This window comes from Klebsiella terrigena, assembly GCF_006539725.1.
Lineage (GTDB): Bacteria > Pseudomonadota > Gammaproteobacteria > Enterobacterales > Enterobacteriaceae > Klebsiella > Klebsiella terrigena.
This window is the reverse complement of record NZ_BJNO01000004.1, coordinates 228,537-285,605: the sequence shown is the minus strand read 5'-3', so window position 1 is coordinate 285,605 and position 57,069 is coordinate 228,537. Positions and strand designations below refer to the sequence as shown.

The following is a 57,069-nucleotide window of genomic DNA, read 5'->3' as shown; positions in this document are numbered from 1 at the left end:
TCGCCACGCCGAGAAACTGGCTGGTGGAGTAGATGCCCATCGCGGTGCCTTTGTACCCGGCCGGCGACTCTTTGCTAATCAACGACGGCAGCAGCGCTTCCAGCAGGTTAAAGGCGAGGAAGAACAGCTGAACCCCCGCTACCAGCTCCCAGAAGTATCCGCCCGCGCCCCACAGGACGATTTCGGCGACCAGCAGCAGCGCAACGCAGAACACAAAGACCTGCTTCATCTTGCGCTTCACTTCGGCATAGATGATAAACGGCACGACCGAGACAAAAGAGATAAGCATGGTCACCAGATAAATCTTCCAGTGCTCAGCGGCGGGGAAGCCTGCGGCCTCCAGCTGGCCGGGAAGGGCGACGAATGTCGACATCAGCATGATGTGCAGGCACATAATGCCGAAATTGAGCTTCAGCAGCTTTGGCTCGGCGAGCACTTTGCTAAAGCAGCCTTTTACCATGCCTGATTCGCGGTTCAGCACGTGATTATGGCTGTTGGGCACCACCCACAGGGTGAGCAGAATGCCTATTGACGCCAGTCCGGCGATCATCCAGAACAGGGCGTGCAGGCCCAGCTGGTGGGTGACTATCGGCCCCAGTACCATGGCGATAGCAAAGGTTACGCCGAAGCTGACACCAATAAAGGCCATCGCTTTGGTGCGGTTCTGCTCGCGGGTTAAATCGGAAAGGAGCGCCATGACCGCGGCGGCAATCGCCCCGGAGCCCTGCAGCGCCCGGCCGAGAATAATGCCCCAGATGGAGTCGCTGAGCGCGGCGATAATGCTGCCAATAACGAAGATCAGCAGTCCGCCTACGATCAGCGGCTTGCGGCCGATGCGGTCGGAAAGCAGGCCAAACGGGATCTGAAACAGGGCCTGGGCCAGTCCATAAATACCAATCGCCAGACCGATAAGCGCCTCGCTGGCGCCCTGTAATGCCATACCGTAGGTGGTGAGAACCGGCAGAACCATAAACATGCCGAGCATACGCAGCGAGAATACGGTTCCCAAACCCCAGGTCGCGCGCAGTTCGCCTGGCGTCATTTTGTTATCGTTCATTACCACCTCAATCTAAAAACTGCGCATAGTGTAGTGGGGGGAGCCGGAAGCGTAAATAAATGTTTGTTTAACAGATATTACCGGTCTGTTGCGCGGCGAGGTAAGTGCGGTAGAAATAAAGAAACCGGTGGAGGAAGCCCCACCGGGATGCAGCATTTATTGTAAATTAAAGTCAACCCACTGGCCGCCGGCGTCGGCGGATTTCACGCATTGTTCAACCCAGTAGACGCCGTGCAGGCCGGCCTCGACGTTCGGGTACCAGAAGTCTGCCAGCAGCTCAGCGTCGCCGCGATCCGTCGCATCCATGGCGATAGCGAAGCGGCGGTAGAGGTTTGCCCAGGCTTCGAACAGGCCCTCGGGATGGCCGCCGCCGATGCGATCGTCCGCCAGCGCCTCGCGGCTGAGGTAGGGCATTCCGCGCTCAAGGATCCGTGCCGGTTCGCCCTGCACCTCGTAGCTGAGCTGGTTGGGGCGCTCATCCCACCATTCGATACTGGCTTTTTCACCGACCACGCGCACCTTTTGCGAATGCATGGCGCCGCTGTTGACCGCGCTGGTCCACATCGAACCGACCGCGCCGTTGTCGTACTCCATCAGCACGAAGGCGTTATCCTCCAGCGGCGCCCTGGACTTAACGAAGCTCTGGCGGGCGCACATCAGGCGCTTAATGTTGATCTGCGGCACCATGGTTTCGGCGATAAACAGCGGATGCGTTGCGAGATCGCCCAGCACGTAGCTCGGGCCCGCGTACTCCGGCGTCACCCGCCAGCGGGTCGATTCCGCCTGCAGCTCGACCGCCTCGTTGTGAAAACCGTGGGCGAACTGCATGGTGATCACCCGAATCTGGCCGAGCAGCCCTTCGGCGATCATCTGCCGCGCCTGCTGGACCATCTGATATCCGGCATAGCCGTAGGTGACGCCGACGATTTTGTTTTGCCGGCGGCTCAGCGCCAGCAGCTCGTTGGCTTCGGCGGCGGTAAAGCACAGCGGCTTTTCGCAGATAACGTGCAGCCCGGCTTCCAGCGCGGCTTTGGCGATCGCAAAGTGGGTATTGTTTGGCGTAGTGACCGACACTGCCTCGACGCCATCGGGACGCAGCGCCTCCTCGCGGAACAGGGTTTGATAATCGGCGTAGCAGCGCTCTGGCGCGATGCCGAGCTGCTGGCCAAACCGGCGTCCGCGTTCGGCATCGATATCGAGCGCGCCCGCCAGCAGGGTAAAGACGTCGTCGCGCAGCGCCGCAGAGCGGTGGCTGTAGCCAATCTGGCTGGTGCCGCCGCCGCCGACCATCCCCCAGCGCAGGGAACGGGGCAGGGGTTTCATGCCGTTTAACATGGAGCTCTCCTTTCAAAAACACGGGTGTCAGAGGGGACGTTGAGTGATTCCTGCCGCTTGCGCCGTCGACGAGGCATATTTCGGCATCCACATTATGGAATTGTTTATTCCATTTTATTGTTAATTTGAAATTTATTTTTCGTTTGTGCGAGGCCGATCGAAAAATGGCCGCACTCCGGTGAGATACGGACAGGAGAGAGTGTGAGGTGTTACGTAAGGCGGTGCGGCTTGCTGCCGCACCGCCTGCTTCTCAGACCGTACGCATGGCGGGCTGATGGAGGGCCACAGTATGCCTAGAGGCAGCGGCTCCGACGGCAATAGCGGGCGTAGCTGTTTTATTCACGATGCGCTCCCGGCTGCGGCGGGTGATGCGCTATCGTCGGCGTGGGGAGAATCGGCAAACAGCTCTTTGGCAATCAGTCCAGCCACGGTCAGGGCCGCCGGAATACCGAGGATCAAAAAGACGCTTTCAAAGCTGAGGTTTAGCGCCATCATTTCGGCACCGGCAAAGGCGCTGATAATAGCCCCGACGCGGCCGATGCCGTGCATCCAGCTGGAGCCGGTGGCCCGCGCCTGGGTCGGATAAAAACGCGCAGAGAGCGCGTTCATTCCGGTATTGCCGCCGTTCAGACAGGCCCCGCTAATAAAGGCCAGCAGGCACAGAAGAGTAAAGCTGGCCGCGGCATAGCCCATTGCCATGGTAAACAATCCGCCAACGGCAAAAATAACCGCCAGCGCACGGTGCGGATTAATGCGGTCCATCAGCCAGCCGGCAAACAGCGAACCGAGGGTCCCACCGGCCTGATAGATAGCGGTCATTATTGCCGCCTGGCTTACCGTCATGCCGACCTCTTTAACCAGCGTCGGCAGCCAGCTACCCAGCAGATAGACCAGAAAAAGTCCCATAAAATAGACCAGCCACAGCATCAGCGAGCCGAAGCGATACCGGCGGGAGAGCACGATGCGCATTGCGCTGCCGCTGACGGGCTGCGCTGGCAGGGTAAACTCCGCGTCATCGGCGATTTGCCCGGGATAAAGCCGCCGCAAAATCGTGCGGACCCGCGCGGCCGGAGCGCCCTTAATCACCAGAAAACGCACCGATTCAGGCAGCTTCCAGATAAGCACCGGCGCAAACAAAATAGGCAGCACGCCGCCTAAGGCCATTAAGGAGTGCCAGCCAAAGCGTGGAATCAACCACGAGGCGGAAAATCCTCCTGCCGCCGCGCCGAAGGTGAAGCCGCAAAAGATAATCGTAATAATGAACGATCGCCGCCGCTCCGGCGCATATTCTGAGACCAGAGTACCCATATTCGGCATCGCAGCCCCCAGCCCGAGCCCGGTCATAAAGCGGAAGAAGATCATCTGATCGATATTTTGCGAAAATGCGGTAGCGATGGTCCAGAAGCCAAAGAAGAAGACGCTGTTAACGATGATTTTTTTCCGCCCCAGCCAGTCGGCAAGCGGGCCGGAAAAAATAGCGCCCAGCGCCAGGCCAATCAGCGCGGCGCTAATGACAAAGCCGAGCTCATGGTTGGTGACTCCCCACTCCTGCTTCAAGGTAGGGGCGATAAAACCCATAATCGCGATATCAAAACCATCCAGCGCGATCACGCAGAAACCTAAGAAAACCACCAGCTTCTGATAGCGGCTTAAGGGGTTATGGTTAATTAACTCTCTGACATCCAGGCGTTGAGTCTGTGTCATAGCGCGTCCCTCAGACGGATGGCTGCAGATAGGACTGCGCGGCATTGAACAGCAGCTGCGCGCGCTCAAGTGCGGGTAAGGCGCCCCGCTCACCGCTTAACGGCACCTCGAGCGAGACGGCGAGCGTCGCGGGAAGGGCGGCCATCAGACCCGATAGATCGAGGCCGCCCTCGCCGGGAACGTTACGCGCGGCGCGGGCCTGATGGATAAGCTCCTGCTCATTGTTCGGGAGTGCTGCCGGAGCGTCACACAGCTGCATATAGTTCAGGTAATGGTGCGGAAGGCTGGAGAGCGTCTCGAGCGATTCGCCTGCTCGCCAGAAATGGATGGCGTCGATCAGAATACCCACATCCGATCTGCCGCTGGCGTCAATCACGCTGCGGGCGTCGGCAATAGTACGCAGGCAGGTCCAGGGCATGGGTTCGAGATTCATCGTTAAGCCATACTCTTTACCCGCCTGCGCCAGCGCCGCGAGGCTCTCCGCGCTGCGGTTCAGATGGCTATCGTTGCCGGCGACCAGCACCTGTTTTGCCCCAAGGCGCTCGGCGGTCTGCATAAACAGATGCAGCTGCGCATCCAGAGCAAAGTCTGGCGTCAGGCGAACAATTTCAACATCGGAAACATGAATACCGGTATCGCGCAGCGCGGCTAAGGTTTCGCGAACGGTGGCGGTATCGCCGAGCATGTCGTAGTTTGGGTCGGATGGCGTGGCGGGAAGTAGCCGCAGTCCGACGTGAGTAAAGCCGGTTTGAGCGGCAATCCGCACCTGTTCCGGCGGCGAAACATCCAGCACGGTCAGGGCGGCGAGTGACAGGGTACGCATGTTCATAAAGACTCCAGTACAGTGGCAGGCGGTTGTAGTTATGTAGACGACCTTCCCGGGTAAGGTTTAATTTACTTCATTGTTTTATCTATATTTTCTGTCAAATGTTTACCCACAAGATAACCAAAGGTCATCGCCGGACCGAGCGTAATACCGCCGCTGGGATAGTATCCCCGCATCACGCTCGACATATCGTTACCGATGGCGTACAGGCCGGCGATGGGCTGCTGCTGTGCGTCCAGCACGCGAGCCTGTTCATCGGTCTTCAAGCCGCTAAAGGATCCGAGCGAACCCGGCAGGATGCGAACCGCATAGAAAGGGGGGCGGCTCAGCGCGCCTAAGGTCGGGTGGTGAGGATTGGCAGCGTCGCCCTGGGCCTGGTTATAGGCCGAGGCTCCGCGCTGGAATTCATCGTCCCTGCCGCAGGCGGCGAAGGTATTAAAGCGGCTGATGGTCTCCTTCAACTGGGCGCTATCGATAGCGCATTTTTCTGCCAGCGCCTCCAGCGTCTCGCCTGACTGCAGGTAGCCGGTGCGCAGCCATGCCCTGGCTGAGAAAGGGGCCGGACGAGCCTGGCCTAGTCCATAGCGGCGCAGCGCCAGGCTGTCGGCAAGCAGCCACGCCTGCGGAGTTTCTCCAGGCGGCGTGGCTTCCAGCAGGGCGGTAATAAAGTCGTGATAGGAGTCAGCTTCGTTGGTGAAGCGCCTGCCGTTGGGCAGTACGGCGACAAACCCCGGCTTAGCACGTTCAACCAGGTGCGGGAACGGCAGCTGCAGGCCGCTGGCGAGGGTGACGCGGGAAACCGGCGCCCAGGCCATCGCGTGTCTGAGCGAGTCGTCAAACTGGCCGCCGACCGACTCTCCCAGGCGGATCCCATCCCCTTCATTGCCCGGCGGGGCGGCCGAGAAGTGGCCGTAGCCGCTTGCCGCGTGGGCGACATGCTGAGCCAGGCGCTGCTTATCGTGGGGGAAGCCGCCGCAGGCGAGAATAACCGCATTGGCGCTGACCTGAACCTGACCCTCATCGCTGCGTAATACCGCGCCGGTCACGCCGGCTGCTGACGTTAAGAGGCGTTCTACCGGCGCATTCAGCTGGAAGTTAGCGCCGGCATCCAGAGCCGCGCGCAGCAGGCGCGCCACCAGCGCGTTACCGTTGACCAGATGCCGTCCGCGACCGTGGCGTAAGCGCTGCCAGACGTGGCGCAGCAGGCGCCGTGTGGCATACAGCGCAGAACGCGGAGAGCGCGTGGCGTTAAAGAAATGCGCCATGTCGGCGCCGCCAGCGATCCCCATTCCCGCAAGGCTGATTGTCTCGAGCGGCGGCCTCAGTCGATGCAGCCAGTCACCAAGCAGGCGGCCATCAAACGGCTGGGCGGTGACGGAACGTCCGCCCTGCGCGTAGCCTGGCGAGTCGTGAAAATCAGGCATCCGGCTGCCGGAAATAAACTGCACTACCGTGTTGTGGCGAAAGAAATCGATCATTTCCGGGCCGTAGCGCAGAAAAGTGAGCAGGCGGGCATCGGCGGGTTGCCCCGCCATTTCGTGTTGAAGATAGGTGAGCGGCACGCTGGCGTCCTCTTCGATGCCCTCCTCGCGGGCCAGCGGATTGCGGGGGATCCACAGCCAGCCGCCGGACCACGCGCTGGTGCCGCCAATCACCGACTCTTTTTCCGCCACCAGCACGCTGGCACCGTTGAGGGCGGCGGTGACGGCGGCTGAGAGACCCGCCGCACCGGAACCGACAATCAGCACATCTACTTTCACATGCCTGCTCATCTATGACTCCTTATTGCAGCGGTGAAAAATCGGTAGGGCGCAGCAGAACGGACTCCAGGCGCTCGACGGCCGCCAGCTCGCGGTTTTTGCGAGAGAAGGTGAGCCAGCGTTCGTCCTGCGCCATGCGCGCGCGGCGCACCAGGCGATCGTCAAGACTTTCATAAGCCCAGATATGAACCACCTGATTAACGACGCCAATCTCGGTAAAGAAGAAACCAATCAACTTGCCGAGATGTTCGGTTTGTACGGCGTAGGCATCGCTTTTATAGAGCGCCAGCCAGTCGGCCATTTTTAATGGGTTGATGGTGTAGGTACGTTTTTCGTAGATCATGACATTCTCCTGATTAAAGTGCGGGTTGTTGCGCCATGTGGGTGGCGCAGAGATAGCCGAAGGTGAGCGCCGGGCCGAGAGTGATTCCGGGGCCGGGGTAGGTCCCGGCCATCAGTGAATCCATATCATTGCCTACGGCATACAGCCCTTTAATGGGCTGACCTTGTTGATTAATGACCTGAGCATCGGCGGTGGTGACCAGCCCGCGTGAGGTGCCCAAATCACCGGTATAGAGCGTGATGGCGTAAAAGGGTGCCTCGGTGAGCGGGGCGTTACAGGGGTTAGGCTGGTGGCCGGGATCGCCCATTACGCGGTTATAGCTGTTGCCCCCTCTGGCAAATTCCGTATCGCTGCCGCTGGCGGCATCGTGGTTATATCGGCTGACGGTAGCGGTCAGGGTTTGTCCATCGATCCCTAGCGCCTGCGCGAGCTGGGCAAGAGAATCCGCTTTATGCAGATAGCCGGCCTTTATCAGCGCGTCGTTATTGACCGGGGCGGGACGCGCCAGCCCGAGTCCATAGCGCTTCATGGCCAGCGCATCGCAAATCAGATAGCAGGGCGCATTTTCCTCCAGGCTTTGCATCGCGCTGGCGAAATGGTGGTAGGAGTTAGATTCATTCACGAAACGCACGGCGCGCTGGTTAACGGCAATGACGCCGGGCTTGGCGCGGTCGGTGACGAGGTGCGGGAAACGCTCTTCGCTGCCATCCGCATGACGCAGGACGGAGACCGGCGCCCAGAAAAAGTTTGACGGTAAATCGGCCCCCTGCCGGGCGTTCAGGGGCGCCGTCAGGCGAAAAGCCGCGCCGTCATTGGCGTCGGGTGACATGGTGTAGTGCTGGCGCGTTTTCGGCCGGTATTGTGCGGCCAGTCGGCCGGCGGCAAATCCCCCGGCGGCCAGCACCACGCCCTGGTGCGCATGGAGTACGCTTCTCTGGCCCGCATGCTCAATCTCGACGCCGGTGACTTCACCGTTGCTTTCGATGAGCGACGTTACGTTGACGTTCAGCTGCAGGCTCATGCCCTTGCGAAAGGCGAGGGTGGCCATCCGCGCAATTAAGGCATTGCCCATCGCCAGCCGGGTTCCCCGAGGATATTTCAGGCGATCGCGGCCATAGCGCAGCAGCAGCTTTGTGCAGTGGGTGAATGAGCGTAGCGAGCGGCGCATATCGAGAAAATGCTGAATATCGACGCGGTTGACCATCATGCCGCCGAATAGCAGCATCCCCGGTGGAGGCGATCGCAGTTCACGAAACCGGTCGCCAAGCCTGCGGCCGTCGTATTCGACGACCTCAAGCGCGCGGCCAACGTCAACGGCGCCGGGCTCATCCGGGTAATAGTCGGGAGAGAGCGGGCGCAGGCTGTATTTCACCGCGCCCTCTTTTTCCAGAAAGGCCAGCGCTTCGCGCCCTGAGCTGACGAAGGCATCCACCATCTCCGGGCGGTAGTGCTGCTCGCCGATAATCGTCTTCAGGTAGGTTTTTATGGTTTGTTCCGGGCCGCTTTTTCCCTGCTGGCGCGCCTGATCGCTATCGTTAATCCATACGGCTCCGCCTGAAATAGCCGAGGTGCCGCCAAACTGAGGCGCTTTCTCCAGCATCAGCACCGAGAGCCCTTTACAGCACGCCGTCACCGCTGCGGCAAAACCTGCCGCGCCGCTGCCGATAACAATAACGTCCCAGCTTTTCATGCGGCCGCCCCTTCTTCATGAGCGATGGCGCCAATGAACTGCCCCATCAGCTTCATCTGTGCTAAGGCCATTTCAGGCCCGGTTTGCACCACGCAGCCCCGGGCTTGAGCGAAGGTCAGCAGGGGAGTCATCACCGGCGCGGTGACGACATCAGCGACATAGGTGGTGGCCTCCAGCGTATCCAGCAGGGTTTGCGGCAGCGGCAGCGCGTCAAAGCCGCTCATTCCGGCGGGGGAGCCGTTGACCAGCAAATCAAAGCCGTTAAGGGTGTCCGGCAGCGTGGCGAGGTGCAGCTCTGGAAAGCGAGTGGCCAGGCGGTTATGCAGCAGCTGCAGAGTGGCCGAATTCTGGTCGTGGAGAGTCAGGTGGCTGATACCCGCTTCGCACAGGCCCCATGCGATGGCGCTCCCTACGCCGCCGCAGCCTGACAGCAGCGCTTTTTTTCCGCAGGCCTGAAATCCCCGCATTTTTGCGGCAAGCAGAAAGCCGACGCCGTCCAGCATATCGCCCTGTAAGCGGCCGTCCGGCAGCTTACGCACTACGTTTACCGCGTTGAGGTGGCGCGCTCGCGGGGTGAGCTCATCGACCAGGGAGGCGACGCGCTGCTTGTGCGGAACGGTAACCAGCACGCCGCTCATATTCTGCCATCCACGTAACGCGTTCAGGTAGTCAGCCACCGCCTCCGGCACGATATCAACCGGGATCATCACGCTGTCCTGGCCCTGCCCGGCAAAGTAACGGTTGAAATTCTCCGGTGATTTAACCTGTGTAATAGGGTGGCCGATAACGGCAACAACCTGAGTGAATCCACTGACCATTTCAAACCTCACTTGTTAAATGAATGTTGTGAAAGTATTTCAGTGGACGCTGGGAGCGGCAACGCAGAATTCGGACATGTTGGTTGTTAATCGCACCATCACTGCGATAATCGCACTAAACTGAGTGTCTTGTTGCAAAAGTGTGAACAACTATGCAAAACCAAATACATCCACGCGATTTGATCGTCGGACTGCAAAAAGGGCTGGCGCTGATCCAGCTTTTTTCAAGAGAGTATCCCCGTCTCTCCGTCCCGCAGGCGGCAAAAATGAGCGGGCTGACGCAAAGCGCGGCGCGGCGGTTCTTTCTCACCCTGCTGCATGAGCGCTACCTGCAGACCGACGGACGCTACTACTGGCTGACGCCAAAAGCGCTGCGCCTGGGGCAGGCCTATGTTGATTCAGCCCAGTTCCCGCGGATGGTGCGGCCGATTGTTGAGTACATTGCCAGCCGCACGGAGGAGCATGCCTCGGTTGGGGTGATTGATGATGACGAGCTGGTTTATATCGCCCGCAGCAAACATACGCCGTTTAACTCCACTTCGGTTCGGCTGGGTGAGAGGGTACCGATTTACTGCACAGCCGGCGGACGTCTGTGGCTGGCATCGTTGGCTGAGGCTGAGTGCGAAGCGGTCCTGCAGCGCATCAGGCGCGAACAGCGCACCCCTTATACGGTGACCGATATTGCACCGCTAATGGAAAAGATTGCCCAGATCCGTCGGCAGGGATACGCCGCGATTGAGCAGGAGTTTGAAATTGGGATGCTAGTGCTGGCAGTGCCGCTGGCGGACAGGGAAGGGGTGTACTGGGGGGCGCTGAGCTTGACCAGTCATCTGTCGCGGACCTCGCTTGATGCCCTGTGCCGCGATCATCTTGATTTACTCTACAGCGCGCAGGCGATGCTGATTAGCTAGCGGGACAAATAAAAAACCCCGCCGAAGCGGGGTTTGTCACAGAGCCAATCTTATCCGACGTAGGCCAGCAGATTGTGCGAGTTTGGCACCATAAAGTCGACGGACATCATCACCGACAGCGCGGTAATGGCGACGATGGAAAAGACGAACAGCTTGCGCGCCCAGACTTTATCATCGGCCACTTTGTAACCGCGCAGCGCCATACCCAGCCACCAGACGCTCACCGCGGCCGCCACGACCAGGTATTTATACCCGGCGTAGCCACCCAGAGAGAGCATCAGCGTCGCGACGGCGAAAGCAATGATGTAGACGGTGATATGGTTCTTGGCAACCGAGATACCTTTCACTACCGGCAGAACCGGAATATTTGCCGCCTGATAATCCTTGAAGCGGAAAATCGCGATGGCATAGGAGTGAGGCATCTGCCACAGGCTAAAGATAGCCAGCAGAATGGCGGCACCGCTATCGAAATTACCGGTAACCGCACAGTAGCCAATCACCGGCGGCGCAGCGCCGGAGAGAGAACCAATCAGCGTGCCGTAAACGGAGTGGCGCTTCATGTACAGGCTGTAGACGCCGACATAAACCACGAACCCCATCACCCCCAGCCAGCAGGCCAGGGGATTAGCGCCAAACCACAGGAGCATGAAGCCAGCAATACCCAGCAAGGTGGCGTATACCAGCGAAGCTTCTGGCGAGATCAGCCCTTTGACCAGCACCCGGTTTTTCGTCCGTTCCATCTTGCGATCGATATCACGGTCGATGTAGTTGTTGAATACACAACCCGAGGCGACCACCAGGGACACGCCAAGGAGCGTCCAGGCGAACAGCGGATAGTCGATGTGGCCCTTAGAGGCCAGCAGGAAACCGCCGATCACCGAGATCAGGTTGCCGAAAATGATGCCAGGTTTCGTTACTTGCAGGTATTGCTTAAACATACTCGCCGCTCTTAGTGCATCATCATGTTGTAGTTCAGGTTCCACATAATCCAGATGGAGCCGATAACAACGATAGCAATGATGATTACGGTGAAGATAAACGCGGTCAGGTTCCAACCTTCGTCAGATTTGCTGTTCATGTGCAGGAAGTACACCAGGTGTACCACGATCTGCACAACAGCAGTGACCAGGATAGTTCCCAGAATAGCCGCATGCGATGCGGAGCCACTCATCACCATAGCAAACGGAATGACCGTCAGAATGATCGACAGGATAAACCCTGTCATGTAGCTCTTAACGCTGCCGTGAGAAGCGCCGTTATGATCGGTAGAATGACTCATTACATTGCCCCCATCAGATAAACAACAGAGAACACGCAGATCCACACCACGTCCAGGAAGTGCCAGAACAGGCTCAGGCACATGATACGGGTACGGTTAGTTGGTGTCAGGCCGCGACGCGAAACCTGGAACATCAGCACCGCCATCCAGATCAGACCGGAGGTGACGTGCAGACCGTGCGTGCCGACCAGCGCGAAGAACGCTGACAGGAAGCCGCTGCGATCCGGGCCCATACCTTCAACAATCAGGTGATGGAATTCATAGAGTTCCATCGCGATGAACCCTGCCCCGAAGAGGAAGGTCAGCGCCAGCCAGGAAACGACCTGGCTCTTGTTGTTTTTGTACATGGCGATAGCCGCCATGCCGTAGGTGATGGAGCTGAACAGCAGCAGAGCAGTTTCAACCAGAACGAACGGCAGTTCGAAAATATCTTTACCGGTCGGGCCGCCCGCCGTGCCGTTCACCAGAACGGCATAGGTAGCGAACAGGGTGGCGAAGATAATGCAGTCGCTCATCAGGTAGATCCAGAAGCCGAATACCTTCATCGGCCCTGTATCGTGATGCCCGTGGTCGTGTCCGTGGGCGTTATGCGCAAGAGTATCAGTTGCCATTTTTCAGCCCCGCTTTGTTAATTTCATCGAAATGCTGACCTTCCAGTTTTTCGACTTCTGCAACAGGCACGTAGTAATCCACGTCTTCGTCAAAGCTCTTAATAATCCAGGTGACAACGATGCCGACAAAGCCAACAATCGCCATCCACCAGATATGCCAGATCATCGCGAAACCAAACACCGTAGCGAAGGCAGCAATAACGATGCCGGCGCCGCTGTTTTTCGGCATATGAATCTCTTCATAGCCTGCAGGTTTCTTGTACGCTTCGCCTTTTTCTTTCATTTCCCAGAACGCATCGCGCTCGTGGACGTTCGGAACGATAGCAAAGTTATAGAACGGCGGAGGTGAAGAGGTTGCCCACTCCAGAGTACGGCCGCCCCACGGGTCACCGGTCAGGTCGCGGTTTTGCTCACGATCGCGGATGGAGACGTAGAACTGAATCAGCTGGCAGAGGATACCGCAAGCGATCAGCGCCGCGCCGCATGCTGCAACAACCAGCATCGGGTGGAACTGCGGATCGATTTGCTGGCTCAGACGACGGGTCATCCCCATGAAGCCCAGCACGTACAGCGGCATAAACGCTACGAAGAAGCCGATGATCCAGAACCAGAACGCGCGTACGCCCCAGGTTTCGTTCAGCGTGAAGCCGAAGGCTTTTGGCCACCAGTAGGTCAGACCTGCGAAGCAGCCGAAGACCACACCACCGATAATAACGTTATGGAAGTGGGCAATCAGGAACAGGCTGTTGTGCAGAACGAAGTCCGCGCCCGGAACCGCCAGCAGTACACCGGTCATGCCGCCTACGGAGAAGGTGACGATGAAGCCGATAGTCCACAGCATGGCAGAGTTCAGGACGATACGTCCCTGGTACATAGTGAACAGCCAGTTGAAGATCTTCACCCCGGTCGGGATGGCGATAATCATGGTTGTAATACCGAAGAAGGCGTTGACGTTCGCACCGGCACCCATGGTGAAGAAGTGGTGCAGCCAAACGATGAACGACAGAACGGTAATACAAATGGTTGCCCATACCAGCGAGGTATAGCCGAACAGACGCTTACGCGAGAAGGTTGCCGCGATTTCGGAGAACACGCCGAATACTGGCAGAACCAGAATGTACACTTCCGGGTGACCCCAGGCCCAAATCAGGTTGATGTACATCATCATGTTGCCACCCATATCGTTGGTAAAGAAATGGGTGCCCAGGTAGCGGTCCAGGGTCAGCAGCGCGACGGTGACGGTCAGAATTGGGAAGGAAGCAATAATCAGGATGTTGGCGCACAGAGAAGCCCAGGCGAACACGGGCATCTTGAACATCGTCATGCCAGGGGCACGCATCTTGATAATGGTCACAAAGAAGTTAATACCGGTTAAGGTTGTCCCGATACCGGACAGCTGGAGAGCCCAGATCCAGTAATCGACCCCAACGCCCGGGCTGTACTCGATTCCCGATAGCGGCGGGTAGGCCAGCCAACCGGTCTGCGCGAACTCACCGACGCCCAGAGAGAGGTTAACCAGAATAACGCCAACAACGGTGAACCAGAAGCTCAGGTTGTTAAGGAACGGGAACGCCACGTCGCGCGCGCCGAGCTGCAGCGGAACAACGAGGTTCATCAGACCGATAACAAACGGCATCGCTACGAAGAAGATCATGATAACGCCGTGGGCGGTAAAGATCTGATCGTAGTGGTGAGGAGGCAGGAAGCCCGCATCCCCGGCCGAGGCCAGCACCTGCTGGCTACGCATCATGACGGCGTCAGCAAAGCCACGCAGCAGCATAACGATTGCTACGATGACGTACATGATACCGAGTCGTTTGTGGTCAACCGAAGTCAGCCACTCTTTCCACAGGTAGGACCACTTACCGAAGTAAGTGATTGCCGCCAGAAGCGCCAGTCCCCCGATGATGATTGCAGCTACCGTAATCACGATAATAGGTTCGTGATAGGGCACTGCATCCAGTGTTAGTTTTCCGAACATCGTTTTCTTCCTCGGTCCCTTAGTGAGCGGTTTCCGCGTGGCTCATGTCCATGCCTTCCATTCCTTCGTGCGCTGCGTGCTCGCCTTCAGGTTGGGACATGTCCATGCTCTTGCCGTGAGACATGAATTTGCCGATAACGTCTTTAAACAAATCTGGCTTCACGTTAGAGAAGTATTCCACTTTGTTGTATTCGCTAGGCGCAGCCACTTTTTCGAAGGCAGCCATGGAGTCCATGGTGTTCGAAGACTGTTTTACTTTCGCTACCCACTGATCGAAAGATGCACGATCCGGTGTGGCGAGAGCTTTGAACTTCATTCCTGAGAAGCCCGGGCCGCTATAGCTTGCGGAGATACCGTCATAAGTACCAGTTTCGTTCGCGATGAGGTGCAGCTGAGTCTGCATCCCGGCCATTGCGTAAATCTGGCTGCCTAAACGTGGGATAAAGAACGAGTTCATCACGGAGTTAGAGGTCACTTTGAAGTGTACCGGTACGTTCGCCGGGAAGGCGATTTCGTTGACGGTAGCAATACCCTGTTCCGGATAAATAAAGAACCACTTCCAGTCCATCGAAACAACTTCGATGACGATCGGATTCTCTTCGTGAGCTAGCGGTTTGCTTGGCTCTAATGCGTGAGTGGTTTTCCAGGTCAGAACGGCCAGGAACAGGATGATCAGGATAGGAACCGTCCAGACCACAGCTTCAACTTTGTTGGAGTGTGACCAGTTCGGGCTATACTTCGCATCTTTATTGCTCGCGCGATACTTCCAGGCAAATCCTACTGCCATTAAGACGGCGGGAATAACGACAATCATCATCAGGCCAAAGGCCGTCAGTATCAAAGAACGTTGCTCCAGTCCAATCTGTCCTTTTGGGTCAAGGAGCGCAGAATCACAACCACTGAGTAATACAGTACCTGCGATTAATGACATCCATCCCAAACTTTTATTGTATTTCCTAAGTCTCATTGAACGACCTCAATTCCACGGAATCTGGTGGCGCTTAAAGTGTGCGGGCATTTTACGGGAAGGTTGCATTACTGTAAACATGATTGGAGCTGTGTCAGTTCCGTGTTAGTGGGTTCTGCTTGCTTTGTCACATATGTAACCGAGTGTGACGCTGTCGCTTGCAAAGCCTGATTTGCGCTGGATCTATAACGAAAGGGATAAGAATGAAGTTGCTTATGGGGTAATGAGTATAACTATCGATAAAATAGCACAACTAATTAACATTTAATTATCAAATAAAAGACATCGACGGCGAGAGGAAATAAATGGCCTTTGCTGAATCGTTTAAATTATTTAATGAATTGAATAAAAGTTGTCAATAATTTCCCAAAATGTAAAACGCACAAAACAACAAATGAAAAAAGGAAAATATAAAATCGTTAATAAGCCGTTATAATTACGTTTAGTGATTAAAACGGCTTATTCCCGCCGCCGACAGACGCGGGCCCAGGCGCGCTGGGCCCCGCAGAACGCGGCAGCCCTAAGCCAGCTCCGTTTTGCGCAGCGCCAGGTAGTCCAGCAGGCTGCCGAGCAAAATGCCGCTAATGGCGGTCAGCGCCGCAATCTCCAGCAGGCCGGTTAAGAAGGAGAACGCGGTGTAATCGAGGGCGTTCAGCACCAGCAGCAGCAGCCAGACCGCCAGCATGGCGCAGCCGATAGCCAACACCATCAGGGCCAGGGAATAGGCCTGCCGATAGTGCGTGCGCGGCATAAACGTCTCCGTGCGCTGGGTATGTTCCAGGGTACGCCGACAGATAAGCAGCAGCACGATGCCGGGAACGGCCGCCACGACCGAGAAGAGATAAAACGTCGGCCAGCCGTGGGCTTCAACAAACCAGCCGGCAATCGGCCCGACGTACACGCGCCCGACGGCAGAGAGCGCCGACAGCAGCGCAAACTGGGTAGCGGAGAACGATTTATTGCACAGCGTCATTAATAGCGCGACAAACGCCGCGGTCCCCATCCCGCCGCACAGGTTTTCAAAAAATACCGCCGTGGCCATCGAGTAGATATGCTTATCGGTAATTGACAGCAGCCAGTAGCCGGCGTTGGAGACCCCCTGCAGCAGGCCGAAAATCAGCAGGGCGCGAAACAGGGTCAGGCGCTGCATCAATACGCCGCCGTACAGGGCGCCGACGATCGTGGCAAACAGCCCCAGCGTTTTATTCACCATTCCCACCTCACCGGCGTCAAAACCGACGCCGCGGATCAGAAAAGTGGTCGTCAGGCTCATCGCGAAAGCGTCGCCGAGCTTATAAAGGACGATTAACAGCAGGATCAGCCAGGCGTTGTTGCGGCCGAAGAAATCGCGAAGCGGTTCCGCGACGGCCTGCTCAAGGCTTTTCGGTACCGGGATCGCGTCGCTGGGCTCCGGCGCCAGCAGGGTGGCGATAATGCACGGAACCAGCAGCGCGGCCATCAGCCAGTACATGCCCTGCCAGCCGAGCCAGCGGTCGGCCAGCCACAGCGCCAGTCCGCCGGAAACCAGCATGCCCAGGCGGTAGCCCAGCACGCTAACCGCGGCGCCGGCTCCGCGCTCCTCGGCGGCCAGAATGTCGGTTTTCCACGCGTCGAAGACGATATCCTGCGATGCAGAACAGAAGGCAATAACCACCGCCAGCGCCGCCATCCAGCGCAGCTGCGTCGTGGGTTCAAGGAAGCCCATGGCCGCGATGGCAATAAGCAGCAAAAACTGCGTCAGCAGCAGCCAGCCGCGGCGCCTGCCGAGAAACGGCGGCGTGTAGCGGTCCATCACCGGTGACCACAGGAACTTGAAGACGTAGGCCTGGCCGACAAGCGAAAAGAAACCGATGGTTTTCAGATCGATATTCTCGACGGTCATCCACGCCTGCAGCGTGCCGGAGGTGAGGGCGAGAGGCAAACCGGAAGCAAAGCCGAGGATCAGCAAAATAGCTGATTTAGGCTGCTGAAAAATACGTAAGTAGTGACTGGACATGGGCCTGTAGCACGAACCCGACCGCTGGCCGGGTTCGTGGTTTTATTAACGCGCGTTTTGCTTGATGAAGTCGTGGATGCTGGTGTCCTGCGCCATGTCGGCGATAGTGTCGGTCAGAACGCTGTTCACCGCATTGGCAATATTCTTATTGCTAGCCTGGAATGCGCCTTCCACGGAATAGCTGGCGCGGTAGTTTTTGGTCATCTTCGTGCCGTTCGCCGCGGTGGCGATGATGGCGATATCCGCCTTGGTGGCGATGTTGTAACGCACGTTGCCCTGGGAAACGTCGGCGTACAGTTTATTCACGATGATTTGCAGATCGACGGCGCCGTTCGGCCCAATCATATAGCCGCGAGCGGTCATCTGTTTCTCCAGCACTTCCTGCAGCAGGAAGCGGAGATCGCGGGAGGCGGTCAGGGTGACCTGCTGATTATCGCGGGTCACTTTGGCCAGGGCCTGGTCCGGACGCTGATCGGCGCCGTTAATGCTGACGGTAACGCCCATCAGGCTCGGGTCCTGCTGAGGCAGGGACATTTTCGGCGAGACATCAATAGTGGTCGGCGGTGTGGCACATCCTGCCAGCATAAACATTGCGACCAGCGGGAAAAGAATTTTCTTAAACATGTTCAGGGGTCTCAAGGCATGGTGTTGTTATGAGGAAAATTGCCGTCATCATAACATCGCCAACGGCGAGGGGAAGTGGCAACGTATGTAAATTCATCGCGCTGTGCGTTTTCTGGCCGTCTTCCCATTTTTATGGCGATCCGCACGGACATTACGCCAGGCAGAGTCAGTAAACTTGATACTTTTGAATGAAAATATCAGAGAAATGCTAATTTTTTGTTGTTTTCCGGTAATGGAAACGGTAAAAGCGGCTAACATTTAAAAGGAATGGCGGCATCTCAGCGTTGTCGGAGGAGAAAATTCATGATGATACGTGAACAGATCGAAGCAAAACTTAGGGCAGCGTTCGACCCCGTGTATCTCGAAGTCGTGGATGAAAGTTATCGCCACAATGTTCCCGCGGGCTCCGAAAGTCATTTTAAAGTGGTGTTGGTGAGCGATCGTTTCACCGGCGAGCGTTTTCTCAGCCGTCACCGTATGATTTACGGTACGTTGACCGAGGAGCTGTCTGGCCCCGTGCACGCGCTGGCGCTGCATACCTATACGATAAAAGAGTGGGAAGGACTCCAGGACACCGTCTTTGCCTCCCCTGCCTGTCGCGGGGCTGGAAGCATCGCGTAGAAATCCTATTTGCAACCGCCGGAGCTTTTCCAGTATGTTGCGTGAAGATTTATCAGAAAACGGCCTACGGGCCGTTTTATTTTGCCTGGAAAATGTGCGCTATGGACACTTTTACAGGTAAATTTGCACGAGAAATGTGAAAAATGCCGCAGCAGTGGGCGACAACCGTTCTCGACTCACAAAAGTGATGCCGCTATAATGCCGCGTCTTATATGAATGTCTTCGGGATGATTCTGACGACAGGGAATGTGTTTCTGAAGTGAAGAGGGCATCCCGGTTCTGCGAAGCAACCTACACGCGCTTCCAGAGTTGACCGAGCACTGTGATTTTTTTGAGGTAACAAGATGCAAGTTTCAGTTGAAACCACTCAGGGCCTTGGGCGCCGTGTAACGATTACTATCGCTGCTGACAGCATCGAGAATGCTGTCAAAAGCGAGCTGGTCAACGTAGCGAAAAAAGTTCGCATTGACGGCTTCCGCAAGGGTAAAGTGCCGATGAATGTTGTCGCTCAGCGTTATGGCGCATCCGTTCGCCAGGACGTGCTGGGTGACCTGATGAGCCGTCACTTCGTTGACGCCATCATCAAAGAGAAAATCAATCCGGCTGGCGCGCCGAACTATGTTCCGGGCGAATACAAGCTGGGTGAAGACTTCACCTACGCGGTAGAATTCGAAGTTTATCCGGAAGTTGAGCTGCAGGGTCTGGACGCGATCGAAGTTGAAAAACCGGTTGTTGAAGTGACCGAAGCTGACGTCGACACCATGCTGGACACCCTGCGTAAGCAGCAGGCGAACTGGAAAGACAAAGACGGCGCTGTTGATGCAGAAGACCGCGTAACCATCGACTTCAGCGGTTCTGTTGACGGCGAAGAGTTCGAAGGCGGCAAAGCGTCTGACTTCGTACTGGCGATGGGCCAGGGTCGTATGATCCCGGGCTTTGAAGACGGTATCAAAGGCCACAAAGCTGGCGAAGAGTTCACTATCGAAGTGACCTTCCCGGAAGAGTACCACGCAGAAACTCTGAAAGGTAAAGCGGCTAAGTTCGTTATTAACCTGAAGAAAGTTGAAGAGCGTGAGCTGCCGGAACTGACTGCAGAATTCATCAAACGTTTCGGCGTTGAAGATGGTTCCGTAGAAGGTCTGCGCGCTGAAGTGCGTAAAAACATGGATCGCGAGCTGAAAGGCGCCGTGCGTAACCGCGTGAAGACTCAGGCTATCGAAGGTCTGGTGAAGGCTAACGAAATCGACGTGCCTGCGGCACTGATCGACAGCGAAATCGACGTTCTGCGTCGTCAGGCTGCTCAGCGCTTTGGTGGTAACGAAAACCAGGCTCTGGAACTGCCGCGTGAGCTGTTCGAAGAGCAGGCTAAACGCCGCGTTGTTGTTGGCCTGCTGCTGGGCGAAGTGATTCGTACCAACGAGCTGAAAGCTGACGAAGACCGCGTGAAAGGCCTGATCGAAGAGATGGCTTCTGCTTACGAAGATCCGACTGAAGTTGTTGAGTTCTACAGCAAAAACAACGAACTGATGGACAACATGCGTAACGTAGCTCTGGAAGAGCAGGCTGTTGAAGCGGTACTGGCGAAAGCTAAAGTTTCCGAGAAAGCGACCTCCTTCAGCGAGCTGATGAACCAGCAGGCGTAATTTCGCCCGGCGGTTTAAGGTTCGAGCAAAACCCGTTGCCGAGAGGCTGCGGGTTTTTTTTTAGAACAATGATGGCGTTAGGACGAGTGCGAAAAGCCGATTTCAGTGATAGCGTTACGACAAAAGATTGTTATGCTTGAATTATGGCGACAACGCCCCCATTACCGGGGAACGTAACTGCACGCGTGAAATCATGCATAATGACGAAGCGTGTCTGGCCGCCATCATTGAGGACGCAGGAATTCAGCTTAAGCAGCGGTAATTCGAATGATGACGGGCAGAAGACTCTGGCTGATAATCCGTCCATAAGGTTACAATCAGTGCAGCAGGTTTATTCAAAATTAATCCAGGAGACGGAAATGTCATACAGTGGCGAACGAGATAACTTTGCACCCCATATGGCCCTGGTGCCGATGGTCATCGAACAGACCTCGCGCGGTGAACGTTCTTTTGATATCTATTCCCGTCTGCTCAAGGAGCGCGTCATTTTTCTGACCGGCCAGGTGGAAGACCACATGGCGAACCTGATCGTGGCGCAGATGCTTTTTCTGGAAGCAGAAAACCCGGAAAAAGACATTTACCTGTACATTAACTCTCCGGGCGGGGTGATTACCGCCGGGATGTCGATTTATGACACCATGCAGTTCATCAAGCCTGACGTGAGCACCATTTGTATGGGCCAGGCGGCGTCCATGGGCGCGTTCCTGCTGACCGCAGGGGCGAAAGGCAAGCGTTTCTGCCTGCCGAATTCCCGCGTGATGATCCACCAGCCGCTGGGCGGCTATCAGGGTCAGGCAACGGATATCGAAATTCACGCCCGTGAAATCCTGAAAGTGAAGGGGCGCATGAATGAACTGATGGCACACCATACGGGTCAATCCCTTGAGCAGATTGAGCGCGACACCGAGCGTGACCGCTTCCTGTCTGCATCAGAAGCGGTGGAATACGGCCTGGTCGATTCCATTTTGACCCATCGTAATTGATGCCCCTGGCGCAAGGGTGCCGCTATACTTGTCTGAAGTAGGGCGGCACAACGCTTACCAGCGGCTTGCGCCTGAGAATGGCATTTGCGTCGTCGTGTGCGGCACAAAGAACTTAATAAGAGGTTTGGACTCATGACAGATAAACGCAAAGATGGATCGGGCAAATTGTTGTATTGCTCTTTTTGCGGCAAAAGCCAGCATGAAGTGCGTAAGCTGATCGCCGGGCCATCCGTGTATATCTGCGACGAATGCGTTGATTTATGTAACGACATCATTCGCGAAGAGATTAAAGAAGTGGCGCCGCATCGCGAGCGCAGTGCACTGCCGACTCCGCACGAGATTCGCCACCATCTTGACGATTACGTTATCGGCCAGGAACCGGCGAAAAAAGTGCTGGCAGTTGCGGTATACAACCACTACAAGCGCCTGCGCAATGGCGATACCAGCAACGGCGTAGAGCTGGGTAAAAGCAACATTCTGCTGATTGGGCCGACGGGCTCCGGTAAGACTCTGCTGGCGGAAACGCTGGCTCGCCTGCTGGATGTACCGTTCACCATGGCTGACGCCACCACCCTGACCGAAGCCGGTTATGTGGGTGAGGACGTCGAGAACATCATTCAGAAACTGCTGCAGAAATGCGACTACGACGTGCAGAAAGCGCAGCGCGGCATCGTTTATATCGATGAAATCGACAAAATTTCCCGTAAATCGGATAACCCGTCGATTACCCGCGATGTTTCTGGTGAAGGCGTGCAGCAGGCGCTGCTGAAGCTTATCGAAGGCACCATCGCCGCCGTTCCGCCTCAGGGCGGGCGCAAGCATCCGCAGCAGGAGTTCTTGCAGGTTGATACCTCCAAGATTCTGTTTATCTGCGGCGGTGCGTTTGCCGGCCTGGATAAAGTGATTTCTCATCGCGTAGAGACCGGTTCCGGAATTGGTTTCGGCGCGACGGTAAAAGCGAAATCCGACAAGGCCAGCGAAGGCGAGCTGCTCTCTCAGGTTGAGCCGGAAGATCTGATCAAGTTTGGTCTGATCCCCGAGTTTATCGGCCGTCTGCCGGTGGTGGCGACCCTCAACGAGCTGAGCGAAGACGCGCTGATTCAAATCCTGAAAGAGCCGAAAAACGCCCTGACCAAGCAGTATCAGGCGCTGTTCAATCTGGAAGGTGCTGAGCTGGAGTTCCGTGATGAAGCGCTGGACGCTATCGCCAAAAAAGCGATGGCGCGTAAAACCGGCGCCCGCGGCCTGCGTTCTATCGTAGAAGCGGCGCTGCTCGATACCATGTACGATCTTCCTTCGATGGAAGACGTCGAAAAAGTGGTTATCGACGCCTCGGTTATCGACGGACAAAGCAAGCCGCTGCTGATTTACGGGAAACCGGAAGCGCAGCAGGCGTCTGGTGAATAATTAGCCAACTCGCTCAAGCAGTTAACCAAAAAGGGGGGATTTTATCTCCCCTTTTGTTTTTCCTGCATTCCTGCCGTTGAATGTGTGGATTACATCCCCATATACTGGATTACATATTAACGGCGACGCGATCAAGAGTCGTGCCGCCGGCTACCTGGCGGACTTTAAACTAAGAGAGAGCTCTATGAATCCTGAGCGTTCTGAACGCATTGAAATCCCCGTATTGCCATTGCGCGATGTGGTGGTTTATCCGCACATGGTCATACCCCTGTTTGTAGGGCGGGAAAAATCTATCCGTTGTCTTGAAGCGGCTATGGACCATGATAAAAAAATCATGCTGGTTGCGCAGAAAGAAGCTTCAACGGATGAGCCGGGTGTAAATGATCTTTTCACCGTCGGGACCGTGGCGTCAATTTTACAGATGCTGAAGCTGCCTGATGGCACGGTAAAAGTGCTGGTTGAAGGCCTGCAGCGGGCGCGTATTTCCGCGTTATCCGACGACGGCGAGCATTTTTCAGCGAAAGCGGAGTACCTCGAATCGCCTGCTATTGAAGAGCGCGAGCAGGAAGTACTGGTTCGCACGGCTATCGGTCAGTTTGAAGGCTACATCAAGCTGAACAAAAAAATCCCACCAGAAGTGCTGACGTCGCTGAATAGCATCGACGATCCGGCGCGTCTGGCGGACACCATCGCGGCGCACATGCCGCTGAAGCTGGCGGACAAACAGTCCGTGCTGGAGATGTCAGACGTTAACGAACGTCTGGAGTATCTGATGGCGATGATGGAGTCAGAAATCGATCTGCTGCAGGTTGAGAAGCGCATTCGCAACCGCGTTAAAAAGCAGATGGAAAAGTCCCAGCGTGAGTACTATCTGAATGAGCAGATGAAGGCCATCCAGAAAGAGCTCGGCGAGATGGACGACGCCCCGGACGAAAACGAAGCGTTGAAGCGTAAAATCGACGCGGCGAAAATGCCGAAAGAGGCGAAAGAAAAAACCGAAGCGGAACTGCAAAAGCTGAAGATGATGTCGCCGATGTCGGCGGAAGCCACCGTCGTGCGCGGCTACATCGACTGGATGGTGCAGGTGCCGTGGAGCGCCCGCAGCAAGGTCAAAAAAGATCTGCGCCAGGCTCAGGAGATCCTCGATACCGACCACTACGGTCTGGAACGCGTGAAGGATCGCATCCTTGAGTACCTCGCAGTGCAGAGCCGCGTGAACAAGCTCAAAGGGCCGATCCTGTGCCTGGTTGGGCCGCCGGGGGTGGGTAAAACCTCTCTGGGTCAATCCATCGCCAAAGCTACCGGACGTAAATACGTGCGTATGGCGCTGGGCGGCGTGCGTGATGAAGCGGAAATCCGCGGTCACCGCCGGACCTACATCGGCTCAATGCCGGGTAAACTGATCCAGAAAATGGCGAAAGTGGGGGTTAAAAACCCGCTGTTCCTGCTCGATGAGATCGACAAAATGTCCTCCGACATGCGCGGCGATCCGGCGTCAGCTCTGCTGGAAGTGCTGGATCCTGAACAGAACGTGGCCTTTAACGACCACTATCTGGAAGTGGACTACGATCTGAGCGACGTGATGTTCGTGGCGACCTCTAACTCCATGAATATCCCGGCGCCGCTGCTGGACCGTATGGAAGTGATTCGTCTCTCCGGCTATACCGAAGATGAAAAGCTGAACATCGCTAAACAGCATCTGCTGTCGAAGCAAATTGAGCGTAACGCGCTGAAAAAAGGCGAGTTGACCGTTGAAGACAGCGCGATCGTCGGCATCATTCGCTATTACACCCGTGAAGCGGGCGTGCGTGGCCTGGAGCGTGAAATCTCCAAACTGTGCCGTAAAGCGGTTAAACAGCTGCTGCTGGATAAATCGCTCAAGCACATCACCATCAACGGCGATAACCTGCACGACTTCCTCGGCGTTCAGCGCTTTGACTACGGTCGTGCGGATAGCGAAAACCGCGTAGGTCAGGTGACTGGCCTGGCGTGGACGGAAGTGGGCGGCGATCTGCTGACCATCGAAACCGCCTGCGTTCCGGGTAAAGGCAAGCTCACCTACACCGGTTCGCTCGGTGAAGTGATGCAGGAGTCCATTCAGGCTGCGCTGACCGTGGTGCGTTCTCGCGCGGATAAGCTGGGTATTAACTCAGATTTCTACGAAAAACGTGATATCCACGTCCACGTACCGGAAGGGGCAACGCCGAAAGATGGCCCAAGCGCCGGTATTGCGATGTGTACCGCGCTGGTATCCTGTCTGACGGGCAATCCGGTACGCGCCGATGTCGCTATGACCGGGGAAATTACCCTGCGTGGCCAGGTGCTGCCAATCGGTGGTCTGAAGGAAAAACTGCTGGCGGCGCACCGCGGCGGCATTAAGACTGTTCTGATTCCTGACGAAAACAAACGTGACCTTGAAGAAATTCCAGATAACGTTATCGCCGATTTAGATATCCATCCGGTGAAACGAATCGAAGAAGTTCTGGCACTTGCGCTGCAGAATGAACCCTTCGGCATGCAGGTCGTCACGGCGAAATAGTGATTTCGCGCAAATTGCGCTAAGAAAAGTAGGGCTGGTAAGTAAATTCGTGCTTGCCAGCCTTTTTTTGTGTAGCTAACTTAGATCGCTGGCAGGGGGTCATCTACAACTCTGTTGTAAGGGCATGACAGTCCTGATATAACTGCTGCGCGGTCGCACCACGAAGGATTCTGGTGCGATATAAATTATAAAGAGAGGAAGAGAACAGTGAATAAATCTCAACTGATTGACAAAATTGCTGCGGGTGCGGACATTTCTAAAGCTGCAGCCGGACGTGCGTTAGATGCTTTAATTGCTTCTGTTACTGAATCTCTGCAGGCTGGGGATGACGTTGCGCTGGTAGGTTTTGGTACTTTTGCTGTTAAAGAGCGTGCTGCCCGTACCGGTCGCAACCCGCAAACAGGTAAAGAAATTACTATTGCCGCTGCTAAAGTTCCGGGTTTCCGTGCTGGTAAAGCGCTGAAAGACGCGGTCAACTGATCGGCTTCCCGTCAGGGAATTTGACGAAGTACAAGGGCGCATCGAGAGATGTGCCTTTTTTATTTGTCCAGAAAGCGACTTTATGTGTGTTTGCGGACACTTGTGGGCTGACAATCACCCCATTTTGTTGTCAAAATAGGTCCTCACGCGCGGCGGCCATCACGTGCTATGCTGCGCGAGCTAAAGTCATCTACAGCGGAGCGTTGTTACACCATGATGGACAACCTACGCACGGCCGCCAACAGCGTCGTGCTCAAGATTATTTTCGGTATCATCATTGTCTCGTTCATTTTGACCGGGGTGAGTGGTTACCTGATTGGCGGCAGCAGCAATTATGCCGCGAAAGTTAATGACCAGGAAATTGGTCGCTCACAGTTTGAAAATGCCGTTGCCAGCGAACGTAATCGCATGCAGCAGCAGCTCGGCGACCAGTTCTCTGAACTGGCAGCCAACGAAAACTACATGAAAACCATGCGCCAGCAGGTGCTGAACCGCCTGATCGACGAATCGCTGCTTGACCAGTACGCGCGTGAACTCGGCCTTAGCGTCAGCGACGCTCAGGTGAAACAGGCCATCTTCCAGACCCAGGCCTTCCAGACTAACGGTAAATTTGATAACGAACGTTTTGGCGGCATCGTTAATCAGATGGGCATGACCACCGACCAGTACGCTCAGGCGTTGCGCAACCAGCTGACGACTCAGCAGCTGATTAACGCCGTTGCCGGCACCGACTTCATGCTGCCGGGCGAATCCGACCAGCTGGCGGCGCTGGTTTCTCAGCAGCGCGTGGTACGTGAAGCAACGATTGACGTCAACGCGCTGGCGGCGAAGCAGACGGTAACCGACGCGGAAGTTGAGGCTTACTATCAGCAGAACCAGGCGCGCTTCATGGCGCCGGAGCAGTTCCGCGTGAGCTACATCAAAATGGATGCAGCGAGCATGCAGGAGAACGCGTCTGACGCGGAAATTCAGTCCTGGTATGACCAGCATCAGGATCAGTTCACTCAGCCGCAGCGTAACCGCTACAGCGTGATTCAGACCAGGACCGAAGCTGACGCGCAGGCCGTGCTCGACGAACTGAAAAAAGGCGCCGATTTCGCGACGCTGGCGAAAGAAAAATCTACTGACATTATCTCTGCCCGCAACGGCGGCGACATGGGCTGGCTGGAAGATGCGGCAACGGTTCCCGAGCTGAAAGAGGCCGGGCTGAAAGAAAAAGGTCAGCTCTCCGGCGTGATCAAATCTTCCGTCGGTTTCCTGGTCGTACGCCTGGTTGACGTTCAGCCTGCGCAGGTGAAACCGCTGGCTGACGTTCGTGCGGATATCGCCGCGAAGGTGAAGCAGGAAAAAGCCCTCGATGCGTACTACGCGCTGCAGCAGAAGGTGAGCGATGCCGCCAGCAACGATAACGAATCTCTGGCCAGCGCAGCACAGGTCGCAGACGTTAAGGTTGTTGAAACCGGCTGGTTCGGACACGACAACCTGCCGGAGGAGCTGAACTTTAAGCCGGTCTCCGACGCTATCTTTAACGGTGGTCTGGTGGGCGAAAACGGCGCACCGGGCAGCAACTCCGATATCATCACCGTTGATGGCGATCGCGCCTTTGTTGTCCGCATTAGTGAGCATAAAGCGCAGGCCGTTAAACCGCTGGCGGAAGTCAAAGCGCAGGTGACGGATATCATCAAGCACACCAAAGCCGAGCAGCAGGCGAAGCTTGATGCGGACAAACTGCTGGCTGCCCTGAAAGACGGCAAAGGCGATGACGCGATGAAGGCCGCAGGCTTAAGCTTTGGCGCGGCGCAGACGCTGGCACGTACCGGACAGGATCCGCTGAGCCAGGCCGCATTCGCTCTGCCGCTGCCGCAGCAGGGTAAAGCAAGCTACGGCGTGGGCAGCGATACCAACGGTAACGTGGTCCTGCTGGCTCTGGATGCTGTTAAAGCAGGTGACATGCCGGCTGAGCAGAAACAGGCCATGGTGCAGGGTATTACGCAAAACAATGCTCAGATTGCTTTCGAAGCGCTGATGAGCAGCCTGCGTAAATCAGCGAAAATTAAGCTCGGCGATATCATCGACCAGCAGCAGTAATTTCGCGCATACTCGCAAAATCAAGTAACGTCATGCAATCCCTAAAGGCCGCTTTCGCGGCCTTTTCCATTTCTGGCATTCGCCTTTTGTCCTCCTTTTCTCTGCCCGCTATCGTGGCTCTGCTGTCAACAAAAAAGGAGAACACAGCATGAAACCAAGAGTGAAAGCGATCGTAGTTGCCGCGGCATTACTTTGCGCTGCGGGAAGCCCGATGGCGCTGGGGGCACCTGCCGAGGGCAAGTCGTCGGTGTCGACAGGTAAGGAGAGCATGCGGGCTAAAACGCCCGACTCAGCCAAAGTGGGGGAGTCGGGGACGGCGAAGGTCAGCATCAATAGCGCCAGCGCGCAGGACCTGATGGAGGCGCTGAATGGCGTAGGCCTGAAGAAAGCGCAGGGGATTGTGAGCTATCGCGAAGAGTTTGGGCCGTTTAAGACCATCGACGATCTCAAGCAGGTTCCCGGAATGGGTCATGCGCTGGTAGAGCGCAACCTGGCGCACCTCACCCTGTAATTTTGCGCCGGGGGTTTGCAGCAGCGTAAATCTTTGCCAGACTAAAGAGGTCACACAAGTGGTGTGACCTCTTACCTCATTAACGATAATAAGACAAAGGCACTTGCGCTATGCAGACACAAATTAAAGTTCGCGGCTATCATCTGGACGTTTATCAGCACGTTAATAATGCCCGCTATCTCGAGTTCCTCGAGGAGGCGCGCTGGGATGGCCTGGAAAACAGCGCGGCGTTCCACTGGATGACCGCCCGCAATATCGCGTTCGTGGTGGTGAACATCAATATTAACTATCGCCGTCCGGCGGTCCTTGGCGACGTGTTAACCGTCACCAGCCACCTGCAGCAGCTGAACGGCAAAAGCGGCACCTTAAGCCAGACGGTAACCCTGAATCCCGAAGGGGAAGTGGTCGCCGATGCGATGATTACCTTTGTCTGTATCGATTTGAAAACTCAGAAGGCGCTGCCGCTGGACGGTGAGCTGCGCGAGAAGCTCGAGCAGATGGAGCTGTAGCGGAAAGGGCAAGCGCCCATGTCTCCCGCTGTGCTCCAGCGATACTATGGTGCGCTAACCCCGCTTAGCGAAGCGCGGGCGCGGGAAGCGCCCGGCGATGCTTAGCGTAAGCCCGTTTTTTGCTTCATCAGGGCCATGATGCCGACCTTATCGGCCTGGTACTGATTCAGGCCATTGGCGCGCAGGTTACAGGAGGCGCACTGCCCGCAGCCGTCACCCTTAATGCCGTTATAGCAGGTCAGGGTTTCGCTACGAATCAGCTCCAACTGGCCCCAGTAGTCGGCCAGCGCCCAGGTCTCAGCCTTGTTGAGCCACATCAGCGGCGTTTCAAAGCGGATATCTTTTGCCATGCCCAGATTAACGGCATGGTTAAGGGCCTTCACGAACTCGTCCCGGCAGTCGGGATAGCCGGAGAAGTCGGTTTCGCAAACGCCGGTGATGATCGCCTCTGCTTTAACCTGATAAGCGTAGATCGCCGTCAGGGTTAAAAAGAGGATATTACGCCCGGGAACGAAGGTATTCGGAATACCGCTGGCGTCCGGTTCGTAGTCCGGAACCGGAATGCTATCGCGGGTCAGGCTGCTCACCGCAAGTTCGTTAAGCAGGGTGACGTCGAGCACCTTATGGGCCACGGCGCCCAGCTTTAGCGCCAGCTCGCGAGCGACGTCGATCTCTGCGCGGTGGCGCTGTCCATAGTCAAAAGTGACGCAGTGCACTTCATCATACTGTTTCAGAGCCTGCACCAGACAGGTCGTTGAATCTTGTCCTCCGCTGAAGACAACTACGGCGCGTTTCATGGTCATTCCTGGCTATTAAAATGAAAGCAGTATGGTAGCGCTTGATGGGCGCGGCGACCAGCTTCATCACGGCGATGAGGCCGGCAGCCAGGCGCTGGCGAAATCAAACCAGCCGCGCGCGTTAAGGCGCAGGCCGTTAACCCCCGGCGGGGCGCTAATGCGATAATTATAATTGAACAGCGGCGTCATGATGGCGTCGTCCATCAACCTGTTGAATACGTTACGCAAAGCATCGTTGCGGCTGCGCTCATCCGGCTGCGTTTGGACCGCATCAAGCGTGGCCTGCAGATGAGCATACTGCGCCCCGGTCAGCAAATTTGGCCACATGGCGTCGCAGCGTAACCACTGCTCAAGGGTATATTCCGGCGCCTCGCCGATCAGGCGATCGCCCATAATCAAATCCGCCTGCGCCAGTGCCTGGCAGCCGTCCCAGTTTTTGGCATCGTGAAAAATAAGCGTCAGGCGACAGCCGAGCTCGCTTAGCCGCTGCCGTAGCTGTTCGGCCATGGTATGCAGCTCAACCGGCAGATGGTAGAGCAGGGTAAGCCGCTCGGGCAGCGGCACCTGCCGATCTTCAGGCTCCTGCGGAATTGACCATCCGGGCAGCACTTCGTTGCTGGGAGTAATCAGATCTTCGTCGAGCGGCAGCGTTTCCAGCAGCGAAGAGCGGTGAATAAGCGCGACCAGCCGCTGGGCCTGAGCTTTGCTTAGACGAGGGCTCTGGCGCAGCGTCAGGTAGCAAAAGCCCAGGCTAATGCTATTGCTGACCTGACGAAGATGGGCCAGCTCGTCGGCATCGCCAATCGTTATCTGCACCGGATGACGGCAGCTGGTACCTAAATCCTGCTCGAAAAGCTGCGGGGTTATCCAGTATTCGACGGCCTGGATGAGCGGATGGTTCAGATGATAGCGGGGATGATTCTCCAGCCGCACCAGCTCGGGGCTCAACAGCTTGAGGCGAAACGGGCCGCTGCCGATCGTCGGATCGTCCGGATGCGCGAGGACGCTGCAATAGCTGGCGAGGCGAAACGGCAGCCAGTAGTCCGGACGATGCAGCGTAATGGTCAGACGCTGGGCGTGGGTAACATCAATCCGGCTGATGCTGGCGAAGAGCGTACGCAGCGCCGGGATCGTGAGCAGCATCAGCAGACGCTGGCGTAGCTGAGGCGTCTCTATCGGGTCGCCGTTGTGCCAGAACAGCGTCGAGCGGATGTAAAAATGCCAGCGCAAGCCGTCCGCCGAGACCTGCCAGTGGTGGGCCAGATCCCCCATCGGACAGGTGCTTTGCGCATCAAAACGCAGCAGGCCGGAAAATATCTGCCCGGCGAGGTGCTGCTCCGCCCGGCCGGGTAAAAAGCCGGGCCGCAGCGGTTCGAGCGGGCGATAGTAGGGGATACGCAGGGTCGGCGTATTGTTCTGCCACTGACCGCCGAGGAACGGCGACAGCAGCGCTTTAAGATCGACCGGCGCCAGCTGTGCCAGCTCGAGCGCATTTTTCTGCTGCCCGCTATTGAGCGCCAGCTCCATCATCTCATTACGCAGCATCTCAGGCGAAGTGTGAAAAAGAAGAGTGCCGCGCTTGCCGCGACCGGAACTGGCCTGCCAGCTCAGCCAGCCGGCCTCCTGCGCCTGGCGTAACAGCGTGCGGATATGACGTTCGCTGCAAAAACAGCGCTCAGCCAGCTCACCCACGGTAACCTGCTGCGGAGCGCCGGAAGAAGGCAGCCAGAGGCGCTGGTACTGGTTCAGCCTGTTCAATAATCTCATATACACTTCATCCTTCAACCTGCCTCTGCGTTGGCCGCGCTTGCTCACCCCAGTCACTTACTGACGTAAGCTCCCGGGGATTCGCGCACTTGCCGCCTTGATGCAGGTCGAATGATTTTGTGTATATTCACCCCGCCGACAAGGCTGTCTTTGTGTTGCTTGTGTTGCTTGTGTTGGCTGCGTATACACATCTCACTTTATAAGGCTGTCTCTGAGATGGCTGCGATTACCCGGTCCATCCTTCTGTCTCGCCCCTTCGGGGTCCGCGCAAGCGCCACTTATAAACCCGGAACAATAAAAAATATCTATTCACTATTACTTCCGTATATCTCAGGCAATACTGGAACACAAGCAAAACCCACCTCACCTCCGGGAGCAAAACATGGCCAGACTCGCTGCATTTGATATGGACGGTACGCTGTTAATGCCGGACCATCGTCTGGGAGAACGCACGCTTTCGGCCCTGAAACGCCTGCGTGAGCGCGATATTACCCTGACCTTTGCCACCGGCCGCCATGCCCTGGAAATGCGCCACGTGATCGGCGAGTTTGCGCTCGATGCATTCCTTATTACCGGCAACGGTACGCGCATCCACTCCCTCGAGGGGGAGGTGCTGCATCAGTGCGATCTCGATCCGGGCGTTGCTGAACTCGTACTGCACGGCGCCTGGGATACGGCGGCCAGCATGCACGTATTCAACGACGGCGGTTGGTTTACCGGGCAAGCAATCCCCGAGCTGCTGCAGGCGCATATCTTTAGCGGCTTCCGCTACCACATCTGTGATTTAAAACGCATTCCGGCGCACGAGGTCACCAAAGTGTGCTTCTGCGGCGATCATCAGGATCTCCAGCGGCTGAAAGTTCAGCTTACTGAAGCCCTGGGCGAGCGCGCGCATATGTGCTTCTCGGCCGTTGATTGTCTGGAAGTGCTGCCGAATGGCTGTAATAAAGGTGCGGCTCTGGCGGTACTTAGCCGGCATCTTGGCCTGACGCTGCAGGATTGTATGGCGTTTGGTGACGCGATGAACGACCGCGAGATGCTGGGCAGCGTCGGCCGCGGGGTGATTATGGGCAACGCCATGGCGCAGCTCAAGGCAGAGCTGCCGCATTTACCGGTTATCGGAGACTGCCGCAACCAGGCCGTTTCCCACTTTTTAACGCATTGGCTGGATACACCCGATCTTCCTTATTCCCCCGAATAATTAGACCATTCCAGCAAGCCAGGCCGGGCATCGCGATGATGCATTAAGCCTGGCTTTTTTTATTGTGCCGCCGTCTTTACCGCAATTTGCGCCTGCCACGGCGCGATGTCGCCGATATTGGCCGCCACCCACTGGGGATCGTAATAGCTTTCGAGGTAGCGCTCGCCGCTGTCGCAAAGCAGGGTCACAATCGAGCCGGTCCGCCCTTCGGCACGCATGCGTACGGCAAGCTCCAGCACGCCCCACATATTGGTACCGGTCGAGGCTCCGACCTTACGGCCCAGCAGCGTCTCCAGCCACAGGGCGGTTGCGACGCTGGCGGCATCCGGCACGCGCAGCATTTCATCAACCACATCCGGAATAAATGACGGCTCGACGCGCGGGCGGCCGATACCTTCTATTTTGCTGCCGACCGGACTGCGCAGGCTGGCGTCGCGGCTCTGCCAGTAGTCGAGAAACACCGAGTTTTGTGGGTCAACCACCATCAGCTGAGTATCGTAGCCCTGGCTGCGGATATAGCGGCCGATGGTTGCCGAGGTTCCGCCGGTTCCCGCGCTCATCACGATATACGACGGCTGCGGATGCGGCTCATGGGTCATCTGACGGAAGATGCTGTCGGCAATATTATTGTTTCCTCGCCAGTCGGTCGCCCGCTCGGCAAAGGTAAACTGATCCATATAGTGGCCGTTCAGTTCGCGAGCCAGGGTTTCGGAGGCGGCGTAGATTTCGCAGGCGCTGGCTACGAAATGGCAGCGGCCGCCGTAAAACTCGATCTGCTCGATTTTGCGCTTTGCCGTGCAGGAAGGCATTACGGCAATAAACGGCAGGCCCAGCAGGCGCGCGAAGTAGGCCTCAGACACCGCGGTGGAGCCGGAAGACGACTCGATAATCGTCGTCCCTTCTTTAATCCAGCCGTTGCACAGACCATAAAGGAAGAGCGAGCGCGCCAGGCGATGCTTCAGGCTGCCGGTGGGATGGGTGCTTTCATCCTTCAGGTAGATCTGGATCCCTGGGAACCCGGGCAGCGCAAGGCGAATAAGGTGCGTGTCGGCGGAGCGCTGATAGTCGGCGTTGATTTCGCTAATGGCGTGTTTTACCCAGGCGCTGTTCATCTTCATTTCCTGTTTGTCATTTTGTGCCCAGCTTAAAGGAAGTCGAAGGAAAAATTGTTGCTATTTAGCCTTTGAATTACAATAAAAGGAGTAAAATTTTCTCTATTGGTGACCTATGTTAGATAAAATTGACCGCAAGCTGCTTTCTTTACTGCAGACGGACTGCACCCTCTCTTTGCAGGCGTTGGCTGATGCCGTTAATCTGACCACCACGCCCTGCTGGAAACGGCTGAAGCGGCTGGAAGATGAGGGTATCCTGCGCGAGCGGGTTGCGCTGCTGGATGCCGAAAAGCTCGGTCTTAGCCTGACGGCCTTCGTGCTGATCAAGACCCAGCATCACAGCAGCGACTGGTACTGCCGCTTCGTAAGCGAGGTGACGCAAATGGCGGAAGTTCTCGGCTTCTGGCGCATGGCGGGGGAGTATGATTACCTGCTGCGGGTCCAGGTCGCGGATATGAAGCGCTACGACGATTTTTATAAACGGCTGGTGAACAGCGTTCCGGGACTCTCCGATGTGACTTCGAGTTTTGCCATGGAACAGATAAAATACACTACGGCCTTACCGATTGATTAACGGCGTTTGCCGCGACGATTTATACACTCAGGATTTAACTGCTTGCGATTATTTGCTCAACTTAGCTGGTACTTCCGCCGGGAGTGGCGCCGTTATCTCGGCGCTATTGCTCTGCTGGCCATTATCGCCGTCCTACAGCTGATCCCGCCTAAGGTGGTGGGAATTGTGGTTGATGGCGTCACCAAAGAACATTACACCGCAGAAAAGGTGTGGATGTGGATTGGCGTGCTGGTACTTATCGCGATAATGGTTTACCTGCTGCGCTACGTCTGGCGCGTGCTGCTGTTTGGCGCCTCTTATCAGCTGGCCGTCGAGCTGCGGGAAGATTTCTATCGCCAGCTGAGCCGCCAGCATCCGGCCTTCTACCTGCGCCACCGCACCGGCGACCTGATCGCCCGCGCCACCAATGACGTTGACCGGGTGGTCTTCGCGGCGGGTGAGGGCGTGCTGACGCTGGTGGATTCGCTGGTGATGGGCTGCGCGGTGCTGATCGTCATGTCGACGCAAATCAGCTGGCAGCTGACGCTGCTGGCGCTGCTGCCGATGCCGGTGATGGCGCTGATGATCAAGCGCAACGGCGATGCGCTGCACGAACGTTTTCGCGTGGCGCAGGCGGCGTTCTCAAGCCTCAACGACCGAACCCAGGAAAGCCTGACCAGTATCCGCATGATTAAAGCCTTTGGCCTGGAAGACCGGCAGTCGGCGCAGTTCGCGGCCGATGCGCAGGATACCGGTAAGAAAAACATGCGCGTGGCGCGCATCGATGCGCGCTTTGACCCGACGATTTACATCGCTATCGGTACCGCCAACCTGCTGGCAATCGGCGGCGGGAGCTGGATGGTGCTGCAGGGCAGCATGACGTTAGGCCAGCTCACCAGCTTTGTGATGTATCTGGGGCTGATGATTTGGCCGATGCTGGCGCTGGCGTGGATGTTTAATATCGTCGAGCGCGGCAGCGCGGCCTACAGCCGAATTCGCACGATGCTGGAAGAGGCGCCGGCGGTCAAAGACGGTAGCGAATCGGCGCCGGAAGGGCGCGGAACGCTTAGCGTCGCCGTGCGCGAGTTTATCTATCCTCAGGCCAACAAAGCGTCGCTGGAGAAGGTCAATTTTGTGCTGCAGCCGGGGCAAATGCTCGGCATCTGTGGGCCAACCGGCTCGGGGAAAAGCACGATTCTGGCGCTGATACAGCGCCACTTCGACGTCACCCAGGGAGATATTCGTTTTCATGATATTCCCTTAACCCGGCTACAGCTCGACAGCTGGCGCGGCCGGCTGGCGGTGGTCAATCAGACGCCGTTCCTGTTTTCCGACACCGTGGCAAACAACATCGCGCTCGGCAGGCCCGACGCGACGGCCGAGCAAATTGAGCGGGTGGCGCGCCTTGCCAGCGTTCACGAGGATATTCTGCGCCTGCCTCAGGGCTACGAGACCGAGGTGGGCGAACGCGGCGTGATGCTGTCCGGTGGACAGAAACAGCGCATCTCCATTGCCCGAGCGCTGCTGCTGGAGGCGGAGATCCTGATTCTTGACGATGCCCTGTCGGCGGTAGATGGCCGCACGGAGCACCAGATACTCTATAACCTGCGGCAGTGGGGAGAAGGGCGGACGGTGATCATCAGCGCCCATCGGCTATCGGCGTTGACGGAAGCCAGCGAAATTCTGGTGATGCAGCATGGCCATATTGCCCAGCGCGGCCGCCATGACGTGCTGGCAGCGCAGCCGGGCTGGTATCGCGATATGTACCGCTATCAGCAGCTGGAGGCGGCGCTGGATGATGCCCCTCATGACCTTGAGGAGGCTGCCGATGCGTAGTTTTACCGAACTCTGGCCGACCTTAAAACGCCTGCTGGCCTACGGCTCGCCGTGGCGCAGGCCGCTGCTGATTGCGGTCGGAATGATGTGGATTGCAGCCGCCGCCGAAGTCAGCGGCCCGCTGCTGATCAGCTACTTCATCGACAACATGGTGGCGAAGAATTCGCTGCCGCTGAAGCTGGTTAGCGGGCTCGCGGTGGCCTATCTTGGCTTGCAGATCCTCGCGGCGACGCTGCACTACAACCAGTCGCTGCTGTTTAACCGCGCCGCCGTCGGCGTCGTTCAGCAGCTGCGTAGCGACGTGATGGATGCCGCGCTGCGCCAGCCGCTGAGCGAATTCGATACGCAGCCGGTCGGGCAGCTTATCTCCCGCGTCACTAACGACACCGAGGTGATCCGCGATCTTTACGTCACCGTGGTGGCGACGGTGCTGCGCAGCGCGGCGCTGATTGGCGCCATGCTGGTGGCGATGTTCAGCCTCGACTGGCGCATGGCGCTGGTGGCGCTGGCGATTTTCCCGGCGGTGCTGATCGTCATGATGATCTATCAGCGCTACAGCACGCCTATTGTCCGGCGGGTGCGCGCCTGGCTGGCGGATATCAACGACGGCTTTAATGAAGTGATTAACGGCATGGGTGTTATCCAGCAGTTCCGCCAGCAGGCGCGGTTCGGCGAGCGGATGCGCGAGGCCAGCTATGCCCACTATCTGGCGCGCATGCAAACGCTGCGTCTCGACGGCTTCCTGCTGCGTCCGCTGCTCAGCCTCTTCTCGACGCTGGTGCTGTGCGGGCTGCTGATGCTCTTTGGCTTCAGCGCCTCGGGAACCATTGAGGTCGGGGTGCTGTACGCCTTTATCAGCTATCTCGGCCGGCTGAACGAGCCGCTGATTGAGCTGACTACACAGCAGTCGATGCTGCAGCAGGCGGTGGTGGCCGGCGAGCGGGTCTTCGAGCTGATGGATCGACCGCGTCAGGCGTGGGGTCAGGACGATGCTCCGCTGCGCAGCGGGGCGGTATCGATCGAGGATCTCTCGTTTGCCTACCGCGGCGATCGGCTGGTACTGCAGGATATCAATCTGGAGATTCCGTCCCGCAGCTTTGTGGCGCTGGTGGGCCACACCGGCAGCGGCAAAAGTACGCTTGCCAGCCTGATGATGGGCTACTACCCGCTGAGCAAAGGCGAGATCCGTATTGACGGCCGTCCGCTCTTTTCTTTAAGCCACAGCGCATTACGCCAGGGCGTCGCCATGGTGCAGCAGGATCCGGTCGTGCTGGCCGATACCTTCTACGCCAACGTCACTCTCGGCCGCGATATCAGCGAGGCGCAGGTCTGGGACGCGCTGGAAGCCGTGCAGTTGGCCGAGCTGGCGCGCGGCCTGGAGGGCGGGCTTTATACCCAGCTGGGCGAGCAGGGCAACAATCTCTCGGTGGGCCAGAAGCAGCTGCTGGCGCTGGCCAGGGTGCTGGTCGATACGCCGCAGATACTGATCCTCGACGAGGCAACGGCCAATATCGATTCCGGCACCGAGCAGGCGATCCAGCAGGCGCTGGCAAAGGTTCGTCAGAACACGACGCTGATTGTGATTGCCCACCGCCTGTCGACGATAGTCGAAGCGGATACGATCCTGGTGCTCCATCGCGGCCAGGCGGTTGAGCGCGGAAACCATCAGCAGCTGCTGGCGGAAAAAGGGCGCTACTGGCAGATGTACCAGCTGCAGCTGGCCGGCGAGGAGCTGGCGGCCAGCTCGCAGGAAGAGTCTCTGATTGCCTGATGCACTATAAGCAGGCAGTGATTCTGCGGCGATATAGCGTGGTGCAAAAATGCAACCTCTTACGCACTAAAATGGTGCATTTTTAGCCGCTCCCGGGCGCTTTCCCCCGCGTTCCCGGGTCGTTTCTCGCTTTTCTCCATCAAAAGGGCCGCTTAGCGGTCCTTTTTCATTTCTGGCATAGCCTTTGCTTTATTCCCTGTGTGTTAGCTGCTGCCATTACGAATTCTGATCGGAGGGGACTTATGAAGCTGGTTACCGTGGTAATCAAACCGTTTAAACTGGAAGACGTTCGCGAAGCGTTATCTTCCATCGGCATTCAGGGCCTGACGGTCACTGAAGTGAAAGGGTTTGGCCGCCAGAAAGGCCATGCTGAGCTGTACCGTGGCGCCGAATATAGCGTTAACTTTTTGCCGAAGGTAAAAATTGACGTGGCGATCGCCGACGATCAGCTGGATGAGGTCGTTGACGTCATCAGTAAAGCGGCATACACCGGGAAAATTGGCGATGGCAAAATTTTTGTCGCCGAGCTGCAGCGCGTTATTCGCATCCGCACCGGCGAAGCCGACGAAGCGGCACTGTAACGTCCAGACCACACAGTGATGGGGATTGAGAAGATGAAAATAGCAACAACAATGAAAACAGGTCTGGGTGCGCTGGCGCTTCTTCCAGGATTGGCCATGGCCGCACCGGCGGTGGCGGATAAAGCCGACAACGCCTTTATGATGATCTGCACCGCGCTGGTGCTGTTTATGACGATTCCGGGCATCGCGCTGTTCTACGGCGGCCTGATTCGCGGCAAAAACGTGCTTTCGATGCTGACTCAGGTGATTGTCACCTTTGCTCTGGTGTGCGTTCTGTGGGTGGTCTACGGCTACACGCTGGCGTTCGGTACCGGCGGCAGCTTCTTCGGCAACTTTGACTGGGTATTATTGAAGAATATTGAGCTGAAAGCGCTGATGGGCTCCTTCTATCAGTACATTCACGTCGCTTTCCAGGGCTCCTTCGCCTGTATTACCGTCGGCCTCATCGTCGGCGCGCTGGCGGAGCGTATTCGCTTCTCCGCGGTGCTGATCTTCGTGGTGGTGTGGATGACGCTCTCCTATGTCCCGATTGCCCATATGGTATGGGGTGGCGGTCTGCTGGCGACGCACGGCGCGCTGGATTTTGCCGGCGGTACCGTCGTACATATCAACGCCGCGGTTGCCGGGCTGGTGGGTGCCTACATGATGGGCAAACGCGTGGGCTTTGGCAAAGAGGCGTTCAAACCGCATAACCTGCCGATGGTCTTCACCGGTACCGCGATCCTGTACGTTGGCTGGTTTGGCTTCAACGCCGGTTCTGCGAGCGCGGCGAACGAAATTGCGGCCCTGGCATTTGTGAATACCGTCGTGGCAACCGCCGCTGCGATTCTGGCCTGGACCTTCGGCGAATGGGTGACCCGCGGTAAGCCGTCCCTGCTGGGCGCCTGCTCCGGGGCGATTGCTGGTCTGGTCGGCATTACGCCAGCCTGTGGTTACATCGGCGTGGGTGGTTCACTGATTGTCGGTCTTGCTGCCGGTCTGGCGGGTCTGTGGGGCGTGACTGTCCTGAAGCGCTGGCTGCGCGTTGACGACCCGTGCGACGTGTTCGGCGTGCACGGCGTCTGTGGGATTGTCGGCTGTATCCTGACCGGTATCTTTGCCGCGACTTCTCTGGGCGGTGTGGGTTACGCAGAAGGCGTCACCATGGGGCATCAGCTGCTGGTGCAGCTGGAAAGTATCGGTATCACCATCGTCTGGTCCGGCGTCGTCGCCTGGATCGGCTATAAAGTTGCTGATATGACCGTCGGTCTGCGCGTGCCGGAAGAGCAGGAACGCGAAGGTCTGGACGTCAACAGCCACGGCGAAAACGCCTACAACGCCTGAATCCTTGTGTTATCTCCAGTAGCAGCAAAGCCTCCCTCGGGAGGCTTTTTTTATGCCGTTACGCCCTATGCGTTGCGGTTGCGCATCACGCCTTCCTGCACCGTTGAGGCCACCAGGATGCCGTCCTGGGTATAGAACTCGCCGCGCACGAATCCTCTGGCGCTGGAAGCTGAGGTGCTCTCAACGCTGTACAGCAGCCACTCATTAACGTTGAACGGGCGATGGAACCACATCGAGTGATCGATCGTGGCGACCTGCATTCCGGGCTCAAGGAAGCCCACGCCGTGCGGCTGTAGTGCGACCGGCAGGAAGTTAAAGTCCGAGGCGTAGCCCAGCAGGTATTGATGGATGCGGATGTCCTGCGGGACGGCGCCGTTGGCGCGCATCCATACCTGGCGGGTCGGCTCAGCGGCGTGGCCTTTTAGCGGGTTATGGAACTCAACCGGGCGGATCTCCAGCGGCTTATCGCAGAGGAACTTATCTTTGACCTGCGGCGGCAGCAGGTGCGCCAGCTTACGGGCAATATCGGTCTCTGAAGGCAGAGAGTCCGGCGCCGGGGCCGCCGGCATCGTTTTTTGATGCTCGTAGCCCGGTTCCGGGGCCTGGAAAGAGGCGGTCATATAGAAAATCGGCTTGCCGTTTTGAATCGCGGCCACCCGGCGCGCGCTAAAGCTGTTGCCATCGCGCAGGACTTCGACATCATAAATAATCGGCTTCTGGCTATCGCCGGGGCGCAGGAAGTAGCTGTGAAATGAGTGGATCAGGCGCTCGGCAGGCACGGTCTCTTTCGCCGCGTACAGCGCCTGGCCGACGACCTGGCCGCCAAAAACCTGACGTAGCCCCAGATCTTCGCTCTGCCCGCGGAACAGCCCCTCTTCAATTTTTTCCAGATTTAACAATGCCAGCAGATTAGTTAGTGCCTGACTCATATTTACCCTCAATCGGTGATAACCGCTTCTCGCGGCGCGTATTGAGGCAAAGTATAACCTGGAATCGCAAGTGGTCCGATGGGTGTAATAATCTGAATAAGGGGTCGTTTGCAGGAAGAGAACTGAGATCTGTGCCACACTTATGCACGATACAAATGTTCATGCCATTCAGTCGGTGGACATGCTCCTGTGTATATAGGGATGAAAAGGAGAACAACATGAAATTTGCCTATATGTTAAGTGCTTTAGCCGTTGCCACCGCATTGACCGCCTGTGCCAATAATCACAGCGACAGTGCGAAAAATAACGCGGCTGCCGCCGATCCTTACGGCATCGCGTCACTGACGTCCTCGCAGCAACAGCCTAACGTTTCCGGGACTATCTCTATTCGGCAGAAAGTTGCCCTGCCGCCGGATGCGGTACTGACCGTGACCTTGTCTGATGCTTCACTGGCCGACGCGCCGTCGCGCGTGCTGGCGCAGAAAGCCGTACGTACCGAAGGCCAGCAGCCGCCGTATAACTTTGTTCTGCCGTACAACCAGGCGGATATAAAGCCTAACGCGCGTATCCTGCTGAGCTCGGCCATTACGGTCAATGGTCAGCTGATGTTTATCACCGATACGGTCCAGACGGTGGTCAACGGTGGCGGCAGTCGTGCCGATCTGCTGCTGGTGCCGGTACAGCAAACCGCAGTACCTGTCGCCGGCGATGGCGCAGCGGCGAACACGCCGGCCGTCGCGCAATAAGACCTCAAATGCCCCTGTTCAGGGGCATTTTTTTAATAAATCCAGCGATAGTGCTGCAGGTCGATATGCCCGCTGCCGGAGACCTGTACCCCTTCAGCCAGCAGCGCCTGGCGCTGACGCTGCAGGTCCGGGCCCGTCAGTGAAATATCGCCGTGCCGATTGACCACTCGATGCCACGGCAGAGCGGAGCCTTCCGGCAGACGCTTGAGCACGCCGCCCACCTGGCGGGCCGCGCGCGGCGAGCCTGCCAGCAGCGCGACGTCGCCGTAGGTGGCGACATAGCCTTCCGGTATCGAGGCGATAATCTGCCATACCCGCTGAGGAAATGTGTCTTGAGGATCCATGAGGCGCCCTGTTGCCGGGAAAGGTTCAGGATAAGCGCTGGATAACGGGCTGTACAGCCCGCGGCTTAAGCGGAATGCGCGAGGGTAAACTCCAGCGCCAGGCCGAGGGTCTGCATCCCGTGTATGTTGTCATGCGGAGTCAAAGCCATCAGGCTTTCGAGAAACTTCAGCCGCCGCGACTGAGCGTTAATAATCAGCTTTGCGCGCAGGGCCGGGAGCTTCTGCGAGGTGATGGGGTAAACCACGCGCCCGCAGACCGCGATAGGCAGCCTGCGTAACTCGACGCTCTGCAGCACGCCGACCGTGGAGTAGAGCAGCGCAACCGGCGTCACCGCCAGCATCGTGCCGCTGCTGATGGTGATAAAATCCAGCACCAGCTCCGGGCGCAGGTAGTGCAAGCCCTTGAAGGATACGGTCACGCCGTCAATCGCCGGCATCGCCAGAGTTGACGTCAAACGCGGTGATTCGCTCATTGATTCCCCATAACGATAAGATGTTGATTTAAAAAGAGGGCTTCGTTATCCGATGAAGTATGGATGAGCATGAAGCATTCTGCCGCGACGGCGCTCGCAATCCCTTGTATTGCCCGGTAAGGATTGTCGCGAAATTTAACAGCCCGGCCGGCGGCGGGTTTTCGCCAGCCTGTTAGCGGCTTTGCGCAATAAACCAGCATCCGAGCGACGCCAGCTTGCAATTCAGCGCCGCAGTAGGGATAATGCGCCGGCGCGTTGGTTAACAACGCTCTCAATGGGGGCTCTGTTGGTTCTCCCGCAACGCTACTCTGTTTACCAGGTCAGATCCGGAAGGAAGCAGCCAGAGCAGACGACGTGTGTGCCGGGATGTAGCTGGCAGGGCCCCCACCCAATTCTGCTAAGTGCATGATGTCCATCATGTAACCCCTTTGTTTCGTGCATTGAAACGGCGGTGATACAACTTTTGTTTATCACTTAGGACGCTAATCAATGTCGCATCTTATGCTTTCCCGTCACGGGATCTGGTTCTACCGTAGGGTCTGCCTGACACCTCGGAAACGCCGTAAAATTCGTATTTCTCTTCGCACACGTTCCAGGCGTGAAGCTTTGCTCCGTGTGGAGAAATATCTCACCTCACAACCTTTCCACTGCGTTCCTCAGTCCATCCCGGCACACACAGCAACCCCGTCTGCTTCCTTCCAGCAACCACAACAGAAAACCCCCTTCAAGAGCCTAAAGAGTGAGCTTGATAAGTACACCAGCGCTAAAACAGGAGAGGTTGGTGAACGGGAAATACTGACGATCAACAGGTGCGTAAATGCATATCTGAATTCTACAAAAGAGCCTTTCAGCAAGAGGAGTGCAGCGGTATTTGTTGATGGTCTGGAAGGTTCTGCATCCACCGGAAACCGTTACAATAAAAGAATTCGGCCTTCTTTAAGTGGCGTTCGATTAGCACAATTTCCCTGTCATATTGGTGACTGAAGCGATAACCAGTTGGATTAACTCTTCCTCATTCAAGCTCTCTGGTGTCAAATTCGGGTGCATCGCTGTAAGTGGATATTTAGCGTATTCTTCTAATTCGATGTAGCGACCGAGAGTTACGGTTTCGGCATACAGTTGGAGCAATAACTGTTTGTTGGTCATGTTTTATCCTCAAGAATTAAGTATCGGGTATTTGTACTACCAGCAGGTTTTATGGCCTCTATTGCCTCAAATCGGGGAGAGGCTGGTAGGTTCCAGCCTTTGACGGTTATCTCACTTTCTTGAAGGTGAGCAGGATCAGAGGTACGCAGACAGCGAAACCAACAATAGAGGCTAACGCTGAATCAGAGTGATTTTGCGATAGTTCCTTAACAAACCACGGAGCATTACTGCATACCCGAAGAGGCTCGCCGCCCGGCAGCGGCAAAGAATTTATTTTTTGCACAAACTCGACTCTTCTGCTACCCAGAAAATGAGCTGTCATAATTTTGAAATAATAATGAAATATATCCGTCATGCGTTTGTCATAAATAACTGGCAGATTAGCAGTGGGAATTTGTTGCCAGATTACAAGCCGTAAATATATGTCTGGATCAACATGTTAACTTCGTGTATTAATTATGATGAATTTATTGCACGGGAAGCGTGACTATGACCACAGTGGTTTTGAACGTAAAAATTGATGCAGAATTAAAAGAGAAGCTGCGTCACTATGCGGAAGTAAATAACGAAAACCTGGGTACTGCGACGGAGAAACTGCTGCTACTCGCTTTTCAAATAGCGGATTCAGCGGACGAGGCGGGGGTTTCGGAAGAGGATATTGACAGCCAGCATACCGAAGAGGAAACGACTCCATTAACCCCTAAAGAAATCAAAGCATTAAGAAAGATTCTGAAGAAGAGAAAATGAAACAACAACTCTCTACAGCCAGCAACTACAGCGAAGCCTGCGACATGTTACGTTCAGGGTATGTGAAGCACGTTCGCCTGAACTGGAATATCGGCAGTGATGAGTTCTTTCGCATTGCTTCCGACTGGTGCGAAACCGGGGCAAAAATAAAAAAAGATGACGATGGTTTTATTATCTCGTTAAAAAGTTTTCCCATTCCGCGCCAGCATTAATGAAATGCGGTTTATTTTGTCATTCCGCTGACATATTGCGATGACAAGATAAACTGCAATTTTATAAAAACATCTCATATCCGTCATGGACGATGATTTTTGACGGGCTGAACCCAGCCCGTCGATATTTTATTATATTATTTTCCGCGCCCGCGTATTTTCACTCTGCTGTGCAAGACTATGCCACAGCGGCTGTAGCGTGCTGAAGGCGCTGCGTAGCGCCTCATCCTCCAGCGTAAACGGCAGCCGCAGATAGCGATCGAAAGCCCCTGCGAGGCCAAAGCGCGTCCCGGTCCCGATATGAATACCGCGGCTTTCTGCCCGCGCGGAAAGTATCGTCGCCAGCATCCCCGGTAGTTCAACCCAAAAAGAGAGCCCGCCCTCCGGCGGCGTAAAGTGCCAGTGGGGAAAATATTCAGCCATTAATTTACCGCACATATCCCGGCGGGCGGCCAGCATTGCCCGACGCGGCGGCAGCAGCTGTTTTTCATTTTCCAGCAGCCAGCAGCAGGCCAGCTGTTCGAGCAGTGGCGATCCGAGGTCAAGGGAGTCACGGGCCTGGACGAGCGAGGCGATGGTTCGGGACGACGCGCGGATCCAGCCAATGCGCAGCCCGCCCCAGAAGCTTTTGCCGGCGGAGCCGATGGTGATAACCGGCGCCTCGGGATTGAAGGCCGCCAGCGGCGGAGGCGGCGGGGCGTTGTACCATAAATCAACCATTGTCTCATCGACCACCAGCGTGGTGCGCGTATGGGCCGCAATATCAGCCACCCGCTGGCGGGTGGCGCTATCCATGCAGCGGCCGGTGGGATTGTGAAAGTCCGGCATCAGCCAGGCCAGGCGCGGGGCGGTTTGCGCAAGGGTTGCCGCCAGGCCGTCACAGTCCCAGCCCTGGGCGGGCAGCGCCACGCCAACCGGCCGGCAGGAGGCTCCCTGAATCGCGCTGATCGCCATGGGATAGGTTGGGGCATCGACCACCACGCGGTCGCCGGGTCCGGTCATTAAGCGCAGCACCAGCGCCAGGCCGCTAAGCGCGCCGTTAACAATCATCACTTCATCAGCCTGGGTCGCTAAACCGCGCTCGCAGTAGCGGCGGGCTATCGCCTCGCGCAGCGTCGCCAGCCCCTGCTGATCGTAGCCGGTGCTGGTCAGATGCTGGGGCATCACGCCCAGCGCATGATGGTAGGCCTGATGGATTTCCGGCCCGGCGCTGAGGGCGGCGGTGGCCAGGTTCACCGACGTGGCGCTGGCGGCCTGTTCTACCGTTCCAGCCTGGCGCTGGGGCAGGGCGATGCGCGAGCCGCTGCCCTGGCGGCTGTAAAGATACCCCTCTTCCCGCAGCTGGCCGAGCGCGCTGGCGATGGTCGTGCGGCTAACGCTCAGCGCCGTCGCCAGCTCGCGCTCGCCGGGCAGACGCGTTTCCAGCGTCAGGCGGCCGTCAAGGATCAGTAGCCTCAGCGCTTCTGCCAGCTGGCGCCAGAGCGGGGTGCGGGAGGCGGACTCCTGCCAGTTTCCCAGCAGGCGCACCAAAGATTGCGTACCAAATCGACGAGAAGCCATAGCGATCCACTTTTGTAAAACTGGCCATTAATTATCAATCCATTTTTGCCGATGATGGAGAGGTCCGCAATCATCCAGAGGTAAAAAATGTTACGTCGTCTACTGCAGCTCTATATCGGCCTTGTTCTGTACGGCGTGTCGACCGCGCTCTTTGTGCACGCCAATCTCGGAGCCGACCCGTGGGATGTTTTCCATCTCGGCATGGGTAAACAGTTTGGGCTGGATTTTGGCACGGTTATGATCCTGACCGGCGCGGCGGTCCTGCTGCTGTGGATCCCCCTGCGCCAGATGCCCGGGCTGGGCACCATCAGCAATGTGATCGTGCTGGGCCTGGCGGCAAATGCGACCCTGGCCGTTTTGCCGCCGCTTGAATCGGTGGTGGCGCGCAGCCTGCTGCTGGTCGGCGCGGTGATCCTCAACGCCCTGGCAACCGGTATGTATATTGGTGCCGGATTTGGCCCCGGGCCGCGCGACGGTCTGATGACCGGACTCCATGCCCGTACCGGCTGGTCGCTGCGCGGGATCCGCACCGCCATCGAGGTATCGGTACTGCTGATTGGCTGGATGGCCGGAGGCACCTTTGGCGTCGGCACCGTGCTGTATGCGCTGACCATCGGGCCGCTTATTCAGCTCTGTTTGCCCTGGTTCCGCCGGCCCGTCGCTGTACAGCCCGTTGCCGCCAGCCGCGAAGCCGCATCCTGATTTTATGTCGTCTTCGGCGATGACAACTAAACTTAACGCTGCAGATGCCGCCGGGTTCGCCGGCTGCGCTGTTCACTTCGGAGATAATGCTCATGAAGTACGTTGATGGTTTTGTCGTTGCCGTGCCCGCGGAAAATAAGGAGGCATACCGCGAGATGGCAGCGAAGGCCGCGTCACTGTTCAGAGAGTTTGGCGCGCTGCGCGTTGTGGAGTGCTGGGCGGACGACGTGCCGCAAGGCAAGTACACCGACTTTCGGATGGCGGTAAAAGCCGAGGACGATGAAGAGGTGGTATTCAGCTGGATCGAATATCCGTCGAAAGAGGCGAGGGATAACGCCAACGCAAAACTGATGACGGACCCGCGGATGAAGGCGCTGGGAGAGGGGATGCCCTTTGACGGCCAGCGCATGATCTTTGGCGGCTTTGCGCCGCTACTCGATGAATAATCTGCCAGCAGCACCATCCCCGCCGGCCCGCCGGTTTCGGGGATGGTGATAGCCAGCTACGCGGCGTTCACGATCCCTTCAGGTTATTTTCCGCCCACAGAATAAACTTCTCTTTCGGCAGCGCTTTGCTGTACAGCCAGCCCTGGGCGTATATCACCCCGTGATCGCGCAGCCAGTCACGCTGGCGTTCGGTTTCCACGCCTTCCGCAACCGTCGCCAGGTCGAGCGCTTTTGCCATCTCGATGATGTGCGGCGTCAGCGGTTTATACTCCAGCGTATCAACAAACGATTTATCGATTTTCAGGGTATCGACGTCCAGCCGCTGCAGGTAGCTCAGGCTGGAGTAGCCGGTGCCGAAATCATCGATGGAGATGCGGTGCCCTGCCTGACGGTAGCTGGCGATCACCGGCAGCGTGGTTTGCGGGTCAACGAAGCCGCGCTCGGTAATCTCCAGAATGATCTGCTGCGCGGCGATATTCCAGTGCTGAAGCTGTTCGCGCAGAAGTATCGGCAGCTTTGGCGAGCGCAAATCATCTACTGACAGATTAATGGAAATATGGACCTCCGGCCGCTGCTGTAGCCAGGGGCCGAGGTCGGTAAAAATGGTGCGGACGATATCTTCGGTTAAGCGGGTAATCAGCCCGGTTTGCTCGGCGAGCGGGATAAAAATATCCGGTGACAGAAAGCTACCGTCGGGCTGCTTCCAGCGCGCCAGCGCTTCCGCCCCCGCGATTTTGCCACTCTGCAGCGAAACAATCGGCTGATAGTAGACCTGGATGGCGTTGGAGTTCAGGGCATCCAGCATCCCATAGCGCGGCGAGCGCAGTCGACGCAGCAGCCGCAGAATTAAAAATGAGGCCAGCAGGCTGGTAAACAGGCCGATGGGCACCCATAGCAGCAGCTGATGCCGCCATCGCTCCTGCAGCGGCAGGGTCGAAGACCAGGTCGCAATCCCGAGGCCCAGCTCCGGGATGCGGTGAATGCGGAAAACGGTATTGTCGAGGGTCAGCGTTTTGGCACTCTGATTTTTTATTTTCTCCCAGATAAGCGGATCGATCTTTTCGCTACTGACGATCGCCCGTTCGCGCCGGGTGCCAAACAGAACGGTGTGGATCTCATCCGGGCTCAGCTGGACGACGTCGATAAACGATGCGGGATCTATCATCACCATATGGTTATCGCTGCCCAGGGCCGTCATCCGGCGCTGCATGCCGAGATCGTTGAGGGTTGTCAGCCAGGCGCGGTAGCCGTCGGAGGTGATGCTATCGGGCTCGGGAAATTTGACGGGCGCGCTGCGGTCTTCAAGCGAAGAGCACTGCGGGACTGAATCATGCAGCCACAGCACTTCCTGCACGTAGCGATGGGTATAGGCAATGCGCCGCATCGCCTGTAAATGCTGCGGGCTACACGAGGCGTAGGGAATAGCCTCCGCTTCCTGCAGCGCCTCTTTCGCCTGATCGGCAACCTGCTGCACCCGCGTTAAAACGCGTGCGGAGTAGTTATCCAGCTCGCTATAAAACTGCGTTTTTGCCTGACTCGTTGCCAGCCAGATGCTCAGCCCGGTGGGCAAAATAATGGCGAGAATCAGCACCCCCGTAACCAGACTCACCAGGTGTCGGGTTGTCATGAGAATATCCTTATGTCAGAGGGGGTTCGATGAGTATACCCGATAGCGGAAAAAGGTCGCGGTGCCGGTGAATTATTATTGGATGTAAAAAATGCCCGAACCGGCAGATGTCGCCTGTTCGGGCTAAGATGGACGATCCGCTGCGTTCAAGGCGTTGAGCGCGCGGAGAAAACGAGGGCCGGAATGCCTTTCGCGTTAGCGTTCGGCATCCGGTAACAGCTTAATCGCCGATCGTGACAGCGAGATGTTGCGCATCATGAAGGACTAGTGGGCGTCCGGGGCGGCAATATCGGCGCTGATGCGCAGGTTATTTTCATCAAAGACCATGCAGAAGCTATCGTCGAAGGCTACGTCGATTTTCTGCCATGGCCGGAAGTGGACGTCGCCGGGGAGCAGGATTTTGACATTATCGTGACCGTAGCACTGGCCGAACAGATAGGTGTTGTTCCCCAGTCGTTCAACGACTTCGCACTGGAAGCCGACGACCGTCCCGCTGCGAACGTCGGTCGACAGATGCTCAGGGCGGATCCCTAACGTGACGCTATCGCCGGGCCGTACCGGGGCGGTGGTAACATTCAGCGTCAGGTGATGATCCTGCGCCATCTTCACGCTGAGCTGGCCCGGCTGCCAGGCGGTGACCGTGGCGGGCAGGAAGTTCATCTTCGGCGAGCCGATAAACCCGGCAACGAATTTATTGACCGGGTTGTAGTACAGCGACATCGGCGAGCCCATCTGCTCAACCTTGCCGTAGTTCATCACCACTATCTTATCGGCAAGGGTCATGGCCTCAACCTGATCGTGGGTGACATACACCATGGTGGTTTTGAGCTCATGGTGCAGTTTGGCGATATGCAGACGCATCTCGACGCGCAGCTCGGCGTCGAGGTTAGAGAGCGGTTCATCGAACATGAACACCCGCGGGTTGCGCACGATGGCGCGGCCGATCGCCACGCGCTGACGCTGGCCGCCGGAGAGCTGTTTGGGCTTGCGGTCCAGCAGATGCGAGAGCTGCAGGGTTTTCGCCACCATTTCAACCTGACGGCGAATCTCGTCCTTCGGCACCTTATTGACCTTCAGGCCGTAGCCCATGTTTTCCGCGACCGTCATATGCGGATAGAGCGCATAGGACTGGAATACCATCGCCACGCCGCGGTGGGCGGGAACAACGTCATTCATCACCTCATCGCCAATCAGCACCTCACCATCGCTGACCTCTTCAAGACCGGCAATCATCCGCAGCAGGGTTGACTTTCCGCAGCCGGAAGGCCCAACGAAAACCGCAAATTCACCATCTTCGATATCAAGATTAACCTGATGCAGCGTCACGGTACTGCCAAACCGTTTGGTGACATTCCTCAGTCGTATATTGGACATCAACGTTCCCCGGGGTTAGTAGTCGTTATTTGCCGTTGGGATTAGGGTTGCAGCGGGTTTTTGTATTACGTGTAACAACTCGTCTGACCGATGATCAACAGCACTGAAATCATGCTATGACTATAACTTCCAGTATTTTTGCGCCCTACACCGATGTTTCATTTCTGCAATCACGATCACACAACTGGTAGCTTCATATGGTTTTATCCGCCTTCAAAGCGTAGCGTATAACAAATCACGGAAATCGGATTTTAGCGTTATAAATCACCGTAAACTGCCTGATGTAAACATCGACAAACGTCGAATGGCTTAATAAAAACCAATAAATTGTTATACCTTCACATGAGGTTGATAATGAAAAAGAACACTCTTGCCGCACTTATCCTCACGACGCTGGCTGCCGGACAGCTGGTTAGCCTGCAGGCGCAGGCCGCCGGCCAGCTTAACGTCTGGGAAGACATCAAAAAATCCGACGGCATCAAAGCCGCGGTGAGCGATTTTGAAAAACAGTACGACGTGAAGGTCAGCGTGCAGGAAATGCCCTACGCGCAGCAGCTGGAAAAGCTGCGTCTCGATGGCCCGGCGGGTATTGGCCCTGACGTACTGGTTATCCCCAACGACCAGCTGGGCGGAGCGGTGGTTCAGGGGCTGCTGTCGCCGCTGAAGCTGGAGCAGGCGAAACAAGAGGCGTTTACGCCGGCATCGATCGGCGCTTTCCGCCTCGATAATGTGCTCTACGGCGTGCCGAAAGCCGTAGAAACCCTGGTGCTTATCTATAACAAAGACCTGATCGACAAGCCGCTGGATAGCCTGCAGGCGTGGTATGACTTCTCGAAGGCGCAGCGTGCGCAGAACAAATACGGCCTGCTGGCGAAGTTTGACCAGATTTACTACAGCTGGGGGGCGATTGGCCCGATGGGCGGCTATATCTTTGGCAAAAACGCCAACGGCGGCTTTAACCCGCAGGACGTCGGTTTGAATAAACCGGGGGCCGTCGAGGCGGTGACCTTCCTGAAAAAATTCTACAGCGATAACGTCTTCCCGGCGGGGATCCTTGGCGATAACGGCCTCAACGCGATCGACTCGCTGTTTACCGAGAAAAAAGCGGCGGCGGTGATCAACGGCCCGTGGGCCTTCCAGCCGTACGAAGCGGCGGGGATCAACTACGGCGTCGTACCGCTGCCGACGCTGCCGGACGGTAAGCCAATGAGCTCTTTCCTCGGCGTGAAAGGCTACGTGGTATCGACCTGGAGCAAAGACAAAGCGCTGGCGCAGCAGTTTATTGAGTTTATCAATCAGCCGCAGTACGCGAAGGCCCGCTACGTTGCTACCGGTGAAATCCCGGCGCTGAAGGCGATGATTGACGACCCGTTAATCAAAAATGATGAGAAGGCCAGCGCGGTGGCGGTGCAGTCGGCACGCGCGACGGCGATGCCGGGGATCCCGGAGATGGGCGAGGTCTGGGGGCCGGCTAACGCCGCGCTGGAGCTGAGTCTGACCGGCAAACAGGCGCCGCAGGCGGCGCTCGATAACGCGGAAAAACAGATCAAAATGCAAATTGAAGCGATGCAGGCCAGCAACCATTAATGGCGATGTTCGCCACTCTGCAGGCGACGCGTAGGTTGGCGACGTTGATTCGCGCTGTAACGCAGCGCGAACGATCCAGGGTATCGCTGTAACAGAACGGGCGGGAAACCTCCCGTTTTCAGAAGGAGTCGTGTGTGATTATCAATCCCAGCGAAAATATTGCCGCAGCGCGCGGTGCGGGACGCCATGCGTGGTGCGGCCTGCTGCTGGCTGTGGTGCCGGGTTTTGGCCAGTTTTATCATCGTCAGTGGCTGAAGGGGCTGGTTTTCCTCGTGCTGCTGAGCAGTTTTATGAGCGTTTTCTACGACTTCCTGCATCAGGGGCTGTGGGGACTGTACACCCTCGGTGAAGAGGTGCCGCGAGACAATTCTATTTTCCTGCTGGCGGAGGGGATAATCAGCGTGCTGATCGTCGCTTTCGGCGTGCTGGTTTACTTTCTCTCGCTGCGCGACGCCTGGGTCAACGGCAAAAAGCGCGATGAGGGCGTGGCGCTCAACAGCGTGCGCAAACAGTACCAGATGCTGCTCAAAGACGGCTTCCCGTATCTGATGATTACCCCCGGCTTTATTCTGCTGGTGTTTGTCGTGATCTTCCCGATTTTGTTCGGTTTCGCGATTGCGTTTACCAACTACAACCTCTACCACACGCCGCCGGCGAAGCTGGTGGATTGGGTGGGATTAAAGAACTTTATTAATATCTTTACCCTCTCTATCTGGCGCTCGACGTTCTTTGACGTCCTGCAGTGGACGGTGGTCTGGACCCTGCTGGCGACCACCCTGCAGTGTACCGTTGGCGTTCTGCTGGCGATCCTCGTCAACCAGAAAGACCTGCGCTTTAAGCCGATGATCCGCACCATTTTCATTCTGCCGTGGGCGGTGCCGGGCTTCGTCACCATTCTGGTGTTTGCGGGAATGTTTAACGACTCGTTTGGGGTGATTAACAACGCGATCCTCTCCTTCTTTGGCATCAGCCCGAAGGCGTGGCTGACCGATCCGTTCTGGACGAAAACCGCGCTGATAATGATGCAGACCTGGCTGGGCTTCCCGTTCGTATTCGCCATGACCACCGGCGTGCTGCAGGCGATCCCCGACGATCTGTATGAGGCGGCAACGATGGATGGTGCCAGCGCCTGGACCCGTCTGCGGACGATTACGCTGCCGCTGGTGCTGTACTCGATTGCGCCGATCATCATCACCCAGTACACCTTCAACTTTAACAACTTCAACATCATTTACCTGTTCAACAACGGCGGGCCTGCGGTGGCGGGGTCGAACGCCGGCGGGACGGATATCCTGGTGTCGTGGATCTACAAGCTGACGATGTCGTCTTCGCAATATGCCATTGCGGCGACCATTACCATCCTGCTGTCGATTTTTGTCGTCGGCCTGGCGCTGTGGCAGTTCCGCGCCACTAAATCCTTTAAAAATGACGAGATGGCGTAAGGGAAGCAACATGGCTAAATCACCCAGTATTAAACGCGAAAAGTGGATTCGCCTGTCGCTCACCTGGCTGGTTATCGCCGCGGTGTCGGCGATCATCATCTATCCGCTGGTCTGGACGGTTGGGGCGTCGCTGAACGCCGGCAACAGCCTGCTCAGCACCTCGATTATTCCGGAGAATCTCTCCTTCCAGCACTACGCCGATCTGTTCAACGGTAACGTGAACTATCTGACCTGGTACTGGAACTCGATGAAGATAAGCTTCATGACCATGGCGCTGACCCTTATCAGCGTCAGCTTCACCGCCTACGCCTTCTCCCGCTTTCGTTTTAAAGGGCGGCAGAACGGGCTAATGCTGTTTCTGCTGCTGCAGATGATCCCCCAGTTTTCGGCGCTGATTGCGATCTTTGTCCTCTCGCAGCTGCTGGGCCTGATCAACAGCCATCTGGCGCTGGTACTGATCTACGTTGGCGGCATGATCCCGATGAACACCTGGCTGATGAAGGGCTACCTCGACGCGATCCCCAAAGATCTGGACGAGTCGGCGCGCATGGACGGCGCCAGCAGCCTGCGGATCTTTTTCGAAATCATCATGCCGTTGTCGAAGCCGATTCTGGCGGTGGTCGCGCTGTTTTCGTTCACCGGCCCGCTGGGGGACTTCATTTTATCGAGCACTATCCTGCGCACGCCGGACAAATACACGCTGCCGATCGGCCTGTATAACCTGGTGGCGCAGAAAATGGGCGCCAGCTACACCACCTATGCGGCGGGCGCGGTGCTGATTGCGGTACCGGTAGCGATTCTCTATCTGGCATTACAAAAATACTTTGTTTCCGGCCTGACCTCTGGCAGTACAAAAGGATAACCCCATGAAAAGATTAACACCCGCGCTGCTTGCTGTTTGTCTGGCATGCAGTTTTTCCGCCAGTTTGCATGCTGCCGATACGCTGCAAACGCGCTCTTTTAACAATATGCCCGCCGACTTTATCAAAGGCGCGGATATTTCCACCCTGCTGGATGCCGAAAAGCACCGGGCAAAGTTTTATAACCACAGCAACCAGCTGCAGGACCCCATCGCGATCCTCAAGGCTGACGGCGTTAACTACGTGCGCCTGCGCCTGTGGGTTGATCCGAAAGATGCGCAGGGCCAGGCCTACGGCGGCGGCGATAACGATCTGGCGGCAACGCTGGCGCTGGCTAAGCGGGCAAAAGCGCAGGGCATGAAGCTGCTGCTCGACTTCCACTACAGCGATTTCTGGACCGACCCGGGCAAGCAGTTCAAGCCAAAAGCCTGGGAGAAGATGGATTATCCGCAGCTGAAAACCACTATCCACGACTATACCCGCGATACCATCGCCCGCTTTAAGCAGGAGGGCGTGCTGCCGGATATGGTGCAGATTGGCAATGAAATTAACGGCGGCATGCTGTGGCCGGAAGGCAAAAGCTGGGGGCAGGGCGGCGGCGAGTTTGACCGCCTGGCCGGCCTGCTGAACGCCGCCATCGATGGCCTGAAGGAGAACCTGAAGGGCGGCGAGCAGGTCAAAATCATGCTCCATCTGGCTGAAGGCACTAAAAACGATACCTTCCGCTGGTGGTTTGATGAAATCAGCAAGCGCAACGTGCCGTACGACATCATTGGCCTGTCGATGTACACCTACTGGAATGGCCCGATTAGCGCGCTGAAGGCCAATATGGACGATATCAGCAGGCGCTATAACAAAGACGTTATCGTGGTGGAGGCCGCTTACGCCTATACCCTGGAGAATTGCGACAATGCCGAAAATAGTTTCCAGGCCAAAGAGGAAAAAGACGGCGGCTATCCGGCAACGGTGCAGGGACAATATAATTACGTTCACGATTTAATGCAGGCCGTTGCCGATGTTCCTGACCATCGCGGCAAGGGCATATTTTATTGGGAGCCCACATGGATTGCCGTGCCGGGAAATACCTGGGCCACGCCGGCGGGAATGAAATATATCCATGATGAGTGGAAGCAAGGAAATGCCCGCGAAAACCAGGCGCTGTTTGATTGCCATGGAAAAGTATTACCGTCGATAAAAGTCTTTAATTAATATCCCCGAGACGTATTGAGCTTCGCAGACGCCGGCGGCATTTGGCTACCCCGACATGGGCTTAATTGCCCGTCGGCCGACGCTCAAATTATTCAGGGAATATATGAATGTTAAACTTCAGGATGTTTATTATGAAAAAATTTGCGCCTTTGAGTCCGAAGGTTAATGCGCTATTGCATGGTGCGGACTACAACCCGGAACAGTGGGAAAACTATCCCGATATTATCGACCAGGATATTGCCATGATGCAGCAGGCAAACTGCAACGTGATGTCGGTGGGTATTTTCAGCTGGGCCAAACTTGAACCTCGGGAAGGCGTATTTGAGTTTGGCTGGCTGGATAGCATTCTGGATAAGCTCTATGCCGCCGGCATTCACGTATTTCTTGCCACCCCGAGCGGGGCGCGACCGGCCTGGATGTCGCAGGCCTATCCGCAGGTGCTGCGCGTCGGGCGCGACCGCGTGCCGGCGCTGCACGGCGGGCGGCACAACCACTGCATGAGCTCGCCGGTATACCGGGAAAAGACCGGCAAAATAAACAGCCTGCTGGCGGAGCGCTATTCACGGCATCCGGCGGTGCTGGGCTGGCATATCTCCAACGAATACGGCGGCGAGTGCCACTGCGATATCTGCCAGGAGCGCTTCCGCGACTGGCTGAAGGCGCGCTATGAGACGCTGGATAATCTCAACCATGCCTGGTGGAGCACCTTCTGGAGCCACACCTATAGCGACTGGTCGCAGATTGAATCTCCGTCCCCGCAGGGGGAGGTCTCCATCCACGGCCTCAACCTCGACTGGCATCGCTTTAACACCGCGCAGGTTAGCGATTTTTGTCGCCATGAAGTTGCCCCGCTGAAAGCGGCAAATGCCGACCTGCCGGTGACCACAAACTTTATGGAATATTTCTACGATTACGACTACTGGCAGCTGGCAAAAAACCTCGATTTCATCTCCTGGGATAGCTACCCGATGTGGCATCGCGACAAGGATGAGACGACGCTGGCCTGCTACACCGCGATGTATCACGACATGATGCGTAGCCTGAAGGGCGGTAAGCCGTTTGTGCTGATGGAATCGACGCCGAGCGCAACCAACTGGCAGCCGACCAGCAAGCTGAAAAAGCCGGGCATGCACATTCTCTCCTCCCTGCAGGCGGTGGCCCACGGCGCGGATTCGGTGCAGTACTTCCAGTGGCGCAAGAGCCGGGGTTCGGTGGAGAAATTCCACGGCGCAATTATCGATCACGTCGGGCACCTTGATACCCGCGTCGGCCGGGAAGTGACACGGCTGGGTGAGATGCTGAGCCAGCTGCCGGAGGTGGTGGGCTGTAGCACCGATGCCAAAGTGGCGATCGTTTTCGATCAGCAAAACCGCTGGGCGTTGGACGATGCCCAGGGGCCGCGCAATATGGGTATGGAGTATGAAAATACCGTTAACGAGCACTACCGCCCGTTCTGGGAGCAGGGCATTGCGGTGGATATCATCGATGCCGATGTCGATTTAAGCCCCTATCGGCTGGTGATTGCGCCGATGCTCTATATGGTTCGCGACGGCTTTGCCGAGCGCGCCGAAGCGTTCGTTGCCGGCGGCGGTCATCTGGTGACCACCTACTGGACCGGGATTGTAAACGAGAGCGATCTTTGCCACCTCGGCGGCTTCCCGGGCCCGCTGCGCAACCTGCTGGGAATTTGGGCGGAGGAGATTGACTGCCTGAATGACGGCGAACGTAATCTGGTTCAGGGGCTGGCGGGCAATGAGAGCGGCCTGCAGGGCCCTTATCAGGTGCGCCACCTCTGCGAGCTGATCCACGCTGAGGGCGCGCAGCCGCTGGCGACCTATCGGGATGATTTCTACGCCGGGCGGCCGGCGGTGACCGTTAACCGCTTTGGCAAAGGCAAGGCCTGGCACGTGGCGTCGCGCAACGACCTGGCCTTCCAGCGCGATTTCTTCGCCTCGATAAGCAAAGAGCTGGCGCTGCCGCGGGCCGTCGATGCTGATTTGCCGCCGGGCGTCGTGGCAACGGCGCGTACCGACGGCGAAAC

Annotated in this window: 51 protein-coding genes and 1 other RNA gene (2 of these 52 running past the window's edge); 27 read left to right on the top strand and 25 right to left on the bottom strand. The window is 56.9% G+C overall.

Annotated elements, in window-relative coordinates; translation table 11 throughout:
- The 8 genes from RTE01_RS07950 to RTE01_RS07915 form a co-directional block, all read right to left on the bottom strand.
- Positions 1–1,057: the 5' portion of an MFS transporter gene (locus RTE01_RS07950; RefSeq protein ID WP_134525323.1), read on the bottom strand. Its footprint begins 308 nt before the window's first position; the window shows 1,057 of its 1,365 coding nt (coding positions 1–1,057); its start codon is at positions 1,055–1,057; its stop codon lies beyond the left edge, outside the window.
- A 156-nt stretch (positions 1,058–1,213) separates the two neighbouring features.
- Positions 1,214–2,392 carry a Gfo/Idh/MocA family protein gene (locus RTE01_RS07945; RefSeq protein ID WP_123706767.1) on the bottom strand — a complete coding sequence of 393 codons (1,179 nt, stop codon included), beginning with the start codon at positions 2,390–2,392 and terminating at the stop codon, positions 1,214–1,216.
- Between the two features lie 339 nt (positions 2,393–2,731).
- Positions 2,732–4,096 carry an MFS transporter gene (locus RTE01_RS07940; protein WP_041144304.1) on the bottom strand — a complete coding sequence of 455 codons (1,365 nt, stop codon included), beginning with the start codon at positions 4,094–4,096 and terminating at the stop codon, positions 2,732–2,734.
- Positions 4,097–4,106: 10 nt separating this feature from the next.
- Entirely contained in the window at positions 4,107–4,925 is an 819-nt protein-coding gene (locus tag RTE01_RS07935) for a sugar phosphate isomerase/epimerase family protein (protein ID WP_135185123.1), read from the bottom strand.
- A 65-nt stretch (positions 4,926–4,990) separates the two neighbouring features.
- On the bottom strand, positions 4,991–6,694 hold the full coding sequence (locus RTE01_RS07930; protein WP_134525325.1) for an FAD-dependent oxidoreductase: 1,704 nt from the start codon (positions 6,692–6,694) through the stop codon (positions 4,991–4,993).
- Between the two features lie 10 nt (positions 6,695–6,704).
- Entirely contained in the window at positions 6,705–7,025 is a 321-nt protein-coding gene (locus tag RTE01_RS07925; RefSeq protein WP_004099512.1) for an NIPSNAP family protein, read from the bottom strand.
- A 13-nt stretch (positions 7,026–7,038) separates the two neighbouring features.
- A complete protein-coding gene (locus tag RTE01_RS07920) occupies positions 7,039–8,715 on the bottom strand; it encodes an FAD-dependent oxidoreductase (protein WP_134525326.1) in 1,677 nt (558 codons plus the stop codon).
- Positions 8,712–9,533, bottom strand: a complete 822-nt coding sequence (locus RTE01_RS07915) for a shikimate dehydrogenase family protein (RefSeq protein ID WP_141334896.1) — start codon at positions 9,531–9,533, stop codon at positions 8,712–8,714. The genes RTE01_RS07920 and RTE01_RS07915 overlap by 4 nt, the downstream gene beginning before the upstream one ends.
- Before the next feature lie 152 nt (positions 9,534–9,685).
- Here RTE01_RS07915 and RTE01_RS07910 point away from each other — a divergent pair, with 152 nt between their 5' ends.
- Entirely contained in the window at positions 9,686–10,444 is a 759-nt protein-coding gene (locus tag RTE01_RS07910; RefSeq protein ID WP_041144309.1) for an IclR family transcriptional regulator domain-containing protein, read from the top strand.
- Positions 10,445–10,494: 50 nt separating this feature from the next.
- Here RTE01_RS07910 and cyoE read toward each other — a convergent pair whose 3' ends face one another.
- The 7 genes from cyoE to RTE01_RS07875 form a co-directional block, all read right to left on the bottom strand.
- The gene (gene cyoE / locus RTE01_RS07905; protein WP_041144310.1) at positions 10,495–11,382 is read right to left on the bottom strand and encodes a heme o synthase; all 888 of its coding nucleotides are present in this window, start codon (positions 11,380–11,382) and stop codon (positions 10,495–10,497) included.
- An 11-nt stretch (positions 11,383–11,393) separates the two neighbouring features.
- Positions 11,394–11,723, bottom strand: coding sequence for a cytochrome o ubiquinol oxidase subunit IV (locus tag RTE01_RS07900; protein ID WP_041144311.1), 330 nt, complete (start codon positions 11,721–11,723; stop codon positions 11,394–11,396).
- Positions 11,723–12,334 (bottom strand): cytochrome o ubiquinol oxidase subunit III, encoded by a 612-nt coding sequence (locus tag RTE01_RS07895; protein ID WP_041144312.1) that lies wholly within the window; start codon positions 12,332–12,334, stop codon positions 11,723–11,725. Before RTE01_RS07895 ends, RTE01_RS07900 begins: the two co-directional genes overlap by 1 nt.
- Complete coding sequence (gene cyoB, locus RTE01_RS07890) at positions 12,324–14,315, bottom strand: cytochrome o ubiquinol oxidase subunit I (RefSeq protein ID WP_041144313.1); 1,992 nt, start codon at positions 14,313–14,315, stop codon at positions 12,324–12,326. The genes RTE01_RS07895 and cyoB overlap by 11 nt, the downstream gene beginning before the upstream one ends.
- Positions 14,316–14,334: 19 nt before the next feature.
- Positions 14,335–15,282 (bottom strand): cytochrome o ubiquinol oxidase subunit II, encoded by a 948-nt coding sequence (gene cyoA, locus RTE01_RS07885; protein WP_041144314.1) that lies wholly within the window; start codon positions 15,280–15,282, stop codon positions 14,335–14,337.
- 520 nt (positions 15,283–15,802) lie between these two features.
- Positions 15,803–17,278, bottom strand: a complete 1,476-nt coding sequence (ampG, locus tag RTE01_RS07880; protein WP_134525327.1) for a muropeptide MFS transporter AmpG — start codon at positions 17,276–17,278, stop codon at positions 15,803–15,805.
- Positions 17,279–17,323: 45 nt separating this feature from the next.
- The gene (locus tag RTE01_RS07875) at positions 17,324–17,902 is read right to left on the bottom strand and encodes a lipoprotein (RefSeq protein WP_041144316.1); all 579 of its coding nucleotides are present in this window, start codon (positions 17,900–17,902) and stop codon (positions 17,324–17,326) included.
- Between the two features lie 303 nt (positions 17,903–18,205).
- On the opposite strand from RTE01_RS07875, the gene bolA reads away from it, so the two are divergent.
- The 9 genes from bolA to RTE01_RS07820 all read left to right on the top strand — a co-directional run bounded on the left by bolA (position 18,206) and on the right by RTE01_RS07820 (position 28,683).
- The gene (gene bolA, locus RTE01_RS07870; protein WP_041144317.1) at positions 18,206–18,523 is read left to right on the top strand and encodes a transcriptional regulator BolA; all 318 of its coding nucleotides are present in this window, start codon (positions 18,206–18,208) and stop codon (positions 18,521–18,523) included.
- A 344-nt stretch (positions 18,524–18,867) separates the two neighbouring features.
- Entirely contained in the window at positions 18,868–20,166 is a 1,299-nt protein-coding gene (tig, locus tag RTE01_RS07855) for a trigger factor (protein WP_041144318.1), read from the top strand.
- Between the two features lie 359 nt (positions 20,167–20,525).
- A complete protein-coding gene (gene clpP / locus RTE01_RS07850; protein ID WP_003021624.1) occupies positions 20,526–21,149 on the top strand; it encodes an ATP-dependent Clp endopeptidase proteolytic subunit ClpP in 624 nt (207 codons plus the stop codon).
- Between the two features lie 132 nt (positions 21,150–21,281).
- Positions 21,282–22,556, top strand: a complete 1,275-nt coding sequence (gene clpX / locus RTE01_RS07845) for an ATP-dependent protease ATP-binding subunit ClpX (RefSeq protein WP_041144319.1) — start codon at positions 21,282–21,284, stop codon at positions 22,554–22,556.
- Positions 22,557–22,740: 184 nt separating this feature from the next.
- A complete protein-coding gene (gene lon, locus RTE01_RS07840; RefSeq protein ID WP_041144320.1) occupies positions 22,741–25,095 on the top strand; it encodes an endopeptidase La in 2,355 nt (784 codons plus the stop codon).
- Between the two features lie 207 nt (positions 25,096–25,302).
- A complete protein-coding gene (gene hupB, locus RTE01_RS07835; RefSeq protein ID WP_002444653.1) occupies positions 25,303–25,575 on the top strand; it encodes a nucleoid-associated protein HU-beta in 273 nt (90 codons plus the stop codon).
- Between the two features lie 213 nt (positions 25,576–25,788).
- Positions 25,789–27,663 (top strand): peptidylprolyl isomerase, encoded by a 1,875-nt coding sequence (ppiD, locus tag RTE01_RS07830; RefSeq protein ID WP_134525328.1) that lies wholly within the window; start codon positions 25,789–25,791, stop codon positions 27,661–27,663.
- Between the two features lie 148 nt (positions 27,664–27,811).
- A complete protein-coding gene (locus tag RTE01_RS07825) occupies positions 27,812–28,174 on the top strand; it encodes a helix-hairpin-helix domain-containing protein (protein WP_134525329.1) in 363 nt (120 codons plus the stop codon).
- A gap of 110 nt (positions 28,175–28,284) precedes the next feature.
- A complete protein-coding gene (locus tag RTE01_RS07820; protein WP_041144323.1) occupies positions 28,285–28,683 on the top strand; it encodes a YbgC/FadM family acyl-CoA thioesterase in 399 nt (132 codons plus the stop codon).
- A gap of 101 nt (positions 28,684–28,784) precedes the next feature.
- Here the strand turns inward: RTE01_RS07820 and queC are convergent, their stop codons facing one another.
- Together queC and RTE01_RS07810 are read right to left on the bottom strand one after the other, a co-directional pair.
- A complete protein-coding gene (queC, locus tag RTE01_RS07815; RefSeq protein ID WP_041144324.1) occupies positions 28,785–29,480 on the bottom strand; it encodes a 7-cyano-7-deazaguanine synthase QueC in 696 nt (231 codons plus the stop codon).
- Positions 29,481–29,546: 66 nt separating this feature from the next.
- Positions 29,547–31,247 (bottom strand): SgrR family transcriptional regulator, encoded by a 1,701-nt coding sequence (locus tag RTE01_RS07810; protein ID WP_134525330.1) that lies wholly within the window; start codon positions 31,245–31,247, stop codon positions 29,547–29,549.
- Between the two features lie 382 nt (positions 31,248–31,629).
- Between RTE01_RS07810 and cof the strand changes: the two genes are divergently transcribed.
- Positions 31,630–32,448 carry an HMP-PP phosphatase gene (gene cof / locus RTE01_RS07805; RefSeq protein ID WP_041144326.1) on the top strand — a complete coding sequence of 273 codons (819 nt, stop codon included), beginning with the start codon at positions 31,630–31,632 and terminating at the stop codon, positions 32,446–32,448.
- A 59-nt stretch (positions 32,449–32,507) separates the two neighbouring features.
- On the opposite strand, the gene RTE01_RS07800 is transcribed toward cof, so the two are convergent.
- Positions 32,508–33,560 (bottom strand): PLP-dependent cysteine synthase family protein, encoded by a 1,053-nt coding sequence (locus tag RTE01_RS07800; RefSeq protein ID WP_041144327.1) that lies wholly within the window; start codon positions 33,558–33,560, stop codon positions 32,508–32,510.
- Between the two features lie 115 nt (positions 33,561–33,675).
- On the opposite strand from RTE01_RS07800, the gene RTE01_RS07795 reads away from it, so the two are divergent.
- The 5 genes from RTE01_RS07795 (at position 33,676) to amtB (ending at position 39,624) form a co-directional block, all read left to right on the top strand.
- On the top strand, positions 33,676–34,134 hold the full coding sequence (locus RTE01_RS07795) for an Lrp/AsnC family transcriptional regulator (protein ID WP_041144328.1): 459 nt from the start codon (positions 33,676–33,678) through the stop codon (positions 34,132–34,134).
- Between the two features lie 42 nt (positions 34,135–34,176).
- Positions 34,177–35,949, top strand: coding sequence for a SmdA family multidrug ABC transporter permease/ATP-binding protein (locus tag RTE01_RS07790; protein WP_134525331.1), 1,773 nt, complete (start codon positions 34,177–34,179; stop codon positions 35,947–35,949).
- A complete protein-coding gene (locus RTE01_RS07785; RefSeq protein WP_134525332.1) occupies positions 35,942–37,720 on the top strand; it encodes a SmdB family multidrug efflux ABC transporter permease/ATP-binding protein in 1,779 nt (592 codons plus the stop codon). Before RTE01_RS07790 ends, RTE01_RS07785 begins: the two co-directional genes overlap by 8 nt.
- A gap of 242 nt (positions 37,721–37,962) precedes the next feature.
- Positions 37,963–38,301: a P-II family nitrogen regulator gene (gene glnK, locus RTE01_RS07780; protein ID WP_004858743.1), complete on the top strand. Its 339-nt coding sequence runs from the start codon at positions 37,963–37,965 to the stop codon at positions 38,299–38,301.
- Between the two features lie 33 nt (positions 38,302–38,334).
- Positions 38,335–39,624, top strand: coding sequence for an ammonium transporter AmtB (gene amtB / locus RTE01_RS07775; protein ID WP_041144331.1), 1,290 nt, complete (start codon positions 38,335–38,337; stop codon positions 39,622–39,624).
- Between the two features lie 65 nt (positions 39,625–39,689).
- Here the strand turns inward: amtB and tesB are convergent, their stop codons facing one another.
- Entirely contained in the window at positions 39,690–40,553 is an 864-nt protein-coding gene (gene tesB, locus RTE01_RS07770) for an acyl-CoA thioesterase II (RefSeq protein WP_134525333.1), read from the bottom strand.
- Between the two features lie 218 nt (positions 40,554–40,771).
- Between tesB and RTE01_RS07765 the strand changes: the two genes are divergently transcribed.
- The gene (locus RTE01_RS07765; RefSeq protein WP_041144333.1) at positions 40,772–41,299 is read left to right on the top strand and encodes a YbaY family lipoprotein; all 528 of its coding nucleotides are present in this window, start codon (positions 40,772–40,774) and stop codon (positions 41,297–41,299) included.
- Positions 41,300–41,331: 32 nt separating this feature from the next.
- Here the strand turns inward: RTE01_RS07765 and RTE01_RS07760 are convergent, their stop codons facing one another.
- The gene (locus tag RTE01_RS07760) at positions 41,332–41,643 is read right to left on the bottom strand and encodes an MGMT family protein (RefSeq protein WP_041144334.1); all 312 of its coding nucleotides are present in this window, start codon (positions 41,641–41,643) and stop codon (positions 41,332–41,334) included.
- Between the two features lie 65 nt (positions 41,644–41,708).
- On the bottom strand, positions 41,709–42,116 hold the full coding sequence (locus tag RTE01_RS07755) for a hypothetical protein (protein ID WP_045854230.1): 408 nt from the start codon (positions 42,114–42,116) through the stop codon (positions 41,709–41,711).
- Between the two features lie 284 nt (positions 42,117–42,400).
- Between RTE01_RS07755 and ffs the strand changes: the two genes are divergently transcribed.
- An RNA gene (gene ffs, locus RTE01_RS07750) (signal recognition particle sRNA small type) lies at positions 42,401–42,497 on the top strand.
- A gap of 570 nt (positions 42,498–43,067) precedes the next feature.
- Here the strand turns inward: ffs and RTE01_RS07740 are convergent.
- Entirely contained in the window at positions 43,068–43,262 is a 195-nt protein-coding gene (locus tag RTE01_RS07740; RefSeq protein WP_134525335.1) for a hypothetical protein, read from the bottom strand.
- Positions 43,263–43,751: 489 nt separating this feature from the next.
- Between RTE01_RS07740 and RTE01_RS07735 the strand changes: the two genes are divergently transcribed.
- Both RTE01_RS07735 and RTE01_RS07730 read left to right on the top strand, forming a co-directional pair.
- The gene (locus tag RTE01_RS07735; protein WP_041144337.1) at positions 43,752–44,009 is read left to right on the top strand and encodes a hypothetical protein; all 258 of its coding nucleotides are present in this window, start codon (positions 43,752–43,754) and stop codon (positions 44,007–44,009) included.
- Positions 44,006–44,221, top strand: coding sequence for a hypothetical protein (locus RTE01_RS07730; RefSeq protein WP_041144338.1), 216 nt, complete (start codon positions 44,006–44,008; stop codon positions 44,219–44,221). The genes RTE01_RS07735 and RTE01_RS07730 overlap by 4 nt, the downstream gene beginning before the upstream one ends.
- 132 nt (positions 44,222–44,353) lie before the next feature.
- Here RTE01_RS07730 and yczR read toward each other — a convergent pair whose 3' ends face one another.
- Positions 44,354–45,781 (bottom strand): MocR-like transcription factor YczR, encoded by a 1,428-nt coding sequence (yczR, locus tag RTE01_RS07725; RefSeq protein WP_141334894.1) that lies wholly within the window; start codon positions 45,779–45,781, stop codon positions 44,354–44,356.
- A gap of 87 nt (positions 45,782–45,868) precedes the next feature.
- On the opposite strand from yczR, the gene yczE reads away from it, so the two are divergent.
- Entirely contained in the window at positions 45,869–46,483 is a 615-nt protein-coding gene (gene yczE, locus RTE01_RS07720) for a membrane protein YczE (RefSeq protein WP_134525336.1), read from the top strand.
- A gap of 92 nt (positions 46,484–46,575) precedes the next feature.
- Entirely contained in the window at positions 46,576–46,929 is a 354-nt protein-coding gene (locus RTE01_RS07715; RefSeq protein WP_041147535.1) for a DUF1428 domain-containing protein, read from the top strand.
- Between the two features lie 67 nt (positions 46,930–46,996).
- On the opposite strand, the gene RTE01_RS07710 is transcribed toward RTE01_RS07715, so the two are convergent.
- Complete coding sequence (locus tag RTE01_RS07710; protein ID WP_134525337.1) at positions 46,997–48,556, bottom strand: EAL domain-containing protein; 1,560 nt, start codon at positions 48,554–48,556, stop codon at positions 46,997–46,999.
- A 264-nt stretch (positions 48,557–48,820) separates the two neighbouring features.
- Positions 48,821–49,930 (bottom strand): ABC transporter ATP-binding protein, encoded by a 1,110-nt coding sequence (locus RTE01_RS07705; protein ID WP_076944687.1) that lies wholly within the window; start codon positions 49,928–49,930, stop codon positions 48,821–48,823.
- Positions 49,931–50,284: 354 nt separating this feature from the next.
- Between RTE01_RS07705 and RTE01_RS07700 the strand changes: the two genes are divergently transcribed.
- From RTE01_RS07700 to RTE01_RS07680, 5 genes are all read left to right on the top strand, one after another.
- Positions 50,285–51,517, top strand: coding sequence for an extracellular solute-binding protein (locus RTE01_RS07700; protein WP_141334892.1), 1,233 nt, complete (start codon positions 50,285–50,287; stop codon positions 51,515–51,517).
- A gap of 134 nt (positions 51,518–51,651) precedes the next feature.
- Entirely contained in the window at positions 51,652–52,959 is a 1,308-nt protein-coding gene (locus tag RTE01_RS07695; protein WP_076944689.1) for a carbohydrate ABC transporter permease, read from the top strand.
- A gap of 10 nt (positions 52,960–52,969) precedes the next feature.
- Entirely contained in the window at positions 52,970–53,821 is an 852-nt protein-coding gene (locus RTE01_RS07690) for a sugar ABC transporter permease (protein WP_041144345.1), read from the top strand.
- A 4-nt stretch (positions 53,822–53,825) separates the two neighbouring features.
- Positions 53,826–55,028 (top strand): glycoside hydrolase family 53 protein, encoded by a 1,203-nt coding sequence (locus tag RTE01_RS07685; RefSeq protein ID WP_141334890.1) that lies wholly within the window; start codon positions 53,826–53,828, stop codon positions 55,026–55,028.
- A gap of 131 nt (positions 55,029–55,159) precedes the next feature.
- A protein-coding gene (locus RTE01_RS07680; protein ID WP_041147536.1) for a beta-galactosidase crosses the window boundary here: on the top strand, positions 55,160–57,069 show its 5' portion. Its footprint extends 148 nt past the window's final position; only the first 1,910 of its 2,058 coding nucleotides appear in the window; the start codon lies at positions 55,160–55,162; the stop codon falls past the right edge of the window.

What these genes read in the sequence shown, in the direction of transcription:
- tig (WP_041144318.1), top strand. Translation starts at nt 18,868, where the DNA reads ATGCAAGTTTCAGTTGAAACCACTCAGGGCCTTGGGCGCCGTGTAACG.
- queC (WP_041144324.1), bottom strand. Translation starts at nt 29,480, where the DNA reads ATGAAACGCGCCGTAGTTGTCTTCAGCGGAGGACAAGATTCAACGACC.
- RTE01_RS07920 (WP_134525326.1), bottom strand. Translation starts at nt 8,715, where the DNA reads ATGAAAAGCTGGGACGTTATTGTTATCGGCAGCGGCGCGGCAGGTTTT.
- RTE01_RS07875 (WP_041144316.1), bottom strand. Translation starts at nt 17,902, where the DNA reads ATGTTTAAGAAAATTCTTTTCCCGCTGGTCGCAATGTTTATGCTGGCA.
- RTE01_RS07690 (WP_041144345.1), top strand. Translation starts at nt 52,970, where the DNA reads ATGGCTAAATCACCCAGTATTAAACGCGAAAAGTGGATTCGCCTGTCG.
- RTE01_RS07710 (WP_134525337.1), bottom strand. Translation starts at nt 48,556, where the DNA reads ATGACAACCCGACACCTGGTGAGTCTGGTTACGGGGGTGCTGATTCTC.
- RTE01_RS07760 (WP_041144334.1), bottom strand. Translation starts at nt 41,643, where the DNA reads ATGGATCCTCAAGACACATTTCCTCAGCGGGTATGGCAGATTATCGCC.
- RTE01_RS07700 (WP_141334892.1), top strand. Translation starts at nt 50,285, where the DNA reads ATGAAAAAGAACACTCTTGCCGCACTTATCCTCACGACGCTGGCTGCC.
- RTE01_RS07915 (WP_141334896.1), bottom strand. Translation starts at nt 9,533, where the DNA reads ATGGTCAGTGGATTCACTCAGGTTGTTGCCGTTATCGGCCACCCTATT.
- ppiD (WP_134525328.1), top strand. Translation starts at nt 25,789, where the DNA reads ATGATGGACAACCTACGCACGGCCGCCAACAGCGTCGTGCTCAAGATT.
- lon (WP_041144320.1), top strand. Translation starts at nt 22,741, where the DNA reads ATGAATCCTGAGCGTTCTGAACGCATTGAAATCCCCGTATTGCCATTG.
- RTE01_RS07755 (WP_045854230.1), bottom strand. Translation starts at nt 42,116, where the DNA reads ATGAGCGAATCACCGCGTTTGACGTCAACTCTGGCGATGCCGGCGATT.
- RTE01_RS07705 (WP_076944687.1), bottom strand. Translation starts at nt 49,930, where the DNA reads ATGTCCAATATACGACTGAGGAATGTCACCAAACGGTTTGGCAGTACC.
- cyoE (WP_041144310.1), bottom strand. Translation starts at nt 11,382, where the DNA reads ATGTTTAAGCAATACCTGCAAGTAACGAAACCTGGCATCATTTTCGGC.
- RTE01_RS07925 (WP_004099512.1), bottom strand. Translation starts at nt 7,025, where the DNA reads ATGATCTACGAAAAACGTACCTACACCATCAACCCATTAAAAATGGCC.
- RTE01_RS07900 (WP_041144311.1), bottom strand. Translation starts at nt 11,723, where the DNA reads ATGAGTCATTCTACCGATCATAACGGCGCTTCTCACGGCAGCGTTAAG.
- RTE01_RS07765 (WP_041144333.1), top strand. Translation starts at nt 40,772, where the DNA reads ATGAAATTTGCCTATATGTTAAGTGCTTTAGCCGTTGCCACCGCATTG.
- RTE01_RS07730 (WP_041144338.1), top strand. Translation starts at nt 44,006, where the DNA reads ATGAAACAACAACTCTCTACAGCCAGCAACTACAGCGAAGCCTGCGAC.
- yczR (WP_141334894.1), bottom strand. Translation starts at nt 45,781, where the DNA reads ATGGCTTCTCGTCGATTTGGTACGCAATCTTTGGTGCGCCTGCTGGGA.
- clpP (WP_003021624.1), top strand. Translation starts at nt 20,526, where the DNA reads ATGTCATACAGTGGCGAACGAGATAACTTTGCACCCCATATGGCCCTG.
- RTE01_RS07825 (WP_134525329.1), top strand. Translation starts at nt 27,812, where the DNA reads ATGAAACCAAGAGTGAAAGCGATCGTAGTTGCCGCGGCATTACTTTGC.
- RTE01_RS07795 (WP_041144328.1), top strand. Translation starts at nt 33,676, where the DNA reads ATGTTAGATAAAATTGACCGCAAGCTGCTTTCTTTACTGCAGACGGAC.
- RTE01_RS07715 (WP_041147535.1), top strand. Translation starts at nt 46,576, where the DNA reads ATGAAGTACGTTGATGGTTTTGTCGTTGCCGTGCCCGCGGAAAATAAG.
- cyoA (WP_041144314.1), bottom strand. Translation starts at nt 15,282, where the DNA reads ATGAGACTTAGGAAATACAATAAAAGTTTGGGATGGATGTCATTAATC.
- RTE01_RS07810 (WP_134525330.1), bottom strand. Translation starts at nt 31,247, where the DNA reads ATGAGATTATTGAACAGGCTGAACCAGTACCAGCGCCTCTGGCTGCCT.
- amtB (WP_041144331.1), top strand. Translation starts at nt 38,335, where the DNA reads ATGAAAATAGCAACAACAATGAAAACAGGTCTGGGTGCGCTGGCGCTT.
- RTE01_RS07945 (WP_123706767.1), bottom strand. Translation starts at nt 2,392, where the DNA reads ATGTTAAACGGCATGAAACCCCTGCCCCGTTCCCTGCGCTGGGGGATG.
- RTE01_RS07685 (WP_141334890.1), top strand. Translation starts at nt 53,826, where the DNA reads ATGAAAAGATTAACACCCGCGCTGCTTGCTGTTTGTCTGGCATGCAGT.
- ampG (WP_134525327.1), bottom strand. Translation starts at nt 17,278, where the DNA reads ATGTCCAGTCACTACTTACGTATTTTTCAGCAGCCTAAATCAGCTATT.
- glnK (WP_004858743.1), top strand. Translation starts at nt 37,963, where the DNA reads ATGAAGCTGGTTACCGTGGTAATCAAACCGTTTAAACTGGAAGACGTT.
- RTE01_RS07735 (WP_041144337.1), top strand. Translation starts at nt 43,752, where the DNA reads ATGACCACAGTGGTTTTGAACGTAAAAATTGATGCAGAATTAAAAGAG.
- RTE01_RS07820 (WP_041144323.1), top strand. Translation starts at nt 28,285, where the DNA reads ATGCAGACACAAATTAAAGTTCGCGGCTATCATCTGGACGTTTATCAG.
- cof (WP_041144326.1), top strand. Translation starts at nt 31,630, where the DNA reads ATGGCCAGACTCGCTGCATTTGATATGGACGGTACGCTGTTAATGCCG.
- bolA (WP_041144317.1), top strand. Translation starts at nt 18,206, where the DNA reads ATGATGATACGTGAACAGATCGAAGCAAAACTTAGGGCAGCGTTCGAC.
- RTE01_RS07800 (WP_041144327.1), bottom strand. Translation starts at nt 33,560, where the DNA reads ATGAACAGCGCCTGGGTAAAACACGCCATTAGCGAAATCAACGCCGAC.
- RTE01_RS07895 (WP_041144312.1), bottom strand. Translation starts at nt 12,334, where the DNA reads ATGGCAACTGATACTCTTGCGCATAACGCCCACGGACACGACCACGGG.
- RTE01_RS07740 (WP_134525335.1), bottom strand. Translation starts at nt 43,262, where the DNA reads ATGACCAACAAACAGTTATTGCTCCAACTGTATGCCGAAACCGTAACT.
- RTE01_RS07910 (WP_041144309.1), top strand. Translation starts at nt 9,686, where the DNA reads ATGCAAAACCAAATACATCCACGCGATTTGATCGTCGGACTGCAAAAA.
- cyoB (WP_041144313.1), bottom strand. Translation starts at nt 14,315, where the DNA reads ATGTTCGGAAAACTAACACTGGATGCAGTGCCCTATCACGAACCTATT.
- tesB (WP_134525333.1), bottom strand. Translation starts at nt 40,553, where the DNA reads ATGAGTCAGGCACTAACTAATCTGCTGGCATTGTTAAATCTGGAAAAA.
- yczE (WP_134525336.1), top strand. Translation starts at nt 45,869, where the DNA reads ATGTTACGTCGTCTACTGCAGCTCTATATCGGCCTTGTTCTGTACGGC.
- RTE01_RS07785 (WP_134525332.1), top strand. Translation starts at nt 35,942, where the DNA reads ATGCGTAGTTTTACCGAACTCTGGCCGACCTTAAAACGCCTGCTGGCC.
- clpX (WP_041144319.1), top strand. Translation starts at nt 21,282, where the DNA reads ATGACAGATAAACGCAAAGATGGATCGGGCAAATTGTTGTATTGCTCT.
- RTE01_RS07930 (WP_134525325.1), bottom strand. Translation starts at nt 6,694, where the DNA reads ATGAGCAGGCATGTGAAAGTAGATGTGCTGATTGTCGGTTCCGGTGCG.
- RTE01_RS07935 (WP_135185123.1), bottom strand. Translation starts at nt 4,925, where the DNA reads ATGAACATGCGTACCCTGTCACTCGCCGCCCTGACCGTGCTGGATGTT.
- RTE01_RS07940 (WP_041144304.1), bottom strand. Translation starts at nt 4,096, where the DNA reads ATGACACAGACTCAACGCCTGGATGTCAGAGAGTTAATTAACCATAAC.